Consider the following 57,671-nt stretch of genomic DNA (forward strand, 5'->3'; position numbering starts at 1 on the left):
CCTGCCCAGGCTCCGGCGCCGGTGGGGTGAGCCGGCCGGGGCCGGTCGGTGGGGAAGTCCAGCGTCGGTAGGTCGGCGAGAGTGGTGCGCCAGCGGTCGAGTTGGCGGGTGAGTTCGTCGTCGTTGAGGCGGGCGCGTTGCCAGACGGCGTGGTCGGCGGGTTGTACGGGCAGGTCTGGTAGCTGGGCCTGGGTGGTGAGGCCGGTTTCCACGGCGTAGAGGCGGGTGAGTTCGGTGGTGAGGATTCCCACCGACCAGCCGTCGGCGACGATGTGATGCGCTACGAGGACGAGTACGTGGTCGTCGGGTGCTATCCGGGCCAGTGCGGTGCGGAACACGGGTCCGGTCGCCAGGTCGAACGGCCGGCTGATTTGTTCGGTGACCCAGGTGTCGATGGAGTCGGCGGGGACGTCCACGACGGTGATGGGTTGTTCGGCCGGTGGAGGGTCGATGACCTGGTGAGGCAGCCCGTCCTGTTCGACGAAGCGGGTGCGTAGTGCTTCGTGTCGGGTGATGAGGGTGTGCAGGGCGCGGTTCAGGGCGGTGTCGTCCAGGGCGCCGTGTAGTCGTAGGGCTGCGGGGATGTGGTAGACGGCCGAGGCGGGGTCGAGTTGGTGTTCGAACCAGAGTCCTTCCTGCTGGCGGGTGCAGACCAGTGTTCCGTCGCGGGGTACCGGCAGGATCGGTGTGCTGCCGGTCGTGGTGGCGGTGCGGTCGATCTGGTCGGCGAGTTGGTGCAGGACTGGGTTGGCGAACAGTTCGCGTGGGGGAAGTTCGGTGTTGAGTTGGTCGCGTACTCGTGCGGCGAGTTGGGTGCCCAGGAGGGAGTTGCCGCCGAGGTCGAAGAAGTTGTCGGTGGCGCTGACCTGGTCGAGGTCGAGCAGGTTGCGCCAGGTGTCGGCGAGCCATTGCTCGGTGTCGGTGCGCGGCGCGACGTGTTCAGTGGCTGTTGGTGTGGGCTCGGGTAGCCGGGTGGTGTCGAGTTTCCCGTTGGGGGTCAGTGGTAGTTCGGGAAGTGTGATGAGGCTGGTGGGAACCATGTAGGTGGGAAGTCGGTCGGCGAGGTATCCGCGCACCTGGTCGAGGTCCACAGCGGTGTCGCCGGCAGCGGACCCGACCAGATAGCCGACGACGCGGCTGTCGCCGTGGAGCACGACCGCGCACTGCCGCACCGCGGGGTGCTCTGCCAGAACGTGTTCGACCTCGCCGAGTTCGATGCGCTGGCCGCGCAGTTTGACCTGCCGGTCGATGCGGCCGAGGTACTCCAGGAGCCCGTCGGAGCGCCAGCGGGCGAGATCACCGCTGGCGTACATGCGCTGTCCGGGTCGGTCGCCGTACGGGTCGGCCAGGAACCGTTCGGCGGTCAACGACGGCCGGTGGAGATAGCCGTGCGCGACGCCCAGTCCGGCGATGAACAGCTGGCCGGGTACGCCGATCGGGGCCGGGCGCAGGCGGCGGTCCAGCACGTACGTTCGGTGGTCGGCCAGAGCGGAGCCGATCGGGGGCCGGCCGTCCAGCGGTGCGTCGAAGAGGTGGTCCGTGCACACCACAGTCGTCTCGGTCGGGCCGTAGGAGTTGTGGAGTTCGAGACCAGGCCGGGTCCAGCGGTTGACCAGCTCGGCACTGAGCGACTCGCTCCCGATGTCCAGCGCCCGCAGCGCGCTGCCGGCCAGTCGCTGCGAATCGAGGTGGGACAGGAGTGCCGGTGGGAGATAGGCGACAGTGACCTGCTCATCGCACAGGAAGGTCGTGAGCGCGTCCGGGTCGGAGATCACGTCCAGCGGCGCGCCGACGACGGTGCCGCCGCCGAGCAGGGTGGCGAAGCTTTCGAACACGGTCATGTCGAAAGCCGGGTTGGCCACCAGCGGAACGCGATCGGCCGGTGTGATCGCGAAGAGGGCAACCGCGTTCTCGCAGTACCCGAAGGCCGACCGGTGGGAGACAAGGACGCCCTTGGGTGTCCCCGTGGAGCCTGAGGTGTAGATGAGGTAGGCGACGTCGTCAGGCCGTACCTCGATGTTCGGGGGCGTGTCCGGCCGGGCCGCTATGGCGGCACCGCGCTGGGGGTCGTCCAGGCACCAGTGCGGCGGGTGGGCCGGTGCCAGCTCAGCCAGGTCGCGACGGGTCAGGACGAGCGCGGCCTTCGTGTCGTCGACCTGGAACGCCAGTCGTGCGCTGGGATGCTGGGGGTCCATCGGCATCCACGCGGCGCCTGCCTTCAGCACCGCCAGCTGGGCCACCAGGAGGTCGAGCCCGCGATCGAGCAGCAGCGCCACCACCTCGCCCGGCCGGACCCCGGCCTCGGCAAGAGCATGAGCCAACTGGTTGGACCGCTGGTCGAGCTCCCGGTAGGTGAGCTGGCCCGTCGTCGAGCCACAGACCCGGATCGCCACCGCGTCCGGGTCGGATCCGGCCAACACGTGGTGCAGCAGACCGGACGATCGTTGCGCGCCCCGGGCGGTGACCGGGAGGCGCGGGGAACTCCATTCCTGAAGAACCTGACGGCGTTCCTCCGGGGACATCAGCTCGATGTCGTGGGCGCCGACGGTGCCGGGATCGGCGATTCCGTCCGCCAGCGCCGCCGTGAAGTGGTCGATGAGCCGCTCGATCCGGTCGGCGTCGAACAACTCGGTCGAGTACTCCACCGAGACGTACAGTCCACCGTCGGCGTGCTCGGTCACGTCGAAGCTGAGATCGAACCGGGCGTAGTCACCAGCGATGTCGATCGGCTCCACGGCGACCGCGCCCAGCTTGAGCTCTTCCCCGGCCTGAGCTCCGGCCATGCCGGCCGGCTGCAGGGTCAGGCAGATTTGGAAGAGGGGGTTGCGGCCGGGGATGCGTTCGGGTTGGAGGGTGTCGACGATGAGGCTGAACGGGATGTCCTGGAGGGTGGTGGCTTCCAGGACGGTGTCGTGGCAGCGGGCGATGAGGTCGGCGAAGGTGGGGTTGCCGTCGAGGCGGGTCCGTAGGACGACGGTGTTGGCGAAGTAGCCGACGAGGGATTCGATTGTGGTGTGGGTGCGGCCGGAGAAGATCGAGCCGATGGGTAGGTCGGTTTGTCCGGTGTAGCGGTGCAGGACGGTCAGCAGTGCGGCCTGGTGGATGGCGAGGAAGGAGACGTGGTTGTCGCGGGCGTAGCGCTTTGCGGCCGTGGCGAGGTCGTGGGGCAGCGGCCGGTCGACGCGGGCCCCGGCGCCGGTGGGGTGAGCGGGGCGAGGCCGGTCGGTGGGGAACTCGATGGTCGGTAGGTCGGCCAGGCTGGTTCGCCAATTGTCGATTTTCCGGGTGAGTTCGTCGTCGTTGAGGCGGGCGCGTTGCCAGGCCGCGTGGTCGGCGGGTTGTACGGGCAGGTCTGGTAGCTGGGCCTGGGTGGTGATGCCGGTTTCCGCGGCGTAGAGGCGGGTGAGTTCGGTGGTGAGGATTCCCACCGACCAGCCGTCGGCGACGATGTGGTGTGCCACGAGGACGAGTACGTGGTCGTCCGGTGCCAGGCGGCCGAGGGCGGTGCGGAAGACGGGTCCGGCTGCCAGGTCGAAGGGGCGGTTGATTTGTTCGTCGATCCAGGTGTCGATGGTGTCGGCGGGGATGTCGACCGTGGGCAGGGCAAGGTCTGCCGGTGGGGGGTCGATGACCTGGTGGGGGAGTCCGTCGTGTTCGACGAAGCGGGTGCGTAGTGCTTCGTGTCGGGTGATGAGGGTGTGCAGGGCGCGGTTCAGGGCGGTGTGGTCCAAAGCGCCGTGTAGTCGTAGTGCTGCGGGGATGTGGTAGACGGCCGAGGCGGGGTCGAGTTGGTGTTCGAACCAGAGTCCTTCCTGCTGACGGGTGCAGACCAGTGTTCCGTCGCGGGGTACCGGCAGGATCGGTGTGCTGCCGGTCGTGGCAGCGGTGCGGTCGAGCTGGTGAAGGACGACGTCCGAGGTGGTCTCGGCCTTGTCCAGCCGGGTGGCGAGCTGCTCGAGGCTGGAGCTGGTGAACAGGTGGCGCGGGGCGAGCTCGATGTTGAGGTGGTCGCGGATGCGGACGGTGAGCTGGGTGGCGTGCAGCGAGTTCGCGCCCAGGGCGAAGAAGTCGTCATCGACGCCGACCTGCTCGACACCGAGGAGGTCGCGCCAGGTGTCGGCGAGCCACCGTTCGGTCCCGGTCCGGGGCCCGACCGTCGCAGGTGCAGCATGTTCGGGCTCGGGCAGGCGGGCGGTGTCCAGTTTGCCGCTGTGTGTGACCGGCAGTTCGGCAAGTGCGACCCACCCCGTCGGGGTCATGTAGGCGGGTAGCCGTTCGGCGACGTACGCCCGAAGCTCGCCCAGGTCCGCGTCGCCGACGACGTAGGCGACGAGACGGCTCGCGTCGCGGACGGCGACGGCGCACTGGCGGATGCCGGGGTGCTGGGCGAGGACGGTTTCGATCTCGCCGAGTTCGATCCGCTGGCCGCCGATCTTGACCTGGCCGTCCTGTCGGCCGAGGTACTCGAGCACGCCGTCGGCGCGCCAGCGGGCGAGGTCTCCGGTGGCGTACATGCGCTGTCCGGACGGACCGTACGGGTCGGGAAGGAACCGCTGTGCGGTGAGCGCCGGCTGGTGGTGGTATCCGTGGGCCAGGCCGACTCCCGCGAGGAACAGTTGGCCGGCAACCCCGACCGGTGCCGGCCGCAGCAGGTCGTCGAGGACGTAGGTCCGGGTGTTGGCGATCGGCCGTCCGATCGGGACGGTCTCCGCGTCCGGCGTGCAACGCCACGCGGTGACGTCGATGGACGCCTCGGTCGGCCCGTAGAGGTTGTGCACCTCGACGTGCGGCCAGGTGGTCATGAACCTGCGCACGGTGTCGGCGGGCAGGGCTTCACCGCTGCTGAGGACACGACGCACGCTCGGCAGGGGGGCGGAGCCGACGGCGTCGAGGAAGCTGTTCAGCATCGTGGGTACGAAATGCAGTGTGGTGACGCCCGCGCGGTTGATCAACTCGTGCAGGTACCGGGGGTCACCGTGGCCACCGGGCTTGGCGAGAACGAGGGTGGCCCCGGTGACCAGGGGCCAGAAGAACTCCCACACCGACACGTCGAAGCCGTACGGCGTCTTCTGGAGCACCCGGTCGTCAGCCTGGAGCCGGTAGGCGTCCTGCATCCAGGCGATCCGGTTGTGCACGCCCCGGTGCGGGACCTGCACGGCCTTCGGAGTGCCGGTGGAGCCGGAGGTGTAGAGCAGGTAGGCGGGGTCGTCCAGTTCACCGCCACCGTCCGGCGCCGTGGCCGGCTCGCCGGCCAGGGCCGGCCGCTCGATGTCGAGCGCGATGACGGTCGGGAACGACGAGGCGTGGGCGGCGTCGGTGACCACGACCGCCGGTGCGGCGTCATCGAGCATGAAGGCCAGACGCTGCGGCGGCAGGTCGGGTTCGAGGGGCACGTAGGCGCCGCCGGCCTTCCACGTGGCGAGCAGGGCGGTGACCAGGTCGGCGCCACGCCGCAGGCAGACGCCGACACGGGTGTCCGGGCCGACGCCGACGCGGCGCAGACGGTGGGCGAGCTGGTTGGCGGCCGAGTCGAGCTGCCGGTAGGTGTACGGGGTGCCGTCGTGGTCGACGACAGCGACCGCGTCGGGGGTGGCGTCGGCGGCGGCCTCCACGAGCCGGTGCAGCGGCTCGGCCGGGTAGTCCACCACCGTGTCGTTCCAGGCGTGCAGCAGCTGGTGCCGTTCGCCGTCGGAGAGGTGCTCGATTCGGCTGACCGGCTGGTGCGGCTCCCGCAGACCGTGGGCGAGGGCGGTGGTGAAGTGGGAGGCGAAGCGGTCGATGCGGTCGGCGTCGAACAGCTCCGTGGCGTACAGCACGGAGAACTCCAGCGCGCTGCCCGGGCCGTCGACCACCAGGACGTTCAGGTCGAAGCGGCTGTGTTCGCCGGTGGTGTCGAGGAGTTCCGTGGTGATGTCGCCAAGCGTCGGTACGTCGACGGCGGCTCCGGCGGGTTGCAGCGTGACGGTCACCTGGAACAGCGGGTTGCGTCCGGCGACCCGTTCCGGCTGCAAGGTGTCGACCACAAGGCTGAACGGGATGTCCTGGTGGTTTGTCGCCTCGAGCACTGTGGCGTGGCAGCGGCGGACGAGTTCGGCGAAGCCGGGGTCGCCCTCGAGGCTGGTGCGCAGCACCATGGAGTTGACGAAGAAGCCGACCAGAGGTTCGAGATCCGCCCGGTTGCGTCCGGAGAAGTCCGATCCGACCGGCAGGTCCGATTGCCCTGTGTACCGGTGCAGCACAGTCAGCAGCGTGGCCTGCATGAGAGCCAGGAGCGACACACCGTTGGCACGGGCGTAGGCGCGGGCCGCGTCGGCCAGCTCGCTCGGAAGGTTGCGCGACTGGGAGGCTCCGGTGCCTCGGGGTTCGGCCGGTCGAAGCCGGTCGGTCGGCAGGTCTACTGTGGCCAGGTCACCCAACCGGGTGCGCCAGTAGTCGCGCTGGCGGTCGAGCCGGTCTCCATCGAGCCAGCGGCGCTGCCAGGCCGCGTGGTCGGCGGGCTGGATCGGCAGCTCGGGGAGCCGGGCCTCGGGGCCACCCGTCTCGGCGGTGTAGAGCATCGACAGCTCGCCGGCCAGGACGCGCATCGACCATCCGTCGCACACGATGTGGTTCACGACGAACACGAGCACGTGCTCCCGCGGGCTGACGCGGGCCAGCGACGTACGCAGGAGCGGGCCGTTTGCCAGGTCCATCGGTCGATGGATCTCGTCGGCCGCCCACTTCTCGATCTCGTCGGCGGTCAGCTCCACCACGGGGAGCGGCCGGTTCACCGGCGGGGGGTCGACGACCTGCCGGGGTACGCCGCCCTCGTCCACGAACCTCGTACGCAGGGCCTCGTGGCGGACGACGAGGGCGTGCCATGCCCGCTCCAGCGCCGGTACGTCGAGATCACCGTGCAGCTTGAGCGCGAACGGAATGTGGTACGCCGACGACAGCGGGTCCAACTGCTGGATGAACCAGGCACCCTCCTGCTGGAACGTGCAGGGCAGCGAGCCGTCCCGCGGCACCGGAAGGATCAGGCGCGCCTGCGTGAGCCGCTCCCTCTCCGCCCGCTTCTCGGCGAGCCGTCGCTGCAGTTCTGCGCGTGAGGGGGCAACCTGCTCACGCAGATCGCGTGGCATGACAGAAGACATGCGTCACCGCCGAGCCGGCGTCGAGGTCGCGGCCGGCAGGTCCGCGGAGACCGTTGGGCCCGCGAGGGCCGGATCCACCCGGTCGCCAGGTGTGACGTCCGGAAGGTCGTCCACCCGCCGCACATGAAGGCTCCGGGACACGAGGGCCACGACGACTGCGACGAAGGCGGCCCCGCCCATCATGACGACTGCCCAGCTCCGGCCGGCCGCGTCGCCGACGAGCGCCGAGACCGCCGGCGACCGCACCTCGTCCCGACCGATCACGGTGACGAGACCCGCCCCTACCGTCACCACGATCGTGGAGCCGATCATGTGCGGACCGGCGACCATGAGGTTCTTGAAGCCCATCGCCCGCCCGAGATGCCGGGGGTCCACCTTGGAGTGCAGCACCGTCTGCACGCAGGCGACGAAGACCGCCGTGCTGCCCAGGGCGATGAACGCGCCGACCGCCATCACGGCGACGTTCGGTCGCGCCGCCGCCACGAGGAGCGCCACGGCGAAGACGACCCCCGACGAGAACAGTCCGCGAGCGAGGCGGCGGGGCCGGCCGGTGACGATCATGACGATGCTCGTGACGAGCATGCCGACCCACCCCGACGCGAAAACGATCATTATCCCGGTCTCGCCGGCGAACGCGTAGACGTTCTCGGGACCGGCGCCCTCGAGGATCGAGATGACGCAGCTGACACCTGCCAGGAACCCCAGAACCGGCAGCAGTCCCGGCCGGGACCGGAGGTGCGACCAGGTCGAGAGCACCTCCGCGCCGAGCGACCGCCGTGCCGCGTCGTCCGCACGCTTCGGGACGACCGGGATGTCGAGAGTACGCACCACCAGGATGGCGACCACCACCGCCGCGCACTCGAGCAGGATCACGCCCACCGGCGCCACGACTGTCAGGGCGAGGGCGACGACCAGCGGTCCCAGGACCACACCGGTGACGGTCAGCAGCATCCGCGGGGCGTTCGCCCGGATGAGCAGTCTCCTCGGGACGAGCAGGGGCACTGCCGACTCGAGCGCGGCAAGCTGCGGCGCCTTGAGGATGGCGTCGATCGCGAGGACGACGATGAGAGGCCACAGCAGGGGGATATCCATGAGCAGCACGACGACGAGCGCGCCCAGGTTGATCAGGTAGCCGATGTTGCTGGCGATGAGCACGCGCCGATGCCCGTAGCGGTCCACCAGCGCACCGGCGGCCGGGGACAGGAGCGCGAAGGGCGCGAACAGGACGAGGAACGCGAAGATGAGCGCGCCAAGCGAGTCGAACTCCGCGAAGATGTCGAGGCGGAACACCAGGACGGTCAGCGCAGCCGCGAACACCACGAGCCACTGGGAGCACCACAGGAGGACGAACGTACGGATCCCGGATGGAGGGCTGCTATCGGGCCGCCGGGTGGAGGGTTCGGTGTCGGCGGTCGACATCGGCGCTACCTGCTCTCGTCTGATCGCGGCGGTGAGCCTCGGTTTTGTACGTCAGGATCTCGACGGCGTTGCATGGTGTCTTGTCACACGAACCGGGGTCCGGTCGGCGGTCAGTCGACAGTCGCGGGGGAATCGGCGACGCAGAGGACTCCCCGGTTGCCGTCCTGATCGGCGATGACGGTGAGCGACGGCGTCCTGCTTCCGTCGACGACGGTCCCTCCTGCGGCGACGACGGCGGCGATCCGCTGCTCAGCCATCTCGTGGGGCACGTAGACCTCGATGTGGAAGCGCTGGCCGGGGACGTCACCGTCGCCGGCGTCCCCGAACCACAGGTTCGGCACGCGTCCCGTGGCGTCCCGGATCTCGTCGCTGGGCGTACCGTGGCCCTGGGCTCCGGGGTTGCCTGTCAACAGCGCGGCCCACACCGGGGCGATGGTCGCGGAGTCCGCGGTGTCGAGGCCGAGTTCGATGAGGCTGACCGAGGCCGGGTCGGCCTTGAGCCCGTGGTCAGCGGCGATCTCGGTGATCCGTCGGGCGAGATCGACGTCCTGCTGCGTCACCCATTCGACGACGTGTTCGGTGCCTTCGTCGTCCCGGTAGATCGCGTCGGCACTGACCAGCTTGAGGTCGACGTGCCCGGTGCCGAGCGACGCGCTCGGGTGGTGCCCGAGCGCGTCGCCGGCCTCGCCCACCGCGGCGACGAACCGCGCGCCGGTGCTGAAGTCGTCGACCAGATAGCGGGCATGCAGTCCCTGGGCCAGCTTGCGCCAGTCGGTGAGCTTCGCGTTGGCGATCTCGTCGCCGCTCAGCATGTCCATGGTTGGGACTCGCTCCCTCGTGTGGTCGTCGGTTTCGTACTCAGCTCGGCGTGCGCGTTCGTTCCTGGGTTACGCGGAGCGGCCTCCCGACGCCGGCTCGCTGACGCCGACGGGCGCGAGGTCCTCGGTGGGCTGGGGCAGCCGGTCCGCCGGCGTCACGTCTGGCAGGTCGTTCTCCATGCGGAGGAACGCGGGGCTGCGGAACCTGAGGTATGCGACGTACGCAGCTACCCCGACCCCGATCAACATCATGAAGAGGGCCCAGCCGCGGCCCGGGCCATTGCCGATGAACGCCGCGAGGACCGGTGAGCTCACTTCCTCCCAGCCATCCTCCCGACGTTGCCCGTCGGAGGTGAAGCTGGCCGAGAGCAGGGTCACGCCGATCACGATCGCTCCGAGGTCCCCGACGATGTGCGACAGCGTGACCGAGGTGTTCTTCAGGCCGAACACGCGACCGAGGAGGTGCGGCTCGACCTTGAGGTGCACCACGGTCTGGAAGCTGGCGATGATGACCGCGAGACTGCCCATCGCGATGAAGCCGCTCACGGACATCAGGATCAGGTCCGGTCGGAACGAGGCCGCGGCAAGCGCCAGGGCGAACGTGAGCCCGGCGACGAGCATGCCCGACACAAGCCGACTGGGGACGCCCCACACCACCATCCCGATGGTCGCGACGACCATGCCGAGCCAGCACGCCGTGGACACCGCGATGGCGCCCTCGTAGTCGGAGAAGCCCATGACCGTCCCGCTGGACGTGATCTCGAGGGCGCCGAGGGTGCCACTGACGAGGGCCAGGAACCCCACCATCGTCAGCAGTCCGTGCCGGAGGCGAAGGTGCCGCCACGCGTCGACGACGTCCCGCCACAGCGACTGATCGGGCGCATCGCCGTCCGGCCTCTTGACGAGAGGGATACGGGAGGTGAACACGACGTAGATGGCGAACACCACCAACAGGCACTCCGCCATGACGATCGCGACCGGCGAGGCGACGCTCAAGAGCAGGTACGCGAACAGCGGCCCCGCCAGGACGAACGTCGCGGTCATCAGCATGCGCGGGCCGTTGGCCCGACCGTAGTGGCGCTTCGGCACCAGCAGGGGCACCACCGACTCGATCGCGGCCAGCTGCAGCGTCCGGAGGATCGTGGAGATACCTGCCGCCGAGACGGCGTACAACGACCCGCCGATGTCGGTGACCATCACGATGACGAGGGCAATGAGGTTCAGTAGCGTGCCGATGTTGCTGATCAGCAGCGCACGCCGGTGGCCGTAGCGGTCCACGAACGCGCCGGCGAACGGAGACAGAATCGGGAAGGGCACGAACAGGATGGCGTAGCCGATGACGACCAACCAGAACGGGTCGAAGTCCACGTAGATGTTGAGCCCGACCGCGAAGACCGTGAAGCTCACGGCAGCGCACGCGAGCCACTGTGAAATCCAGAGACGGACGTACGTGCGGGTTCCGGACGCCGGTAATGCGTCCGACTGATCCTGGGGTGGTCCGGTCTCGACGGTCGTCATGAGTGCCTCCTGCTTTCGTCAGGTCGGTGCGGTAGCCGTTCGATAGCGATGCTGGGGAACCTGTGGGTCATCGGTGCCTTCGTTGTCGCGGTGGATCGCGTCGGCACTGACCTGCGAAGAGGTCGAGGTGCCCGGCACCGAGCAGGCCGCCCATCACGAGCCGACCGAGGGACGCCCCACACCGCCGGTAGCGCGTCCGACCGAACCGCTGACGGTTCGGCCTCGACGTTTGTCATGGGTGCCTCCTGCTCAGGTCGGGCCGGCGCAATCGCCTGGATCGCGCACTTCGGAACGTAGGAGCCGTCCATCGACGTGTCTTGTCACAGGAACCGGGTCCGGCTGGTCACGGCCGCCGTCCGGTCGCCACGAGGTGCGGGCCGATACCCAGCAACTCGGGCACCCGTTCGTGCGCTCGTGCGCTGGCGAGGATCGCCTCGTGGCCCCGGGGGTCGTCCATACGTTCGGTGAGGTCGGTCAGGAGGAAGGCAGTGCCTTCGACGCTTACCAGGTCGGTCATGTCGAGGCCGGCGGAGGAGAATTCCGACTCCAGCTCGTCCGGCCGGTGCGTGTAGGCCGTGTAGCCGCCCCGGGCCAGCGGCGGAAGGACCCCCGTCTCCTCCACCTGGTCGATGTGGGCAAGCATCTCCGGGCCCCGCTCGTAGATGCGTTCCCGGAGGACCCCGTCCATCCGCGCCGCCCAGCGCGAGATGGCGGACGCGAAGACGGCGCCGCCGGGCGCGACGATGCGCCGCGCCTCCCGGAGCACCTGCACCCGGTCGGCCAGGCGGGGGAGGTGGTACAGCGGTCCGAGCAGGAGCACCGCCGCGACGCTCTCGTCGGCGAGGTCGAGGCTGCGCGCGTCGCCGACAGCGGTCTCCACGTCGGTGTCCGGCCGGATGGCCGCTCGCAGTTGCTCGACGTACAGGGGAACGATGTCGCGGTGCACCACCCGGTAGCCGAACTCGGCCAGCCAGAGCGCGTAGCGGCCGGTGCCGCCGCCGATGTCGGCGATGACGGCGGGCGCTGGCGGCAGGTGCCGCAGCAGGATCTCCTGCGTCCGCTCGAACTCGAGCCGGCCGTGGCCGGAGGCGGCAGCCTCCCGCTCGTCCTCCTCGCTCGTCGTGTAGAACGCGGTCAGCTCATTGGCGAGGTCGTCGGTTTCGGCGAGCTGTCGCTCCAACTCGGCGATCTCGGCGTCGAGCTCGTCCTCCTCGCTCGTCAGACCACCGGCCGAGAGCGCGGCCGCCAGCGCGCGCACGCTCGGATTCAACGCGAGCAGCGTGACGGAGGCGCCCTCGATGCGGCCGACCGCCCGGACGGCACCGAAGGAGTCGCCCCCCAGGTCGAAGAAGCTCGTGGTGACGTCGACCTCGGTCAGTTCGAGGATGTCGCGGTAGACCGCCGCGACCGCCTCCTCCTCAGGTGTCGCGGGCGGGACCACGGGTCCACTCCGTGCGTCCACGAGCGACGGGGAGTCGGGCGCCTCGGATGGCGTGAGCATGGGCCCGGCGGCGGCAACGACCTGCTCGACGCGGTCGGCCCCGACGATCGCCTTCAACGTGGTGAACAGGCAGTCGAGGATGCCGTCGGCGAAACCAGGTTCGGCGCGGTTCTCGTGGAGCAGGAGCTGTACCTCGGACACCGGCGCGGGCGTCACGATCAGCGCCATCGGGACGCTCACCTTGTCGTAGGTGGTTTGCGAGCGCACTGTGAGCTGCCGATCCGGCGAGCCCTCGGCCTGGACACCGAACGAGTGGTTGTCGAGCACGAACAGGCTGTCGAACAGCTGCTGGCCCGGGGCGCCGGCCCACTTCTTGATGTCCGAGAGCGGGCTGAACTCGTAGCGGCGGATGTCGGCGTACCTGGCCTGTAGCTCGTGCAGCCACGGCCCCAGGTCGCCGTCGCGGGGGACGCTCAGGCGGACGGGCAGGGTGTTGACGAACATGCCGATCATGCGGTCCACCCCGGGCAGCTCCGCGGGCCGGCCGGAGCTGACACAGCCGAAGACGATGTCGGAGCGTCCGCTGTAGCGGCCCAGCACGACGGCCCACGCGGCGTGCAGGACGGTGTTGACTGTGACCCGGTGACGGGAGGCGGCGTCGCGGAGGCCCTCCTCGAGAGCTGGCGGAAGGCTCACGACGTGCCGGTCGACGCCGCCCGTGCCCTGGCGGGGGTCCGGCGGTCGCATCCCGGCCAGGGCGGCCGGGGTGACGCCGTCCATGACCTCCTTCCAGAAGGTCCTCGCCGCGTCCATGTCCTGACGTTGCAGCCACGCGATGTAGTCGCGGAAGGGCGGCGCGGGCGGAGGCAGCGGGCCGCCACCGGTAAGCGACTGGTAGTGGGCCATCACCTCGTTCATGAAGATCGGGACCGACCAGCCGTCGAGGAGCAGGTGGTGATGGGTCCAGGCCAGCGCGTGTCGGTCGGCCCCGAGACGGATGAGGTGCAGTCGCTGTAGCGGGGCCACTGCCACGTCGAAGCCGGTGGCGCGGTCCTCGGCCATCATCGCGTCGAGCCGTTCCTGTTGCTCGTCGTCACTCAGCGCGGACCAGTCGTCCTGGTGCGCCGGTGGCGTGACGTCCCGATGCACGACCTGAAGCGGTTTGTCGTTCCCGTCCCAGTGGAACGACGTCCGCAGCGCGGGATGCGACTCGAACACCTTCCGCCAGGCCCGGACCATCGCATCGACGTCGAGGCTCCCCTCGACGATGTAGACGTGCTGGCCGAGGTACATGTCGGTCGCGCCGTCGTGCACCGTGTGCAGCAGCATGCCCTGCTGCAACGGGGACAGCTCGTAGATGTCGTCGACGTTGGACGTGCTCACGGAAGCTCCTGCCTCCGCGCTGGGTCCTCATCGGTGCAATCCGCTGGTAGGACCGGCGCGGCAACGGTCGGGCGGTGCAGTGCGAATCTAGGAGCCGCGTGCTGGGGGTGTCCCGTCACACGAACCAGGGGCCGCAGGCTCCGGCCCCTGCTCAAGCGACCTCCGCACGACCGCCGCGAGGTCCTGCACGTGGGGCGGGCGCAGCATCGTGAAGTGGTCACCGGGCACGGTGAGGTGTTCCAGGCGGGGCGCGTGGGCCTGCCAGGTGGACACGTCGTCCGTCGCCCTGTTGTCACCGGCGGTGACGAGCACCAGGCGGCCGAGGTAGTCCCGCGGCCGGTACGCGGCGTAATGCGCGATGTTCGTGGCGAAAGCCCGCATCCTGGTCCGCAGGTCGTCGTGGGTGTCCGGTGGTGCCAGCCCGGCCCGGGCAAGCACGTCCAGGGCCACGGTGTCCAGCGCCTGGCGGTCGAGCCCCCGCAAAGCGTCGAGGTCGACGTCCGGCAGGGGCACGCCTGCAGTGCCGGCCGTGTCGAGGACGAACCAGGTGAGCGTCTCCAGGTCGGTCGGGTCCTGGCCAGGGACCGGCAGGGCCGAGTCCAGCGCCAGGACGACGGCGACCTCCTCGCCCGCGTCCCGGAGCTGCCCGGCCATCTCCATCGCGACGGCCCCTCCGAGCGACCAGCCGCCGAGGTGGTACGGGCCGTGTGGCTGGACGCCGCGGACCAGGTCGAGGTAGCGGCCGGCCCGCTCGGCAAGGCTGCCGGCGGGGGCGATGCCGTGCAGTTCCGGGTCCTCGATGGCGTACACCGGCTGGTCGTCGCCGAGCATCGTCGCCAGCGTCAGGTAGTGGGTCACCGCTCCGCCGACCGGGTGCACCAGGAACAGAGGCGGTCGCGTTCCGCCGGGCTGGAGCGGGACGAGCGGGCCGGTGGCCTCGGCCGGCGCCCCGGCGGTCTCGTCAAGGTGCCGGGCGAAGTCCTCGAGGACCGGGTTGGCGAACACGTGCCGGAGATGGACGTCGAGGCCGAGCCCGTCGCGGACCCGTGCGGCGAGCTGAGTGGTGTGCAGCGAGTTGGCACCGAGGTCGAAGAAGCTGTCGTGGGCGCCGACCCCCTCGACGCGCAGCAGGTCCTCCCACACGCCGGCCAGCCACCGCTCGGTGTCGGTGCGCGGTTCGACGTGCCTGACTGTGGGCGGTGGCTCGGGCAGCCGGGCGGTGTCCAGCTTGCCGTGTGGTGTGACCGGCAGATCCGGGAGCGCGACGACCGTCGTGGGGACCATGTACGTCGGCAGTCGGTCGGCGAGGAACCGGCGTACGTCGGCGGGATCCGCGTCGCCGACGATGTAACCGATCAGGACGCCGTGGCGGACCGTTACCGCGCTCTTGTCGACCGCCGCGTGCTGGCACAGGGCGTGTTCGATTTCGCCGAGTTCGACGCGTTGGCCGTGGAGTTTGACCTGTCGGTCGGTCCGGCCGAGGTATTCGATGGTGCCGTCGGTTCGCCAGCGGGCGAGGTCACCGGTGGCGTACATGCGTTGTCCGGGTGGCCCGTACGGGTCGGCCCGGAACCGTTCGGCGGTGAGGCCGGGCCGGTTGTGGTAGCCGTGGGCGACGCCGGTGCCGGCGACGTGGAGTTCTCCGGCGATGCCGATGGGGGTGGGGCGTAGCCGGTCGTCGAGGACGTAGATGCGGGTGTTGGCGATGGGGTGTCCGATGGGGACGGTGGTGGAGCCGAGCTGGCAGTGCCAGGCGGTGACGTCGATGGATGCTTCGGTGGGGCCGTAGAGGTTGTGGAGTTCGATGTGGGGCCAGGTGGTGAGGAAGCGTTGTGCGGTGTCTGCCGGTAGTGCTTCGCCACTGCTGAAGACGCGGCGGACGTGGGGCAGAGGGCTGTGGTCGGCGGTGGTGTTGAGGAAGGTCTGGAGCATGGTGGGGACGAAGTGCAGTGTGGTGATGTCTGTGTTGACGATGAGTTGGTGCAGGTAGTCGGGGTCGCGGTGGCCGCCGGGGGCGGCGAGTACGAGGGTGGCTCCGGTGGTGAGGGGCCAGAAGAATTCCCAGGCGGAGACGTCGAATCCGTAGGGGGTTTTTTGTAGGACTCGGTCGTCGGTTTGCAGGTGGTAGGTGTTCTGCATCCAGGTGATGCGGTTGTGGAGTCCGCGGTGGGGGACTGCGACGCCTTTTGGTGTGCCGGTGGACCCGGATGTGTAGAGCAGGTATGCGGTGTCGTCGAGGGTGGGTCCGGTGGCGGGGGCGGTGTCCGGCTCGGCGTCGAAGGTGTCGGTGACGTCGAGGGTGTGGGTGGTGGGGAACGATTGGGTGTGGGTGCTTGTGGTGATGACCAGGGGTGGGTTGGCGTCGTGGAGCATGGCGGTGAGGCGTTCGGGGGGTAGTTCGGGGTCGAGGGGGACGTAGGCGGCTGCGGCTTTCCAGATGGCGAGCAGTGTGGTGACGAGGTGGATGCTGCGGGGTAGGCAGACGCCGATGTGGTCGCCGGGGGTGATGCCGTGGTGGTGGAGGCGGTGGGCGAGGTGGTTGGCGGTGGTGTTGAGGTCGCGGTAGGTGTGGTGGGTGCCGTCGTGGTCGATCACGGCGATGGCGTTCGGGGTGTGTTCGGCGATGCGTTCGACAAGGTGGTGCAGAGGTTCGTGGTGGTCCGCGGTGGTGGTGTCGTTCCAGCCGTGTAGCACCTGCTGGCGTTCCGCGGCCGGCATGATCTCGACCTCGCGGGCAGGCTGGTCGGGCCGGGCCAGGCCGTTGGCGAGCGCGGTGAGGAAGTGGTCGAGGAGCCTGTCGATGCGGTCGGCATCGAACAGCTCGGTGGCGAACTCCACCCCCAGGTCGATGCGGCCGTCCGGCGAGTCGATCACCGCCATGGCGAGGTCGAAGCGGGCGTGGCCGCCCGAGACCGGCATCGGCTCGGCGGTGACGGTGCCCAGCGACAGGTCACCCTGTGCGGCGGCAGGCGGCTGAAGCGACAGGTTTACCTGGAACAGCGGGTTGCGCCCGGGAATGCGCTCGGGGCGCAGGGCGTCGACCACAAGGCCGAACGGGACGTCCTGATGGGCGGTGGCCGCCAGGACGGTCTCATGACAGCGGCCGACGAGCTCCTCGAAGCTGGGCTCACCGTCGAGGCGGGTGCGCAGCACCACTGCGTTGACGAAGTAGCCGACCATCGGTTCGGTGTCGGCACGGGTCCGGCCGGAGAAGATGGACCCGATGGGTAGGTCGGTCTGCCCCGTGTAGCGGTGCAGCACGGTGAGCAGTGTCGCCTGAGTGAGGGTGAGCAGCGAGACCCGGCGGGCGCGGGCGTACTCCCGGGCGGCCTGCGCCAGATCGTCGGGCACCTCTCGCCATCGGTCCGCGCCGCTGCCGGTCGGGTTGAGTGGGCGGAGACGGTCGGTGGGGACGTCGATCGTGGCCAGGTCGGCAAGTGTCTCGCGCCAGAAGTCGAGCTGCCGCTCCCGTTCGCCACCGTCGAGCCGGGCGCGTTGCCAGACTGCGTAGTCGGCCGGTTGCACCGCCAGCTCCGGCAGCCGTGCCGGCGCCCCGCCGGTCTCGGCCGCGTAGAGGCGGGTCAGCTCGTCCGAGAGGAGTGTGGCCGACCAGCCGTCGGCGACGATGTGGTGGATGACAAGCACCAGGACGTGCTCGTCGGGACCGAGCCGGGCCAGCGGAGTCCGGAGGAGTCCGCCCGCGGCCAGGTCCATGGGCCGGCTGATCTCGGCCACCGCCCACGCCTCGACGGCCTCGGCGGGCAGGTCGGCCACTGGCAGCGGCAGCAGGTCCGCAGGCCTGTCGATCACCTGGCGGGGCCTGCCGTCCTCGGCGACGAAGCGGGTTCGCAATGATTCGTGACGCACCGTCAGGGCGTGCAGCGCCCGCCCGAGCGCCGGCACGTCCAGGGCTCCGTGCAACCGCAGTGCGAACGCGATGTGGTGGACCGGCGAGTCGGGGTCGAGCTGATGCTCGAACCACATCGCCTCCTGCTGGTACGTGCACACGAGCGACCCGTCGCGGGGCACCGGAACCACCCGGCGGGCGGCGTCCCGCCGTGCCCTCGCGGCCCGCTTCTCCTCGAGCAGCCGCTCCAGTTGGGCTCGTTCGGCAAGTCTCCGTTCCAGCTCGGCGATCTCGGCGTCCAGCTCGCTCCGGGGCGACGGCGGTGGTGGGGCGACGGCTGGGGCGACGTCCGGCGGTCGGGGCTGCCCGGCCTCGTGCCTGCCCTGCCGGTCCCTTCGCTCGTCCGGCCCGTCGCCCCGGCCGAGGTGCTCCAACACGCCGTCGGAGCGCCAGCGCGCGATCTCACCGGTGTCGTACATGCGCTCGCCGGGCCGGTCGGCGTACGGGTCAGCGAGGAACCGGCGCGCCGTGGATCCAGGCCGACCGGTGCCGCCCTGCGCCGCGCCGCTGCCCGTGACATACAGCTGGCCCGGGACGCCGATGGGCGCCGGGCGCAGCGCGGTGTCGAGGACGTACACGCGCCTTCCGGGCGTGTCAGTGCCGACTGTGCTTCCGCCTTCCCTCACCTCGGGCGGGAGGGTGGCGCGGGAACTCCAGTCGCGCAGCACCCGGTCCCGTTCGGCCGGCGGCAGGACGTCGATCTCGTCGGCCGGGCAGTCCGGGGCGGCCAGCCCTCGGGCGAGGGCGGTGGTGAAGTGGTCGACAAGGCGGTCGATCCGGTCGGCGTCGAAAAGCTCGGTGGAGTACTCCACCTGTAGCTCCAGCCCGCCGTCGGCCAGGTCGATGACGGCCAGCGCGACATCGAAGCGGGCGTACCCGGTGCTGACGTCGAGGGCCTCGGCGGTCGCCCCGGCAAGCGCCAGGCCGGACAGGGAGGTGCCCGGTGGCTGGAGCGACAGGCTGATCTGGAACAGCGGGTTCGTCTCGCCGGTCACCTCCGGGCGCAGGCTCTCGACCACGAGGGCGAACGGCGCGTCCTGGTGGGCGCCGGCGTCGAGGACCGTGTCGTGACAGCGGCGGACGAGGTCGGCGAAGGTGGGGCGGCCGGTGAAATTGGTGCGCAGCACGAGGGGGTTGGCGAAGAAGCCGACGAGTGGCTCTAGTTCGGGCCGGGTGCGTCCAGAGAAGATCGACCCGATCGGCAGGTCGCGCTGCCCGGTGTGGCGGTGCAGGACCGTCAGCAGCGCGGCCTGGTGGACCGCGAGGAACGACACGCGGTGGGTCCGGCCGTACGCGCGGGCGGCGGTGGAGACGTCGTCTGGCAGGCGCCGGGACACGGTGACGCCGGCGCCGGTGCGCCGGTCCGGCCGGGGCCGGTCGGTCGGGAAGTCCACAGTAGGAAGGTCTGCCAGGGCGTCCCGCCAGTAGGCCACCTGGCGCTCCAGTTCGGCTCTGCGCCGCTCGTCACGTTGCCAGACAGCGTGGTCCGCCGGCTGGAGGACGAGCGCCGGCAGCGCCTCGTCGGCAGCGCCGGTCTCGACGGCGTAGAGCCGGGACAGCTCGGCACCGAGGATGCGAGCCGACCACCCGTCGGCCACGATGTGGTGCACGACAATCAGGAGCACGTGCTCGTCGGACGCGATCCGGGCCAGGGGGCACCGGAAGAGATGCCCGGCGGCCAGGTCCAGCGGCCGACCGATCTCCCGCGCGACCCAGGCCTCGACGGCGGCCGGCTCGACGTCCACGACCGGCAGCGGGGTCATCGGCGGCGGGTCGTCGACCACCTGCTCCGGCAGGCCACCCCTGTCGACGAACCGGGTCCGCAGCGCCTCGTGCCGTACGACGAGGGCGTGCACCGCCCGGCCGAGCGCTGCCACGTCCAGCTCGCCGCGTACCCAGAGCCGCAACCCGATGTGGTACGTGGCCGACGAGGGGTCGAACTGGTGCTGGAACCAGAGTCCCTCCTGCTGGCGCGTGCAGGGCAGCGGCCCGGTGCGCGGCAACCGCGTGATCGGTTCGTCCACCGCCAGGGGAGCGGCCTCGTCGAGGAGGGCGGCGAACTGGTCGAGCACAGGGTGGGCGAAGAGGTGGCGCGGTTGCAGGTCGACGTTGCGGTGGTCCCGGACACGGGCGACGAGCTGGATGGCGTGCAGCGAGTCGCCGCCGAGGTCGAAGAAGCTGTCGGTGGCACCCACCTCCTCCGCCCCGATTACCTCCTGCCAGACGGTGGCCAGCCAGCGCTCGGTGTCGGTGCGCGGTGCGACGTACCCGTTGGCCGGCGGTGCCGTCGGCTCGGGCAGTCGCGTGGGGTCGAGCTTGCCGTTCGGGGCGAGCGGCAGCGCGGGCACCGTGACCAGAACGGTCGGGATCATGTACGTCGGCAGCCGGTCCGCCAGGTACCGGCGTACGTCGTCCAGGTCGGGTTCGCCGGTGAGGTAGGCGACGAGGTGGGTGGCGTCGTGGAGGAGAACCGCGCACTGGCGGACGCGGGGGTGGCGGCTGAGGGTGTGCTCGATCTCGCCGAGCTCGACGCGTTGGCCGCGGATCTGGACCTGACGGTCGCGGCGACCGAGGAATTCGAGGATGCCGCCGGGGAGCCAGCGGACGAGGTCGCCGGTGGCGTACATGCGTTGTCCGGGCTGGTCGGCGTGCGGGTCGGCGAGGAACCGTTCGGCGGTGAGGCCGGGCCGGCCGTAGTAGCCGTAGGTGACACCGGTGCCGGCGATGAACAGCTGTCCAGGAACGCCGACCGGGGTGGGGCGGAGGTGTTCGTCGAGGGCGTACGCGCGGTGGTTGGGCAGGGCCGTGCCGATCGGGGTCGGCCCGGTAAGCGGCTCGTCGGTGCACAGGTAGTCGGTGACGACCACTGTGGTCTCGGTGGGCCCGTAGCAGTTGTGCAGTTCGAGGCCGGGGCGCGACCAACGGCTGGCCTGCTCGGGGGGCAGGGCCTCGCCGGCGCTCCAGACGGCGCGCAGCGCGGTCCCGGCGAAGTCGTCGGGATCGAGCAGGGCCAGAACGGCTGTCGAGATGAAGGACAGCGTCACCTGTTCGTCACGGATGAGCGTGGTGAACGCGGCCGCGTCGGCGATCGTCTCGCGAGGGGCGCTGATCATCGTCGCGCCGGCGAGCAGCGTGGCGTAGCAGTCGCAGATGCTGGCGTCGAAGGCCGGGTTGGAGGTCTGGGCGACCCGGTCGGCGGGGGTGGTGCGGAACAGCTCGACGGCGGTTTCGCAGAAGGAGTAGGCGCTGTGGTGGGGCACCAGCACGCCCTTTGGTGTGCCGGTGGACCCGGAGGTGTAGAGCAGGTAGGCCGGGTCGTCCGGTCGGACGTCGATATCGGGTGGGGTGTCCGGGCCGCGGTCGTCGCGGTCGTCGAGGTTCCAGTGGGGGATGTCGGTGGGTGCCGTCGGGGCCAGGTCGGTGGTGGTCATCACGAGCCTGGTGCCGGCGTCGCCGGCCAGGAGGGCGAGCCGGGCCGGAGGGTGTTGGGGATCCAGCGGCAGCCAGGCGGCGCCGGCCTTCATGACGGCGAGTTGGGCGATGGGCAGGTGGATGCCGCGGTCCAGGAGCAGCCCGACGATGTGGCCGGGGCCGATGCCGTGCCGGTGCAGGGCGTGAGCCAGTCGGTTGGAGCGGCGTTCGAGCTGGTCGTAGGTCAGTTCGGTGCCAGCGAACCGGATTGCCACGCGGTCCGGGGGGTGGCCGAGGGTGACGTGGTGCAGCAGGCCGGGGGTACGCGGGACGGGCGGCGGGTTCCAACCGCGCAGGACCAGGTCCCGTTCGGCCGCCGGCAGGATGTCGATGGCGGCGACAGGCCGGTCCGGGTCGGTCAGCCCACCTGCCAGCGCCGCGGTCAGATGGTCCAGCAACCGGCCGGCCCGGCCTTCGTCCGCCCGGTCCGCCGGGAGTTTCACCGTGAGGTCCGCGGACTCCACGGTGAGCGTGACGTCGAACGGGTTGCCTGCTGCTGTGTCTCGCCCGGTCAGGCCAACCTGGAGCCGCGTATCGGTCCCGGCTGACGTGTGGCAGCGCGCGACAAGCTCGGCGAAGGCGGGGTTGCCGCTCAGGTCGGCGCGCCACACTGCGTCGCCCGACCTGAGCGCCAGATCAGTCTCGCCGGTGTACCTGTGCAGGACGGTCAGCAGCGCGGCCTGCCACAGGGCGGACGAGGTCACGCCGTGGCGCTGGGCGTATCCGCGGGTGGCCTCGGCCAGGTCGTCAGGCGCTCGCCGCGTCAATGCGGCGCCGTGAGCGCGGGTGAGGTGAACCCGGTCCGACGTGAGGTCCATGGTGGCCAGGTCGACACGGTTGTCTCTCACCGCTGCTCCTTGGGTCAGCGTGCCCGGACGAGGTCGTCGCCGATTCTTCGGATTACCTGCCGTTCGGCCTCCGGGCCGAAGAAGTGCCCGCTCGGGACGACGTCCAGGTCGAAGCGGGCGGTCGTCTCGGCCTGCCACGCCGCCATCTGGTCGGGAGGCGCCGTCCAGTCCTCGGCGCCGGCGAAAGCGCGGATCCGCACGTCGAGCGGCGTCTGCGGCCGGAATCCGTGTGTGCTGAGCACTGTGAGGTCGGCCCGCAACGTGGGCACCAGCGCCCGCACCAGCTCCGGTTCGGCGAGGACCTCAGGCGGCGTTCCGCCCATCTCCCGCATGTAGCCCTCGAGCCCGTCCGTGCGCCCTTCCCACGGCCAGACGTCGTCGTCGTTGACCGGTGCGACGTCGCACGCGTGGAAGAGCATGAAGGGCATCGGCATCGCGCGCTCGCGCAGGGCGTGTGCGAGCGCCCAGGCCACCCGGGACCCCATGCTCACGCCGTAGCAGGCGAACGGACGGTCCAGCAGCGGCAGTAGCGCGTTCACCAGCGCGTCGACGAGTGGCGTCATCCGGTCGAACGCCGGTTCGCCGAACCGGTCGGCGCGCCCCGGCAACTGCACAGCGATCGGCTCGACGGACGCGGGCAGGAGACCGGGCCACTTCCGGTACATGGCGGCGCTGCCGCCGGCATGGTGGAAGCACAGCAGCCGGACCTCGGACGGTTGCTCGCGGCGCCCGAATCGCTTGAACCAGCGCCGGTCGATGTCCTGCAGCTGGGTCATCGTGGGGACCGGATCAGCTCGTGGTGGCTGTGCCGCGGCGGGCGCTGCGCGGGCGGATGTCGGTCCAGTTCGCCTCGACGTAGTCGAGGCATGCCTGGCGACCGTCCGGGCCGTGCACGACACGCCAGCCGGCCGGAACCGCAAGCGTCGCCAGCCAGAGCGAGTGCTGATCCTCGTCGTTGACGAGCACGAGGAAGGTGCCGTCGGGGTCATCGAACGGGTTCATGTCGCTGACCCTAGGACGCCGGGTAGTGACGTATCTGTCACGTGAAACGAGGACGGGAAGGCCAGTTGGCTGCCGCATACGTTGGCGGTGGCGTTGGCGCGGCTGCGGGCGACGGGGGAGTGGACGCATTCGTCGACCGCCGGACTCGACCCGCTGGAACGAGTGCCGCGGGACGACACAGGGACGGGATGACCAATGACTGATCTGCAACGACGCATCGCAGCCCTCTCGCCGGAGCAGCGGGCCCGACTGGAGGAACGCCTCGCCGAGATGGCGGCCGCCCGTGGTCACCAGGTGAGCACTGCCATCAAGCCGCGTGACCGCGACCGGCCCACACCGCTGGCGATCCAGCAGCAGCGTGAGTGGACCTTCGCCCAGTTCCAGTCGATCACCATCCCGGGAGCGTTCCGGGTCGAGGGCGAGTTGGACGAGGACCTGCTCCGTCGCGTCCTCGCCGAGGTGGTGGAACGGCACGAGGTGCTGCGATCCACAGTGGAGTTGCAGTCCGACGGGACCATGGCGCAGGTGGTGCATCCGACCACAGCGGTGCCGGTACCCATCGTCGACCTGTCGCACCTTTCCGACGACGAGCAGCGGGCCGAACTGCGCGAGAGCTGGCAGTCCGAGGTCCAGCTGCCGTTCGACCCCGGGGAGCCGCTGCGGCTGCGGGTCCGCGTGTTCCGCCTGGCCGAGCAGACCCACGTCGTCTTCATCACCGCCGACCACGTGGCCGCCGACGCGTTCTCGGTGGGCCTTCTGGTCCGGGAGTTCGCCACCCTCTACGTGGGCGCCCCACTCGACCCGCTGGAGATCCAGTACGGCGACTTCGCGGCCTGGCAGCGGTCTGTCGAGGCGGAGCGGATCGACGACGAGACCCGGCACTGGCAGGAGACCCTGGCCGGCATCCCGGCCGGACTGGGGCTGCCCACCGACCGGCCGTACCCGGCGCGCCCGACGTTCGCCGGGGCGTCCCACATCACCGAGCTGCCGGCCGCGGTCTCCACCGACCTGCGCCGCCTCGGTGAGCGCGAGAGCGCGTCGCCGGGAATCCTCCTGCTCGCAGCCTGCGCCGTGCTGCTGCACCGGTACACCGGCCGCGACGACGTCGTCATCGGCGAGAACGTCGCCGGCCGCAACCGAGCCGAGCTCGAACCGCTCATCGGCTGCTTCGTGGGGGCCCTCCCGATGCGGATGCGGCTCACCGGCGAGCAGACCCTCGCAGCTGTGGTGCGGCAGGCCCGGGACACGGTGGTGACCGCCTACGATCACCAGGACCTGCCGGTGGACGGCATGCTGGACCGGCTCGGCCTGGAGGCCGCGTCCGCCACCCTGTTCGACATGTGGCTCGACGTGCGCACGCCGGAGCGGGACCTTGAGGTCCCGGGCCTGCGGATCAGCGCCGAGACGATCGAGACGGACCTGATCGCCGCCACGCCACTGACGCTTGACGCCGATCCGAACGGCGACACGCTGCGACTGCAGTGGATCTACATGACCGAGCTGTTCGACGCCGAGACCGTGCAGGTGCTCGCCGATCAGTTCGTCCGCATCCTGCAAGCGTTCGTCGACGCGCCCGACACGACGGTCGGCGACCTGCCGCTGGCTGTCGCACCGGCATCCCCGGCGGCGGTCGAGCAGACACCGGACGCCGCCCGCGACGATGCGCCAGGCTTCGTCGAGCTGTTCCAGCGCCGCGTCGCGCAGGCCCCGTTCGCACCGGCGGTGGTGCACGACGGCGTCCCGACAAGCTACGACGAGCTCAACCGCTCCGCCAACCGGCTCGCCCACCGGCTGCGGGCACTCGGTGTCGGCCGCGACACCACTGTCGGCATCCTGGTGGACCGCTCGCCCCGGCTGGCCGTGTCGATCGTCGGCGTGCTCAAGGCCGGCGCCGCGTACCTGCCGATCGATGCCGCCTACCCGGCCGAGCGCATCGCGGGCATGCTCGCCGACGCGGGCGTCCGCGTGCTGGTCTCCGAGGAACGGCTGGCGTCGATCGGGGCCGGCTCGGTGGACCACACGGTGCTTGTGGACGACGGGGCCGACGGCCCCGACACCGACCTGCCGGGACCGGATCCGGACGCACCGGCCTACGTGGTGTTCACGTCCGGCTCGACCGGGCGACCCAAGGGCACCGTGATCGAGCACCGGTCCCTCGTGACGTACGCGCGCGACGTGGTGGACCGGCTCGGGCTCGGCGCCGGCGACCGGTTCCTCCAGTTCGCCTCGCCCAGCTTCGACGTGCTCGCCGAGGAGTTGTTCCCGACCTGGTTGGCCGGCGGTTGCGTGGTCATCCCGGCCCGGTCGCTGTTGAGCGGCGGCGAGGATCTCACCGACCTCATCGAGCGCGAGTGGCTGACGGTTATCGAGCTGCCCACCGCGTACTGGCACGAGTGGGTGCGTGAACTCGACCGGACCGGCCGCACGCTGCCCCGGTGCCTGCGCCTGGTCATCATCGGCGGCGAGCCGGTCCTCGCCGACCGGCTGGCCATGTGGAGGAAACTCGACGTACTGCTGATGAACTGCTACGGGCTGACCGAGACGACCGTCACCTCGACGTTCTTCCGTCTGGACCCGGCCGGTCCGGTGGTCGACTGGCCCAACCTGCCGATCGGCACCCCACTGCCCTCGGCGGACCTGCGCGTGCTCGACCACCGACTCCGTCCGGTGCCACTCGGCGGCACCGGGGAGCTGTACATCGGCGGCGTCAGCGTGGGCCGCGGCTACGTGGGGCAGCCCGGCCTGACGGCGCACCGCTTCGTCGCCGACCCCGACCCGGCACGGCCGGGCCGCCGGCTGTACCGCACCGGCGATCTGATCCGCCGGCGGGTCGACGGCAACCTGGAGTTCGTCGCCCGGGTCGACCGACAGGTCAAGATCCGTGGCTTCCGGGTGGAACCGCTGGAGATCGAGTCGGTGCTCAGCCGCCACCCGGGGGTCGCCGAGACCGTCGTGTCGGTGCATGAGCCGTCCCCGGGCGACCGGCGCCTGGTCGCGTACGTGGTGCCCGGCCCGGACGGGATGCCCGACCTCGGCGAGCTGCGCCGGTACCTCGACGGCGAGTTGCCGGCGTACCTGGTGCCCGCCGCGTTCGTCGAACTCGACGCGATCCCACTGACCACCAACGGCAAGGTCGACCGGGACCGTCTACCGGCGCCGGACGAGGGCCGACCCGAGGTGGGCCCGGCCTACGCGGCGCCGCAGTCGCCGACCGAGCGCACGCTCGCCGGCATCGTCTCGGCGGTGGTCGGCGTCGACCCGGTCGGCGTCGACGACAACTTCTTCGAGATCGGCGGCGACTCCATCCTCGCGATCCAGGTCGTCGCACGGGCGCAGGAGGCGGGCCTCCGGCTGTCCCCGCAGGACCTCTTCGCGCACCCCACCATCGCCACCCTGGCCGTGGCGGCCAGCGCCGCGCCCACCATCGACGCCGAGCAGGCCGACGTGATCGGTCCGGTGCCGGTCGCGCCGAGCCAGCGCTGGTTCGGAGCCGCCTCCATCGTGGAGGCACGGCACTGGAACCGGTCCGTGGTGCTGGATCTGCCGGCCCCCGTGGAGCCGGAGCTGATCGAGAAGGCCGTCGAGCACCTGATGGGCCACCACGACGGGCTGCGTCAGCGGATCCTGCTGGCCGGCGCCGACCGCATGCGCGTGCGGATCGCCCCGCGCGGCGACCTCACACCCTTCAGCACGTACGACCTGACCGATCTCGACGAGGCGGCGCAACGACGCCGGATTGACGAACTGGGCACCGAGATCCAGGCCAGCCTGGACCCGGCCGTCGGGCCGCTGGTCCGGTTCGCCTGGTTCCGCTGCGGCGGCGGCCAGCCGGACCGGATCGCCGTCGTCGCCCACCGCATGGTCGCCGACGCCTGGTCGATGCGGATCCTGGTCGAGGACCTGGGTCGCGCCCTCGCCTCGCTGGCAGCTGGCGAGCCGGTGGCGCTGCCGCCGAAGACGACGTCGTGGCAGTCGTGGGTACGTCGGCTTGTCGCGTACGGGCGTACGCCTGTGGTGCAGGAGCAACGCGCGTTCTGGGCCGACCTGGTCGCCTCGCCGGGCGGCCCGGTCCCCGCCGACCGCCAGGCGGAGCCGGAGGCCGATACCGCGGCGACCGAGCAGACGATCACCGTGTCGCTCGACGCTTCGCGGACGGCCGAGCTGCTCGCCGCTCCGGAGGCGCTCAACTGCCAGCTCGACGAGTTGCTGCTGACGGCGCTCGGCCGGACGCTGCGCGCGTGGAGCGGTGCCGGGCGGCATCTGGTCGACGTCGAGCGGACCGGCCGCGCGGCGCTGTTCGACGACGTCGACCTGGGCCGCACAGTGGGTTGGGTCAGCCATACCCATCCGCTGCCCCTGACCGGCGACCAGGACGACTCGTCCGAGACGAGCCTGAAGGCGGTCAAGGAGGCGCTGCGCGCGGTGCCCGCCGACGGTGTCGGATGGTCGCTGCTGCGGTTCGACGCCGAGCCGGTGCCCGCGGCGCCGGTCGAGCTTGCCTTCACGTACCTCGGCGACGTCGACCCGCCCGGTTTCAGCCCGGCGTCCACTCTGGTCGGCCCGGACGTCAGCCCTCGTGGGCTGCGGCCGTACCCGATCGCTGTCGAGGTGTCGCTTGCCGGCGGCGCGCTTGTGGTCCGCTGGCGCTACAGCGAGACGCGGCACGACCAGCAGACCATGCAGGCCCGCGCCGACAGTTACCTCGCGGAGCTTGAGGCGCTCGTCGAGGCGGCGCGGCAGCCGGCCGAAACCACCCACTCGCCTACCGACTTCCCGCTCGCCCGCGTCGACCAATCCCGGCTCGACGCTCTGCTCAGCCGGCTCTGACCCGACGGGAGTGGTGGTGGACTACAGCCTGTTCTTCTTCGCCGACGGAGGCGTCGCCGGTGACGACGGTTACCGCCTCCTGCTGGAGAGCGCCCGATTCGCCGACGCCAACGGGTTCACGGCGGTCTGGACGCCGGAGCGTCACTTCCACTCGTTCGGCGGCCTGTACCCGAACCCCGCTGTCACCGGGGCCGCGGTGGCCGCCGTGACCGAGCGGGTGGGCGTCCGGGCGGGCAGCGTGGTGGCGCCCCTGCACCACCCGGTCCGCATCGCGGAGGAGTGGTCGGTCGTCGACAACCTGTCCAAGGGCCGGGTGGGGCTGTCGTTCGCGTCCGGCTGGCACGCGGCCGACTTCGTGCTGCGCCCGGAGAACTACGCCGACCGCAAGAACGTGACGGCCGAGACGGTGGACACCGTACGCCGGTTGTGGCGTGGCGAGGAGGTCGAGTTCGCCGACGGAGCGGGGGAGAAGCGGGCCGTCCGTATCTTCCCCGCGCCGGTGCAGCCCGAACTGCCGGTGTGGGTGACAAGCGCCGGCTCGCCGGAGACGTTCCGGACCGCCGGCCGTCTCGGTGCGGGGCTGCTGACCCACATGCTCGGCCAGGATCACGCCCGGCTCGCCGAGAACATCGCCACCTACCGGTCGGAGCTGGGCGGGGCGCCGGGACACGTCGTGCTGATGCTGCACACGCTGATCGGCACGGACCGGGCCGAGGTGCGCGAACAGGTCCGCGAGCCGATGAGCAACTACCTGCGCAGCTCCGCTGACCTGATCGTCAAGGCAGCCGCGAGCATCCTGCCGCCCGGCTTCGACGTGAACCGGCTGCCGGAGCGGGACAAGGACTTCCTCATCGCGCACGCCTTCGACCGCTACTTCACCAGCAGCGGCCTGTTCGGCACCGTGGCCGACGGGGCCGACATGGTGAGCCGGCTGGAGGCGATAGGTGTCGACGAGATCGCCTGTCTGATCGACTTCGGCGTGCCCCGCCAGGACGTGCTCGGGTCCCTGCGACACCTTGCCGAGCTGGCCCGGCAAACGGGTCAGCCGGCCAGGTGACGTCGCCGGCTCACGAGACGGTCGGGGCGGAGCATCTGCGCCGCCTCCTCCGCCGCTGGGCCACCACTGTGACAGTGGTGACGGCGGCCGGCGATGGTCGGCCCTTCGGGTTCACCGCGACGTCGTTCACGTCGGTGTCGCTGTGCCCACCGGTCATGTCGTTCTGCGTCGACAGTGGCTCGTCGAGCTGGCCGATGCTGCGGGAGGCCGAGCACGTGGCGGTGCACGTGCTCGACGCCGGGCAGGCCGACCTGGCGCGTACGTTCGCCACCCGCGGCATCGACCGCTTCGCCGCGACAGGTTGGCGCCCCGGGCCGTACGGCGTGCCGCTGCTGCCTCGGAGCCTGGCCTGGCTGGTGTGCCACGTCTCGGCGCGGATCCCCGCCGGCGATCACGTGATCGTCCTCGTCGAGCCGCTGGAGGCCCAGGTCATCGACGGCAGCCCGCTGCTGTACCACGATGGACAGTACGCGGCGCTTGCCTGACCACTACCCCGCTTTAGGGGACAGCTACGGCGCGAGCAGGCCCGATACGTTCTGGGCATGGCCACCCAGTCCTTGGCCGACGTGCTGCTGATCCGGGCCGAATCGACGCCGGACGCCGTCGCCTACGAATACGTCGATTCCGCCGGCGAGGTGAGCACACTCAGCTACTCCCAGGTGGCCGCACGCGCGTCCGCCCTGGCCGAGCAGATCGCCGGGTGCGGCGACGACGGTCCGGTGCTGCTTGCCGCTCCGGCGGGGCTGGACTACCCGGTGGCGATCTTCGGTGCCTTCCTCGCCGGACGTCCGGTGATCCCGGCCTACCCGCCCGGGTCGAGCGGGCCCGACCGGGGCCGGCTGGACGGCATCGTGGCCGACGCCCGCCCGTCGGTGGTGATCGCCGAGCGCACGTATCCGGAACTGGCGGCCGTACCCGCGGCGCTCACAGTGCCCGGTAGGGAGGCCGACGGCGGTCCGTTGAGCGGACAGGGCCGCAGCGCCCCGACGGATGTGGCGATCGTCCAGTACACGTCGGGCAGCACCGGGAAACCGCGCGGCGTGCTGGTCCGGCACGACAGCGTCCTCGCGAACGTCGCGGGCATCACCGACCGGTTCCAGCTGACCGAGACCGCTCGCGCGCTGCTCTGGCTACCGCCCTTCCACGACATGGGCCTCATCGGCGGCCTGCTGACCCCGGTCGGTGCGGGCATCACGATGCGCATCATGCCGCCGGGTGACTTCCTCAAGTCGCCACTGTGGTGGCTGCGGCAGGTGACCGAGAGCGGTGCGACGGCCAGCGGCGGACCGGACTTCGCGTACGCCCTCTGCGTACGCCGGGCGCGGCTGCGCGGGCCGGAGGCGCTCGCCGGACTCGACCTGTCGGGATGGCGGGTGGCCTTCAACGGTGGCGAGGCGGTCCGGCACCGCACGCTCACCGAGTTCGCCGAGACCTTCGCTCCGGTCGGGTTCCGTCCCGAGGCGTTCCTGCCCTGCTACGGGCTGGCCGAGGCGACCCTGATGGTCAGCGCCGGCCACTGGCGGCCGGCCCCCGGTCCGGTCAGTTGCGGAACGCCGGTGCCCGGCCAGCGGGTCGCGGTGGTCGATCCGGAGCGCCTGACCGAGGTGGGCGACGGCGACGAGGGTGAGATCTGGGTGGCGGGACCCCACGTCACGTCGGGCTACCTGTCCGGCAGCGACCAGGACGACCTGTTCGGCGACCTCGACGGCACCCGCTACCTGCGTACCGGCGACCTGGGCTACCGGGCTGGCGACGAGCTGTTCCTGACCGGGCGGAAGAAGGACGTCATCGTTCTTCGCGGCGTCAACCACCACGCGATCGACGTGGAGGCCGCCGCCCTGGACGCGGCCGGTCAGGCCGTCGGCACGGCCGCCGCGTTCCTCGTCGACATCGAACCCGAGCCGTTCGCCTGCCTCGTGCTGGAGGTGCGGGGCAGGCCCGCCCCGCACCTCGTCGGGGACGTGCGGGCCGAGGTGCTGGCGCGGACCGGCTTGCGGCTGGGCGCCATCGCGTTGGTGCCACCGCGATCGGTCCCACGTACGTCGAGCGGCAAGGTACGCCGGGCCAACTGCCGCGACGCCCTGCTGGCGGGAGCGTACGACGGCTCGGTTGTCGCCGACCCGGCCCTGATCGGTGCGCTGGCCCAACGGCGCGACCGGGACGCCGCGGTCGCCGACCTGGCCGGCGTGATCTGCGGCATCATCGCCGAGCTGTGCGAGGTCGACGACTGCCGACCGACCGATCGCCTCGTGGACCTGGGCGTGGACTCGGTGCGCGCAGGCGAGGCCGCCGACGTGCTGGGCGACACAGTGGGCCTGGACGTGCCGTTCGAGACGGTTCTCGTCGCCACCACACCGCGTGCCGTCGCGGACGCGCTGATGGACCGGTGGCTGAGTGAGGGCAGCACACCGGGTCAGGTGCGCGAGCGGCTCGCCGCTGTCGACAGCCACGCGAGCGTCTCGTGATGGAACCTGCGGTCGGGCGGCACCTTGTCCAGCGCTGGCGCTCCGGCGGTCCTGCGCCGGCGACCCGACCCGGCCCCGCCCCGGTGTCGACAGCGCAGCGGGGCGTCCTCGTGTTCGAGCGGCTCTACCCGGGCACCACTGTCTTCAACCTGCAGCACGTCGCCAGGCACACCGGCGCGCTCGACGAGGACCGGGTCGACGACGCGCTGTCCGTCGTGCTCCGCCGGCACCCGGCCCTGCGCAGCACGTTCGCGGACGCGAACGGTAGTGGTCCGGTCCGCATCGTGCACGACTGGACGACGCTTCGGGCCGAGCGCACGGACCTGACCCACCTGGACCCGGCACAGCGTGCGGCCGCCGCCCGCGAACACGCGCAACGGCTCGTCACCCGACCGTTCGACATCGCAAACGGGCCCCTGGTCCGGGTACACGTCCTCCGGTTGACCGACAACGAGCGCCTGCTCGTGTTCGTCGCGCACCACCTGGTCTGCGACGGCGGCTCGATGCGCGTACTCCTCACCGAGCTCGACCGCGCGTACCGCGGCGAGCTGACCGGCGGGCCGGGCGACACGGTCCCCAGCCCGGCCCCCGTGCCGCCCGGCCCGGGGGCGCTTGACTACTGGCGGGAGCGGCTGGCCGGCCTGCCGGAGCTCGACCTGCCTGCCGATCACGGGCATCCCGCGCGGCCGACGTTCGCCGCGGACTCGGTACCGCTGACCGTCGGACCGGACGTCGTCGCGGCAGCCGAGCGGCTGGGACAGACCGAGCGGGCCACCGTGTTCATGGTCCTGCTGGCGGGGTTCCAGCTCCTGCTCGGTGAGCACAGCGGACAGGACGACTTCGCTGTCGGTTTCCCCGAGGCCGGGCGGTCGGGACGGGGCCGGCACGGCGCTGTGGGTCTGCTCGCCGACCTGGTCGTGTTCCGGGCCGACCTGAGCGGCCGTCCATCGTTCCGGGAGCTGGTCCGGCGTGCCCGGGACAGCTTCCTGGCCGGCTTCGCCCACCGCGGGGTGGCCTTCGAGGACGTGGTCGCGGCGTTGGCGCCGGGCCGGAGCCTCGACGGGTCCCTTGTCTCCGCCAGCCTTGTCTTCCACGGGGAGACGGGCGAACCGACACTGGGCGGCGCGCCCCTCGAACGGGTGACGGTCGGCCGTCCCGGCCTGCGCTACGACGTGGACCTGCACCTGTGGCGGGAGCGGGACCGGCTGTGGGGGAGCTGGGACTACCGGACCGAACTCTTCGACCCGGTGACGGCGGCCCGGATGGCCGAGCGGCTGCCGGTCCTGCTGGCCCGGGCGCTGGCCGAACCGGACCTGCCGGTCGACCAGCTCGACCCGCTCACCGACACGGAACGGGCGCTGCTCGACCGGTGGGGCCACGGTCCGGCCGTCGGTGACCGGCCGCTCACCCTGCACGACGCGTTCGCCCAGCAGGTCGCCCGTACGCCCGACGCGGTGGCCGTCCAGGACTCCCGTCGTACGCTCACCTACCGGCAGCTCGACGAGCGTTCCAACCAGATGGCCCACTACCTGCGGGACCGGGCGGTGTGCGCCGGGGACATCGTCGGCATCCGGCTCGGCCGGTCCGTCGACCTGGCCGTGGCGATGCTGGGCATCCTCAAGGCCGGCGCGGCGTACCTTCCGCTCGATCCCGCCTACCCGGCCGACCGTACGGCCTTCATGCTTGAGGACAGCGCGGCCCGGATGGTCGTGACAGCCGCCGAGCTGGCCGCGCTGGACGACCAGCCGGTGCGCGCTGTGGACGGTCCGCCGGTGTCGCCCGACGCGTCGGCGTACGTGCTGTACACGTCGGGTTCGACCGGCATGCCCAAGGGCGTGCTGCTCACCCACGACAGCGCGGTGACGATGGTGACCTGGGTCCGGCGGACGTTCTCGCCGGACCACCTGTCCCGGGTGCTCGCGTCCACGTCGATCTGCTTCGACGTCTCGGTTCCCGAGTTCTTCGCGCCGCTGTGCGCGGGCGGCACCGCAATGATCGTCGACAACGCCCTCTCGCTGCTCGCCGACGTACCGGACGTGACGATGATGAGCGTCGTGCCGTCGGCCGCGAAGGCGCTCGTCGAGGTGGGGGCACTGCCCCGCAGCGTGCGGGTGGTGGGCCTGGGCGGGGAGGCGATCACCGGGACCCTTGTGGACGACCTCTACGCCACCGGGCACATCGAGGCCGTGATCAACCTCTACGGTCCGACCGAGGACACCACGTACTCGACGTACGCCCAACTCCGCCCCGGCGAGCAGCCGCCTCCGATCGGCGCACTGTTGCCGGACGCGCGCGCGTACGTCCTGGACCGGTCGCTGCGGCAGGTGCCGGTCGGCGCGGTCGGGGAGCTGTACCTGGCCGGGCGTGGCCTGAGCCGCGGCTACATCAACAGGTCCGGGCTGACCTCCGCCCGGTACGTCGCCGACCCGTTCGCCTCCGCGCCCGGCGACCGCATGTACCGAACCGGCGACCTGGTGCGTTACCGCTCCGACGGCGCCCTGCTCTACCTCGGCCGGCAGGACTTCCAGGTCAAGGTACGCGGGCAGCGGATCGAGCTCGGCGAGGTGGAGACCACGCTCCAGAACCATCCCGACGTCCGTGACGCGGTGGTCGCGCTGCACGGCGACCGCCTGGTCGGCTACCTGGTAGCGCGGCCCGCAGACGGCATCGACCTGGACGGGGTGCGGGCGTACCTGCGCCGGACGCTGCCGGTGGTGATGGTCCCCGGCAGCCTGGTGGTGCTCGACGAACTGCCGCACACGCCCAACGGCAAGGTCGATCGCCTGGCGTTGCCGGCGCCGGCCGACCCGACAAGTGGCGCCCAGAGCGATCCGCCGCGCGGCGCCGACGAGGAACTGGTCGCCGAGGTGTGGCAGCAGGTTCTCGAACTCGACCGCGTCGGACGGGACGACGACTTCTTCGACCTCGGCGGGGACTCCCTGCTGGCCGGCCAGGTGCTCGGCCGGCTGCGCGCGCGGGCCGGCTCGTCACTGCCGCTGCGGCTGGTGTTCGAGAACTCGCGCCTGTCCGACCTGGCGGCAGCCCTGCCCGCGCCGGCGGAGGGCGCGCCGGACCCGGCTGACCGTCCTGAGGTGTCGCCCCGGCCGGCCGACGAACCACCGGTCCTCTCGTTCGACCAGGAACGGTTGTGGCTGGAATCCCAGATCCGGCCCGGTGCCGCCTACCACGTGCACGGCCGCCTGCGGATGCGCGGAGCGCTTGACGTCGCGGCGCTTGAGCGCAGTGTCCGGGCGATCGTCGACCGGCACGAGATCCTCCGTACGACGTTCCCGGTGGTCCGCGGCCGGGCTGTGCCACACGTGGCGCCGCCCGACCCGGCCTGGCGCGTCGACCGGGCCGACGCCGACCGGGCGGAGGTGGCCGAGCGGCTCGCGGACGACCAGGCGGCCACGCCGTTCGATCTCGCCAAGGGACCGTTGTTCCGCTGCCTGCTCATTCGCCAGAGCGACACCGATCACCTGGTGAGCATCACGATCCACCACGTCATCTCCGACGCGTGGTCGGTCGGTCTGTTCCTGCGCGAGCTGTCCGCCCTGTACGCGGTCGGCGGGGACACCGCAGCCGCCGAGCTGCCAGCCCTGCGCGTCCAGTACGGGGACTACGCCGCATGGCAGCGACGGTGGCTGACCGCCGAGCGGCGCGCGGCCCAGGCCGACTACTGGCGCGACCGGCTGGCCGGGGCGCCGGCGGCGGTGGACCTGCCGACGGCACGTCGTCGATCGCCGGCCCAGGGCGCTGTCGGTGGTCGGGTCCGGGCCACTCTGGACTCCGCCGGCGCCGACGCGTTGAGGCGGCTGTGCCGCGAGCACGAGGTGACGCCGTTCATGGCCACCGTCGCGCTGTTCTCCACGGTGCTGCACCGCTGGTCCGGCCAGGACGACCTGGTCATCGGCGTCGCGGTGAACACCCGCCGCGATGCCGGGGTGGACGCGTTGCTCGGCCTGTTCGTCAACACCGTCCCGGTGCGGATCGACCTCGGCGGCGCTCCCGGCTTCGACGAGCTGCTGCGCCGGGTCCGCCGGGCGTGCATCGACGACTGCGTCAACCACGGCGAGACCCAGATCAACCTCCTGCTCCGGGAGCTGTCGGTGGTCCGCGACCCGTCGCGTACGCCGCTGTTCCAGACGCTCGTCAGCATGATCGACACCGCCGAGGGCAGGTTCCGGCTGCCCGGCGTCGAGGTGGAGGGCGTGGAGCCGCCACCTCAGCCGGGCAAGGTCGATCTCAACCTGAACGTGCACGAGGGCGGGGACGGCGCCGGCGAGTTCCGGCTGGAACTGCTCTACCACGCCGACCGTTACGACGCCGCTGCGATGCAGGCGTTCCTGGACCAGATCGCCGCGTTGCTGCCGGCGGTGGCCGCCGATTCGACAGGCGGCATCCTCGACTACGAGCTGTCCGGCGCACCGGTGGCCGTCGGTCCGGCCGCGACGGTGGCCGCCGAGCCTCGTACCGTCGGAAAGCCGTGGGCGGAGCGGGCATCGGACCGCGTCGTGCTGGTCGACGGGGACCGGGAGTGGACCGACCGGCAGCTCGCGGACGCGGTCGCAGGTCCGGACGGACCGGATCGCCAGGCCGCCGGCCGCAGACTGACGGCGCTGATCGCCGCGCTCCGGCACACCGCCGCAACGGACGCGACCGGCACCGCCGAGCCCGCCGAATGGGCTGTCGAACGGTTCGGCCTGACCGGCGAGGACCGGCTCGCCGTCCTGTCCGGCCCGCCCGGTCTCGTGACGTCGGCGCTGTCGTCGGCGATGGCCGCCGGCACCGTGCTGCATCTGCCGGCCGACGACGAGCCCGATGTGTTGCGGGACTGGCTGCGGACCACCGCCGTGACGGCCGTGTACCTCACCCCGCCGTCGCTGCGGGCGCTGACCTCGCACCGGGCGCAGGCGGCACTGCCACACCTGCGGTACGCGTTCGTGGCCAACCGTGGCGACCTGACCGCGCAGGACGTGGAGCGACTCCGGACGCTGGCACCCGGCTGCCAGGTGGTCGGCGTCTACGGCGGACCGCCGAGCGGCAGCCCGCTGGCCGGCTACGCCGTGCCGGCAACCTGGACGGCGGCCACGGCCCCGCTGCGCGTACCGATCGGCACGGAACTGGCCGGCGCGCTGGTCGTGCGCAACAGGGCCGGGCGGCCGGCGGCCGTCGGCGAGGTTGGCGAACTCCACGTCGGCGAGCTGACCACCGGCCAGCTGGCCCGGCGGCGGCCCGACGGCGTGCTCGACTTCGCCGGCGGCGGGCCGGCGTCCGCACCGTACGCCGATCCGCTGGAGACACTCGCGGCCCTGCGTGACCTGGCCGACGTGGACGACGCGCTCGTGGACGACTCGGCTACCGCCTACGTCGTCGGCACCGCCAGCGCCGTGGACCTCGGCCGCCTGCGCCAGCACCTGGTCACGCGGCTGCCGGAGCACCTGATCCCGAAGCGGATCGTCGTGGTCGACCGGCTCCCGCTCACCGTCGACGGTGAGTACGACCTGGACTCGTTGCCCGATGCACCCCTACCGAAATGAGCGAGCAGCCATGACCGACACCGCCCGCGCACAGTACGCGCTCACCGCCGAGCAGCAGGAGACGTTCTGGCGGCAGGGCTTCTTCGGCCCGTTCCCCGTCCTGGACGAGGACGAGATGGTGCGCACCTGGCGGTCCGAGCGGCTGTCGGTGCTGGACCGGCGCAACGCCGTCTACCCCGAGAACGCGGCAGTGTCGGGCAACACCAACATCTCCAACTACGACAGGCACCTGGACAACGGCTTCCTGGCCGACCTGGTCACCGACCCGCGGATCACCGACCGGGTGGCAAGCGTGATCGGGCCGGACCTGCTGTGCTGGCGCACCGAGTTCTTCCCGAAGTACCCCGGCGACGAGGGCACCGACTGGCACCAGGCCGACACGTTCGCGAACGCCTCCGGCAAGCCGCAGATCGTCTGGCCCGAGGACGCCGAGTTCGGTGGCACCATCACTGTCTGGACGGCCTTCACCGAGGCGACGACCGACAACGGCTGCCTGGAGTTCATTCCCGGCTCGTACACGCGGATGAACTACGACGAGTCCAAGGTGATGGAGTACTCGCCGGACACGATCAACAACGCGACGAAGAGCGGCAAGAAGCGCGGTTTCTTCGGCTACGACTACCGGCAGCTCCAGGTCGACCCGGACTTCCAGCCGGACGAGTCGAAGGCCGTGCCGATGGTCATGCGGCCGGGCGAGGCGGTGATGTTCTGGTCGACGCTGATGCACGCGTCGTACCCGCACTCCGGCAAGACCGACGCGATGCGGCTCGGCTTCGCCGCCCGGTACGTGCCGACCTCCGTGCACGTCTACCCGGACACCGACGTGGTGGAGGAGTACGGGGGAACGGTGAGCCTCGACCGGTACGGCGCCGTCCTGGTCAGTGGCGAGAACCGCTACGACCACAACCGCATCGCCACGCACACCACGACCGGCCGCCCGTTCCGCCTGCCCACGTCACCGACCAACCGGTGAACTCCGGCGCGGTCACGAGTCGATCGGGCTCCGGCCGCGCCAGAGCCGTCCGGTAGGACCGCCGTCGGGCAGGGTGGCGAGCCATACCGCGGTGTCCACTGACGTCGAGGCGTCGACCGGCCCGGCACCGCCGGCCTGGTCGGCGCCCGCCTCCGGGCAGCACGCGTTGACCAGGATGCCGTCGCCGGCCAGCTCGTCCGCGAACACTCGGGTCAGCGCGTTGACGGCGGACATCGAGACGCGGCTCGCCCACGCCCCGCGCGGATCGGCGGCCGACCCGGACGAGACGTTGACGATCCGTCCGTAGCCGGTGGCGCGCATCAGCGGCAGGACTCCCTGGACGAGCCGCCACGGACCGAACAGGTTGGTCTCCAGGGTCCGGCGGACCAGTTCCACGTCCACGCTCGCCGCTGCCGCGCCGTCGTCGAGCAACGCGTCGGCGTTGTTCACCAGCACATCGCACCGGCCGAGACGCCTGTTCACCCAGGTCACGAGCCAGGCGACGCTGTCGGCGTCGCTGACGTCCACCTGGCGCACCGCCACCCGGTCGGCGAGGCCGCCCAACCGTTCGATCGCCGCGCGACCGTCCTCGGCGACGCGACAGGCGAGCACGACGCGCATGTCCAGCTCGGCGAACCGTCGGACCAGCTCCAGGCCGAGCCCGCGGTTTCCTCCCGTGACGACTGCGACCCTGTCCGGGGCCAATGTGTGAACCATCCTCCCGCGCTGGCCTGCGTACGTGCCCGACTCGTGCACTTGATCCTGAACGTCCGGCCGGGCCGGAACATGTCACCGAATGCGGCGACCCCGTCATGCACGACGGAGGAGGCCGGCGCTATCCGCCCGTCACCAGTTGCGGCCGGTTCACCTCGCGCCCGACGTACCGGCCGGTCCGTTCGAGGATCTCGCCGTACCGGTGGATGTCGTTGTTTCCCCCGGACAGCACGCACACCACCGGCCCGCGCAGCGGGCTGCGCAGCGGCATCCGCAACGCGGCGCTGGCCAGCGCCCCTGCCGGTTCGGCGATGATGCCGTCGGTCTGGTACAGGTCGACCATCTCGGCGCACACCGCGTCCTCGGGCACGGACACCAGCTCGTCCAGCAGGTCGCGCACGACCCGGTGGCCGATCCGCCCCACCGACGGAACGGCGGCGCCGTCGACGAACGTGTCGATCGGACGCAGCGCCGTGGGCCCGCCGTGGTCGAGTGCGGCCCGCATGCTCGCCGCGCCCGCCGGTTCGGCGCCGATGACAGTCACGCCGGGCAGCCTGTGCTTGAGCCACGTCAGCATTCCCGCGACAAGCCCGCCGCCGCCGACCGGAACGATCACCGTGCCGACGTCGCCGCCGAGCTGTTCGACCACCTCGACAGCGACAGTGGCCTGCCCGGCCACGACCGCGGGGTTGTCGAACGGGTGCACGTAGGCGCCACCGGTGCGTTCGCAGTCCTCCAACGCGGCGCTCGTGGTGGTGTCGAAGTCGGCGCCCGCCACGACGACCGTGCGCACCACGCCGTCGCCAAGCGCCGCGATGCGCTCCCGCTTCTGCCGCGTCGTCGTGGCCGGCAGGAACACGCGCCCGGGGATGGCCAGCTGCCGGCACGTGAACGCGACGCCCTGTGCGTGGTTGCCCGCGCTCGCGCACACCACACCGCGGTCGCGCTGGCCCGCGGTGAGCGAGGCGATCGCGTTGTACGCGCCGCGAACCTTGTACGAGCGGCACAGCTGAAGGTCCTCGCGCTTGAGCCACACGGGTACGCCGGCGGCGGCGCTCAGGCGCGCGTTCGGATCGAGGGGAGTGCGGCGTACCACGGGACGCAGCACCTGGGCGGCCCACGTGATCGACGCGACGGACGGCTCACCGCTCATGTCGCCTCGTCGGCGGAGACGTCGCCGGAACCTCCTTGCGCATCACACAGTGGCTCTTGCCCTTGGGCCGGATGTAGGCGAATCCGGCCTGCTCGAACAGGCTGCGCGTGGCGTTGTAGAGGAAGGAGGCAGAGGTCTTCTTCCCGGCGGTGTCCTGGGGATAGGACTCCACGAGCCCGCCGCCGCCCTGCGCGATCAGGCTGAGAGCGCCGTCGAGCGCGACCCGGGACACGCCTTTGCGACGGTAGTCGCGGTCGACGAAGAAGCAGGTGATCCGCTGGTCCGGCAGGATGTCGAGTTCGGCCCGGTACTGCTTGCCGTGCTGGACGTTCGGCAGTTCGTCAGGCGTTCCGTACTCGCACCAGGCCACTGCCGCGTCACCGTCGAACACAAGTGCGGCGTGGGCCCGTCCCTCGTTGACAAGCCGCTGTTTGAGACTGCGGTTGCCCTCGGCGCCCTGCCCCCGTTCGGCGCAGGACGGGTGGAAGTAGATGCACCAGCAGCCGCCCCACACGCCGTTGTGCTTCTCGACGAGCCCCGCGAACGCGTCCCACGTGTCCGGACCGAGCGGTTTGACAGTGAAGTCGCTCATGGTGCCTCCATTGACGGAAATTCACCGATGCTAGGCGTGGGCCACGTCCTCCCGCGTGGTCGGATGCGCGATGAAGTCGGCGGCCGCCTGCATCAGGGCGGTGCTGTCGGCGTGGAACAGGGAGGCGTGGTCGCCGTGCGGTTCCATCCGCAGGCGTGCGTTCGGCAGGCCCTCGGCCAGCTGCCGCGAACCCTGCGGGTGCGCGGTCTCGTCGTCCTCGCTCGTGACCACGAGCGTGGGCTGTCTGACGCGCGTGAGGTACTGCTCCACGTCGGTACGGGCGAGGGCGCCGTTGAGCCGGCAGTACCTGTAGAAGAGTTCGGCGCTGGTGTAGGGGTACAGCACCAGATGCGCCACCTCGGCGGGCGTGCTGGTGAGCGCCACCTGCCAGAAGGCTGCCTGGACCGACCGCGCGGCGGCCCGGCTGTGGGCGGCGATGGTCATCAACTCGATCAGGTCGTTCTGGAACCGGGTTCGCGGCGAGCCGCTGGCGAACTCGTAGGCGCCGTGCCACAGGCTGAGCGACAGGATCCGTTCGGGCCGGCTCGCGGCGGCGGCCAGGCCGATCACCGCACCACCGCAGAGGCCCACCACGTGCGCGTCGGCCACCCCGTAGTGGTCCATGACGGTGAACAGGTCGGCGGCCTGCGCGGCGGTGTCGACGGCGTAGTCGTCGCTGTGGTCGGCAGCTCCGAACAGACCTCGGCTCTCCCAGGCCAGAACCCTGCGGTCCCGGGCCAGGAAGCGCATCCACGACTCCGCGAGCGCGGCGGGCATTCCGCAGGCGGGTACGACGACGACAGTCTCGCCGGGAGGCCCGGCGCTGTACACGTTGAGCGGGAGTCCGTCGTGCGAGCGCATGCTCTGCCGGCTGAAGAACCCGTCGAAGCTGTCCGCCACGGCCTCGGCGGTGATCAGGTCGACGTCGGTCAGCAGACCCTCCGGCATCGGCGTGACCGCGTCGACCAGATCCGCCAGGGCCAGGCGGTCGCTCACCACGCGCTCGAAGACCTGAAGGTCGCCGGGGGCGGCGTCGCGGCTCACTGCGAGCCCCGGGACCCCGGCCTGCCGGGCGACCCGCCCGAGCACCTGCTCCACGTCGTGCCACTGCCGGGCGGACCAGCCGGTCGGAGCGCCGCTGGCATCGCTACCCACCGCAACGACCCTGACCGGTCCACCCAGCCCTTCGACAAGGGGCCGCACCGACAGCACGGATCTCGCGAGCCGCGCCACCGCCGACCTCGCCTGCGCTTGCACCATCGGCCGACTCCCTCTGTGACGGCGGGGACCGGTGACCGGGCCGGAGACGTTCACCAGCCCGGCCGTTCCCGGTCGCGATTCACCGAACCGGGAACTTGTGGCCCCGCGTCGTGGTGGTCACCTTGCGGTTGTGGGTGTACGTGTCGACGCCGGCCACCAGCACCGTGCCGTATTCCTGCAGGCTCACGCGACCGCCGTACTCGTCGACGTCGTCGGTGTCCGGGTAGACCTCCACACAGGTCGGAACGTACCGGCCGGCGAAGCCCAGGCGCATTCCCTTGTCCGGCGCGCTGTGGGGCTTGGACGCGTGCATCATGGTCGACCAGAACATCACCGCCTCACCCGGGCGCATGATCATCGAGACCGCCTGGTCCACCGGCGGCTTCCAGTCGGGGTCCTTCTGCAGTTCCCGGTAGTCGTATCCGTAGAAGCCGCGGGTGACGCCGTCTTCCTTGCGCTGAGCGTTGATCTTGTCGGGCTGGTAGTGCATGCCCTTCGTCTCGTCGTAGTACATGGTGCGCTGCGTGCCGGGGATGAACTGCAGGCAGGCGGTTTCCTCGGTGGCCTCGGTGAACGCCGTCCACACGGTGAGAGTGCCGCCGTACTCCCTCTCCGCCTCGGGCCAGACGATCTGCGGCTTGCCCGACGCGAACGCGAACGTGTCCGCCTGGTGCCAGTCGGTGCCTTCGTCGCCGGGGTACTTCGGGAAGAACTCGGAACGCCAGCACAGCACGTTCGGGCCGAGCACCGCGGTGACCCGATCCACGATCTCCGGCCGGCAGATGTGGTCGGCGAGGAACGTCGAGTCGAGGTGCCGGTCGTAGTTGGCGATGTTGGTGTTGCCCGCCTGGGCGTCGCCCTCGTCGTAGACGGCCTGGCTGCGGTCCATGAGGCGGAGCCGCTCCCGCTTCCAGAGGCGCTGCATCTCGTCTTCCTCGTACACCTTGAACGGTCCGAGGTAGCCGCGTTGATGGAACTGGGCGACCTCTTCCGGACTCGGCGTGAAGTTGCGTTCCAACGTGTTCGTCATCGCCAATCCCTCGCCGTCACGGGTTGCTGACTGTTGAGTTGCCGTGCCACGAGCGCGGACATCTCGTCGACGCTCGCCTCCTCCAGTTCCGCGACATCCGCGGTGATGCCGTACCGCTCGTTGACCTCGGCCACGATGCGGATGAAGGCCAGGGACGTGGCGCCCTGGTCGAACACGTCGACGGCCGGGTCGACGTCGCGTTCCAGCACGGCTCTGGTGATGCCACTGATCGTCTGCCTGATGTCACTCACCGTGGCATCGGGCAGATCACTGTCCGAGTGCATCGCGATCCACCTTTCCTTGCAGCGTCATCGGAATCTCCGTGACGACCTTGTAGAGGGACGGCCGAAGGTGCCTCGGCAGACTCCGGACGGCGTGACGCTCGGCGGCGGCGGCCAGGCCGTCGTCGGCGTCCGTTCCGCCCGCCGGCAGCAGGTGCGCGACCAGCCGCACGTCGCCCTGGCCGAAGTCCCGCGCCACGACGACTGCACGCCCGACGCCGGGCACCTGGGCCAGGCACTGTTCGATCTCACCTGGTTCGATCCGGTAGCCCCGGATCTTCAGCTGGTCGTCCACCCGGCCGAGGTAGGCCAGCTCGCCGCCGGGAAGGCGTACCCCGACGTCGCCGGTGCGGTACAGGCGCTGCTCGCCGAGTTCCGCCATGGAGGAGACGAACCGTTGCGCGGTGAGCTGGGGGCGGTTCAGGTAGCCGCGGGCCACCCCGCCACCGGCGATGTACATCTCGCCCGGCTTGCCCTCCGGCACCGGCCGCCCGTCGTCGTCAAGGACGTGCACACGCAGATCCGGAATGGGTACGCCGATCACACTCACGCCTGTCGTGTCCAGGTCGGCACCGGTGATCCGCCGGTAGGTGCAGTGCACAGTGGTCTCGGTGATGCCGTACATGTTGACGAGCTGCGGTCGCTCGTCGCCGTGCCGCTCGATCCAGGGCGCCAGTTGCCGGGGCTCCAGCCGCTCCCCACCGAAGATCACCAGTCGCAGGGAGAGGCCGGCCGTGTCGGCACCCTGGCTCGCCGAGAACAGCAACTGGTGGAACGCCGAAGGGGTCTGGTTCAGGACTGTCACCCGCTCGGAGCGCAGCAGCGAGACCAGCAACGAGGGTGAGCGGGTGCTCGCCTCGGGCATCAGGACCAGTCGCCCGCCGTGCAGCAGCGCGCCCCAGATCTCCCACACGGAGAAGTCGAAGCTGATCGAGTGGAACAACGACCAGGTGTCGTGATCGTCGAACGCGAACCACGGATCGGTCTGCTCGAACAGGCGCACCACATTGCGGTGCTCGACAGTCACGCCCTTCGGCGTCCCGGTCGAGCCGGAGGTGTAGATGACGTACGCCAGGTTGTCCGCGGACGCCGGCGGGTGCCCGCTGGGATCGAGGCGGACGGCGCCGGGGCCGGACGTCACCTCGTCGCTGTCGATCCACACGACCGACGGGTGGCGGTCGCCGATGACGCCGGCGGTGTTCCTCGCCGCCACCACGATCGGCGAACCGCAGTCGGACAGCAGATAGTCGATCCGCTCGGCCGGATAGCTGGGGTCGATCGGTACGTACGCGCCGCCGGCCTTCAGGATGCCGAGCATGCCGACGATGGCCTCCGGACTGCGCCGCACACACAGCCCGACCAGTACGTCCGGCCCGACACCGAGTTCAGCGAGGTGATCGGCGAGCCGGTCGCTGCGCGCGTCGAGGTCGCCGTAGGAGACGGACTCGTCCGTCGTTGTCAGCGCGATGCGCTCCGGTGCCTCGCGCGCCCGGTCCTGGAAGATTTCGTGCAAGCGGCGACCGGAGGGCGCTGCTGAGACCTGCATTCCGCCACCATCCTCGCGAAGAGCGGAAGTTCCCCAGCGACGCGGGTCAGCCCGAGTGCCCAGTGCCTGCCGCACGTGTCCTTCAGGCTAGGTACGGCCGGGCAGCCCGGTGCAGTCACCGGAACGGGCGACTGACCCCTGCGCGGACGACCGGATTTCGTTACGGGGTGAACCGGACCGAGGTCGGACACGCCGGAGGTGTTGCCATCAGCGACCTGCGCCTGGACGGCACCGACGAGGAGCGGGTCGACCGGATCCTCGCCATCGCGCGTAACGTGCTGTCCACTCCCGACGTCGCTCCCGACGACGAGCTCGCCGATCACGGGGGCACGTCCCTGTCGATCATCCGGATCGTCGCCGAGGCAAGTCGCGCGCTCGGCCTCGACATCGATCCCCGGGACCTGGGCGGGACGGTCACTGTCCGCAACCTCGCCCGCGTCGCGCGCGCGTCGGCGCAGCAACCGCCGGTCGACAAGCCATGACCGGAAGCCCCACCCCCGCGCTGGCCACTCTGGTCGAGGCCGTACGCCAGCTCGAAGCGCTGACCGGACAGGTGGGCCCGTTCGCGCTCCCCGACGACACCTGCGACAGCGCGCCGGATCTGGTCGCCGCCGTGTGCCGTGCGCTGGACGTGCCCCTCACCTTCGACGCGCCGTCGAGCGCCCGGGACCGCGACTTCGCGGCCGTCGCCCTGGCTGCGGAAATCCAGCGGGCGCAGCGCGCTCCCGAACTGGCCGGCCTGCCGCCCGAGGACGGCGCCGCGCAGGCGCGGTGCCTCTACGCGGACGAGGAGGCGGGATACCGGGTACGGACCGTGAGCCGCCCGGACGGGACCGTGATCACGGTTGTCGAGTCCGGCCCACGCGACGCCCCGGGCGTGCTGATCTCTCCGCCCTGTTCCCTGAGCTACCGGATCGCGCTGCCGTGGCTGCGGGCACTCAGCTCCTCGTACCGCTGCGTGATCATGCAGACGCGCGGCACCACCGAGCCGATAGTGGACGGGAAGGACTTCGACAGACGGGGGTACGACCTGAGTCATCAGGTGCAGGACCTGGTGGCCGTGGTCGAAGAGCTGGCCCTCGGTCCGGCGCATGTCATGGGGCTCTGCGCCGGAGCCTCGGTGGCGCTGGCCGCGACTGCGCAGCGCCCCGACCTTGTCAGTTCCCTGAGCCTCTGGCACGCCGACCTGGAGATGGGCGGCGACGCGGAGAAGACCGACCACCAGGTGAACCTGCGGGCCCTGATGGACCTGGGCGGCGAGTCCCGCGACACCGCGGCCTGGCTGCGCGGGAAGCTCACCAGCGGCCCGATGACAGGGGTGCCGCCGCGGATCGGGCCGCTGGTGGTCCGCCCGTACGCCACGCCCGAACTCTTCTACCGGTACGCCAAGCTCACCGCGGCGACGATGCACTGGGATTCCCGACCGACAGCCGCCGGCGTACACCAGCCCTGTCTCGTCATCACAAGCGAGGACGACGACACGGCGCACCCGGCCGGATCCCTGCGGCTGGCCGAGATCGTGCCCGGAGCCCGGCTGGTGGTGGCCGAACACGGCACCCACCTGGACGCCTTCCGCGCGACAGCCGAGCAGGTGGGCAGCCTCAGGTCGTTCCTGACGGCCTGACCGGGCGGCCCGCGCTCAGGGTCGGCGGGACCGCCCGTCCCGCAGGGTCAGCGGGACCGCCCGGGACGGAGGGTGACAGTGCACGGCAACGACGCGAACCCGCGCTGGTGCGGGGAGTGGATCCATCGCGCCCTGTCCATGTCGAGTTCGTAGTCCGACACGAGCGCCGCCAGTTCCTCAAGCGCCACGGTGATTTCCAGCTGTGCGAGCGGGGCGCCCAGGCAGAAGTGCGGCCCGTGCCCGAAGCTGATCATCTTGCTCGTGTCGCGGTCCAGGTCGAACCGGTCCGGCTCGGAGAACGCCCGCGGATCACGGTTTCCCGACGCGGGAAGCAGCACGACCCGCGCGCCCGCGGGGAGCCGCGTGCCGTGGATCGTGGACTCCTGCGTGAGCGTGCGCGCCGTCATCTGGCTGGCGGAGTCGTACCGCAGCGACTCGTTGCACCAGTCGGCGGCGCGACCGCCCAGGCCCGCCGATCGGACCTCGGGCAGACGCCAGCCGTGGTACCACGCGATCCCGATCTGTTTGCCCGTCGACTCGTTCGTGGCGCTGACGAGGAGGAAGAGGAAGGCGACGAGTTCGGAGTCGGTGAGCGGCCGGCCGTCGACCCGTGCCTCGATCATCGCGGAGGTGAGGTCGTCGCGTGGGCTCCGGCGCCGGTCGCCGACCAGCTCGACGTAGTACTCCGCGAGGCGGAACCCGGCGGCCACGGTGGCGCTCGACCTCGTGTCGACACCGTCCTCACAGTGGTTCAACAGGTCGTTGTCGGCGCGGATCATGTCGCGGTCGTCGTCGGGTATCCCGACGATCTCGCACATCACGTCGTTGGGCAGAGCGGCGGCGAACTCGGTGAAGTCGAACCTCTCCACGTCCAGCAACGGTTCGAGCCGGGCCCGAGCCAACTCGCGCACCCGGGCCTGCATCCCGGCGACCCACCGTGGCTTGAACACGCTCCCGACGAGCCGGCGCATCCGCCCGTGGTCGGGCGGATCCATCGCGAGGAAGAAGCTGGTCTTTGTCGCGTCCGTGCCCCACAGGTCCGGCTCGAGGGAGATGCCGTGGCGGTTGGAATACAGCGCCGGGCTGCGCAACGCGGCGAGCACGTCGTCGTAGCGGGACAGTGCCCAGAAGTTCCGTTCCTCGTTGCGGTAGACGGGCGCGTTCTCCCGCATCCAGGCATAGGCCGGGTACGGGTCCGCGTGCAGGCGGTAGGAGAACGGGTCGTAACTCGGGTCTGCCGCCGTGCTCGTCAGGTACCCCACGGGTGGACCGTACGCAGAGGTGCGCGGCACCTCCTGTCACGCGATCCAGGGGCAGCCGCCCGGAAGGCCGGTGCGGTTAGGTTCTGGGCATGACCGCGTCGGCCTCCGTGCTCGGTGCCGGTACGCCACCGGCCTACGACCCGTTCGACTACCGGATGCACGAGGACCCGTATCCCACGTACGCCTGGATGCGGGCCAACGCGCCGCTGTACCGCAACGAGCGCCGCGACTTCTGGGCGCTGTCGCGCTACGAGGACGTGGAGTTGGCGCTGAGCCGGTCCGCCCTGTTCTCCATCCGCAACGGCATCTCCCTCGAGCCGGAGCTGTGGGATCCGCAGGCGGCGAACCGGATCCTGTTCCACGCCATGGACCCACCCGAGCACGGTGCCTACCGCCGGCTGGCGTCCAGCGCCTTCACCCCACGTCACGTGGCCAGACTGGAACCACGCATCCGCGAGCTGGCCCGCGCCCGGCTGGAGCCGCTGCGCGACCAGCGCACCTTCGACTTCGCGTCGGACTACGCCGCCGCGTTGCCCAACGACGTGGTCTGCGAGATGCTCGGCGTGCCGCCCGAGGACTGGGACCAACTGCGGGCCGACACCGACGAGCTCAACCAGCGGGTGGACGGGTCGGACGAACGCGGTGAGAACTCGGTCCGGGCGGCGCTGCGGCTGGCCCAGTACTTCGTGGGGCTGATCACCGACCTGCGCCGTCAGCCGCGCGACAATCTGACCTCCCAGGTCATCCAGTCGGAGGTCGGCGGGGCGAAGCTCACCGATGCGGAGGTCGTCGCGTTCCTCTTCCTCGTCGTCAGCGCCGGCAACGAGTCGACGGGTAAGACGATCGGCAACGCGTGGCTCCATGGTGCGTTGCACCCGGACGTCGCGCAGGCCGGCCTCAACGGTCGCGCCGAGGACTGGGCCAGCGAAACCCTCCGGTACGACTCCGGCAACCAGATGACGGTCCGGTCCCTCACCGAGGACCGGGTGATCCACGGCACCCGACTGGAAGCCGGCTCCCGGATCGCGGTCCTGCTCGGGTCGGCCAACCGGGACGAGCGGGTGTTCCCCGACCCCGACAGGTTCGACCTCGACCGCGACACGTCGAAGATGATCAGCTACGGTCGCGGGCCGCACCACTGCCTGGGCGCTCCGCTGGCAAAGATCGAGATGACGATCGCCCTGGAGGAGGCCGGTGCGGTCTTCTCCGACTACGAGATCGACTTCGCGAACGCCCGGCGGGTGCACTCCCCGAACCAGCGCGGCTTCGCATCGCTGCCGTGCTCGGTGACCCATCGCCGGCAGTCGGTCAGAGCGGACCGCTAGGGAGTCCCAAGAGGACGACTGGGCCGGGTCCTCAGGCGCGGGGCAGGTAGATCCGCCAGCCGTCGACGGTTACCAGTTCCAGGCTGCCCGGGGCCGCGCGGAGCAGCTCGTCGAGCCGGGCCGCCAGCGGCGATCCGGTCGGCGCCACCCATGCCGCCGTCGCCGCGCGCTCGACCTCCCGGCGGTACGCGGGATAGCGGTCGAAGCCGGGGCGCAGCATGTCGTCGACGACGGCGCAGACGACGTCCTCCGCGCTGGCGAAGGTGAGCCTGTTACAGGTCCAATAGCCGGCTCGGACGTGTCGTACGCCGAGCTGACGCAGCGTGCTCACCAGCTCGGCGTGCCGGGCCTCGGTCGCCCGGTTCAGCGGGGCGGTCTGCGTGGCCCGCCAGGTGACGTGGACGGCGGTGCCCAGCGTGGCGACGAGCACCGCCACAGCGACCGGCCGGACCAGCGTCGACCCGACGCCGCCCCGGTTCGCGGCCGACGGACGCGAGCCGCGCCGAGCCGCCGTCCACAGTGGCCACAGCAGCGCCGGCAGGGAGATGAGCAGGCAGGACAGGTAGCGGGAACTCTCCACCGGGGTCAGCCCGGCGGCACTGCTCACCGTGTACGCGCCGAGCGTCGCCACAGCGGCCAGCACGAGCGCCAGCCGCATCGCGGCAGCGGCCCGGGGCGTCGGGTCGGCCGGTCGGCGCAGCGCCCGCCAGGCCGTGGCGGCGGCGACAGCCAGCAGCACCGGCAGCGCGAGCGCCCACCACAACTGCCAGGTGGCGCACGAACCGGGAGCGCAGAAGCCCATGCCCAGCGGAGGGCCGAGCACAAGGCCCCCGTGCAGCCGGTCGGCCCAGTCGGCGGAGGAATTCGCGCCACTGGCGGCGAGCACGGCGCGCAGGGGATTTCGTCCGTTCACCAGGCTGTGCAGCAGCAACGGGGCCGCCCCCAGCACGGCGGCGGATCCGAGCAGCGCGCCGGCCCGCCCGCGCAGCTCCCGATGGCAGAACCCGACGAGCACCGCACCGGTCGCCGCGACGTACGGCAGCACGAGTGGGTCGACCCAGAGCATCAGGCCGGCCAGGAATCCCCACAGCGCCCAGCGGGCGAGGCGTCGCCCCGGCCGACCGGCGGCCAGGTCCACGGCGAGCAGTGCCAGCGCGACTCCTGCCGCGTTCATCTCCGGATAGCCGCCGCCGGCGATCAGCTGGTTCTTGACGATCCGGTCGGAGCCCAGAGCCAGCAGCGCCACCACCAGCAGCCCGAACCAGCGGTCCCCGGTCAGCCGCAGTGTCAGGCGCCACGCCAGCAGCAGGAACAGCGCGTACAGCGCCACTGTGGGCAGCCGCAGGCCGAGCACTGACGGCCCACCGGCCAGCGCGAAGATCGGCGCGGCGAGGTACGCCTCCAGCGTGCCCATGTACTGCTGGCCGTAGAACCAGACCGGGAAACCCTCGCCCCGGGCGATGTGCAACGCGGCCAACCCCATCGTGGCCTCGTCGCTGTTCGTGGCCGGTGTGGAGTGGGCCAGCAGCCAGAGCCGGTAGCCGATCCCGGCGAGCACTGCCGAGGCGGTGAGCCAACCGACCAGGCCGGGGCGCGCACTCGACCCTGGGCGCGGTCGACCCGCGCCACGCGGCTGCTGGCGTACCCCGGCGGTCACCGCACGATCATGACATCCGGGTGCCGGACGGCGGTGCGGCGCGCTGCCGGCGGGTCAGCCGGCGGCGACCGGCGTGGCGGCGCGGGCGTCGAGGGCCTGCTTGTAGAGCCGGCCGGCCCGGTACGACGAGCGCACAAGCGGCCCGCTCATCACCCCGGCGAAGCCGATCTCCTCGGCCTCCTCGCGCAGCTCCACGAACTCCTCCGGCTTGACCCAGCGGGTCACCGGGTGGTGGCGGGGGGTGGGGCGCAGGTACTGCGTGATGGTGATCAGCTCGCAGCCCGCCTCGTGCAGGTCACGCAGCGCCTGGGAGATCTCGGCCCGCTCCTCGCCCATGCCCAGGATGAGGTTGCTCTTGGTGACCAGGCCGTCGGCGCGGGCCTGCCGGATCACGTCAAGCGAACGGTCGTAGCGGAACGCCGGCCGGATCCGCTTGAAGATGCGCGGCACGGTCTCCACGTTGTGCGCCAGCACCTCCGGGCGGGAACCGAAGACCTCGGCGAGCTGCTCGGGGACGGCGTTGAAGTCCGGGATAAGCAGCTCGACGCCGCAGCCGGGCTGGAGGGCGTGGATCTGCCGGACGGTCTCGGCGTACAGCCAGGCGCCGCCGTCAGGCAGGTCGTCGCGGGCGACGCCGGTGATCGTGGCGTAGCGCAGCCCCATCGAGACCACCGACTCGGCGACGCGACGCGGCTCGTCGGCGTCGAACTCGGCGGGCTTTCCGGTGTCGATCTGGCAGAAGTCGCAGCGCCGGGTGCACTGGTCGCCACCGATGAGGAACGTGGCCTCACGGTCTTCCCAGCACTCGTAGATGTTGGGGCAGCCGGCCTCCTGGCAGACGGTGTGCAGCCCTTCGCGCGAGACGAGCCCGCGCAGCTGGGTGTACTCCGGCCCCATCTTGGCCTTGACCTTGATCCATGGCGGTTTGCGCTCGATCGGCGTCTCGGCGTTGCGCGCCTCGATCCGCAGCAGGCGACGCCCCTCGGGGGCCGCCGTTGCGGTGCGCGCTGCCTGGCCGGTCGTCGGCGCGGAGTGCTCGATCGTCACGAAAACGAGCCTACGCCCGACGGCAGCCGTCTATGTACGCCAGGCGACCGGCGTCACGCCGCAGATGTTGTGACGCCCGACACCGCGCTGCCAAAAAATGCCGTCACATTCGCTGGGATCGGGTGTTACGGTCCCAGCCAACAGCGACGACGGAGCCGAGTAGCGCGCCGAACCGCCAGTGCAGAGAGCCGCCGGTGCTGAGAGGCGGTCTGGCGCCGGTGCGCGAAGACCCTCCCGAGCTGCGGGCAGAACGGCGGCGCACGCCTAGTAGAGCCCGCCCGGCTGGCCCCGGTCACCAGGCGACGAACGAGGCTCCCGCCGCGGCGGGAGCGAAGGTGTGGTGGCACCGCGAGGTTCCCGCTCGCCCACACCTCCCTGGGGCTGACGCGACACCGTCGCCCCGGCGGCGGCGTCGCGATCGACCGAGGAGCAGACCCGCCATGCAACGAACCCTGTCCCACCACCTGCCCGCCCACGTCGGCGCGACAGTACGGATCGCCGGTTGGGTGCACCGCCGCCGAACGCTCAAGTCGGTGGTCTTCCTTATCGTGCGGGACGCCGCCGGCCTGGCCCAGGTGGTCGTCACCGACCCGGCCGTCCGCGCCGAGCTGGAGAAACTCACCGAGGAGACGGTCGTCGAGGTCACCGCGACGGTGACCTCTAACGCCGCAGCGCCCGCCGGGGTCGAGCTGACCGACCCGACGGTACGTCCTCTCGGCCCGCCCGCAGTGCCGCCACCGTTCGACCTGTACCGGCCGACGCTGACCGCGAGCCTGCCCACCCAGCTCGACAACGCACCCACAGCGCTGCGGCACCCGAGGCGGTCGGCGGCGCTGCGGATCTCGGCGGCAGCGGTGGCCGGGTTCCGGGCCGCACTCGACGCCCACGACTTCGTGGAGATCCACACGCCGAAGGTGGTCAGCTCGTCGACCGAGAGCGGGGCGAACGTGTTCGCGCTCGACTGGTTCGGCCGGCCCGCGTACCTGGCGCAGTCACCGCAGTTCTACAAGCAGCTGATGGTCGGCGTCTTCGAACGCGTCTACGAGGTGGGGCCGGTGTTCCGCGCCGAGCCGCACGACACGGTCCGGCACCTGGCGCAGTACACCTCGCTGGACGCCGAGTTGGGCTTCGTCGCCGACCACCGGGACGTCATGCGGGTCTTGCGCGACACGCTGGCCGGGATGTTGGGCACTGTCGGTGAGCGGGCCGCGGGCGCTCTGGAGACGCTCGGCGTCGAGCCGCCCACGGTGCCGGCAGAGATCCCGGCCGTGCACTTCACCGACGCGCTGCGGATCGCCGGCGCACCCGCCGACGAGCTGGACCTCGCGCCCGCCCACGAACGGGCACTGGGGGAGTGGGCCCGCCGCGAACACGCCTCGGACTTCCTCTTCGTCACCGGCTACCCGATGGCGAAGCGGCCGTTCTACACCCACCCCGACCCGGCGCGGCCCGCGTACTCGAACGGGTTTGACCTGCTCTTTCGTGGTGTGGAGCTGGTCACCGGCGGGCAGCGGCTGCACCGGCACGCCGACTACCTGGCGGCGTTGGCCGCGCGGGGTGAGCCGGTCGAGCCGGTCGCCGGATATCTGGACGCGTTCCGGCACGGCATGCCGCCGCACGGCGGGTTCGCCATCGGCCTGGAACGGTTCGTGGCCCGCCTGGTCGGAGCGGCAAACGTCCGGGAGGTCACCGCGTTCCCGCGCGACCTGCACCGCCTGACACCGTGAGCGTCACGGCCCTCGGCGTCGCCGCCGGGGGCCGCCGCTCAGACCTCGACGAGGGTGGCGAGCCGGCGCTCGACCACCGGGAGCACGTCGGCGACGGTGATCGGGCGGCCCAGTTCGGCGGTGAGCGAGGTGACGCCCGCGTCCCGGATGCCGCAGGGCACGATCCGGTCGAAGTACGTCAGGTCACAGTCGCAGTTGATCGAGAACCCGTGCAGGGTGACACCCCGGGCAACCCGGATGCCGATGGCTGCCACCTTGCGGGCGGGCCCCCTGTCGTCCTCGGGCACCCAGACGCCGCTGCGCCCCTCGACCCGGCCGGCGTCCAGCCCGAACTCGGCGCACACGTCGATGAGCAGTTGCTCGGTACGGCGTACGTAGGCGACAACGTCGACGGGATCGGGCAACCGCAGGATCGGGTAGCCGACGAGCTGCCCCGGCCCGTGCCACGTGATCTTGCCGCCGCGATCGACGTCGACGACGGGAGTGCCGTCCATCGGACGGTCCCACGGCTCGGTGCGCTTTCCGGCTGTGTAGACGCTCGGGTGCTCAAGCAGCAGCACTGTGTCGCCGCGCTCGCCAGCCACCACCGACTCGTGCAGGCGACGCTGCTCGTCCCAGGCGGCCTGGTAGTCCAGCAGGCCGGCGCGGACGGCCGTCAGGCCGGAGGTCGTCGTTGTCACGCCTCCAGCGTAGTCCCGTGGTCGGCGATGATCGCCGGTGAGCCGACTCACCCCGTGCGGTCAGCGGGCGGGATGCGCCAGACCCAGACGTCGTCTACCCGTTCCGGTTCGCCGAACAGTTCGGTGGCGGTACGCCGCACCGCCTCCTCGTCGACCTCGAACTTCGCGCCGTGCACCTGGTCGGGCAGGATCACCGCCTCGATCTGCCAGTGCCGCAGGTCGGCCGCCACGTCCCGCCTCGTGCCGTCGGTGATGATCGGCACCAGTCCGGTGCGGCCCGCCTGGTCCATCAACGCGCTCAGGGGTCGGGGCACCGGGCCGATCCGGCCCCGTCCGTCCGGGCCGCCCGGGCCGAGGAAGAACCCGCCCGGGATGGAGAACTCGCCCTGCCGGTGCGACAGCGCGTACGCCTGCCAGCGCTGCCCGTCCGGATAGATGTCAACGGCCAGCGGCACCGGGGTCAGCACCCCGCCCGGGGAGACGTACTCCTTCCAGGTGCCGGAGGTGATGAACTGCGGGATCGGCTCCCGCTCACGGGTCAGCAGCGGCGTGGGCACCAGCGGCAGGAGGGCCACCACGAAGCCGACCGTCCAGGCCAGCTCCGCCGAGCGGTGCCGGGGCGGCGCGGCGCGCAGCTGGTCGAGGGTGTACGCCAGCAGCACCCCGATCACCGGCGCGACCACCAGGGCGAGGCGGGCGGGCAGCGCGGCGTTCACCACCGGCAGTTGGCCGAGCAGGTCGAACGGCATCGGCAGCTCGGTACGCCGTCCGTCGATCTTCGCGACCGGCCCGAACGAGAGCACCGTGAAGATGACCGCGAGGATGCCCAGCGCCCAGAGGGTGGCCCGCCGGCCGCTGTCGGCCCGCCGCCACAACGCCACGAAGCAGACCACTGTGAGCACAAGCAGGGGTACGCCGAAGAAGGAGTTCTCCTCTGTCGGGTTCGGTGCCAGTGAGGTGCCAAGCCCGACCTCGCCGGCCAGCGACCGGCGGGGGAAGGCGGCGAACGCGGCGATGTCCTCGGAATGGATCACCGGGTCGAAGCCGGTCCCGTGGAAGCGTTGCGGCCCGGCGAAGTGCAACCACAGGGGGTACGCCAGCAGGGCCCCGGCGACCACTGCGGTCACCCCGAGCCCGCGCAGGAAATTGGGAAGCACGGCACGCGCCTCGGCCCGGTGGGCCGGGTGCAGCGCCCAGACGGCGACGAACACCCCGAGCGCCAGCGCGGTGAAGAAGAGCCCTTCGGCGGCGATCGAGAAGGCCACCGCCACCAGAACGCCGAGGATCACCCCGTCGCGGAGCCAGTGCCCCGGCCGGCGCAGGGCGAACAGCCGCCAGATCAGCAGCGGCACCAGCCAGCCGGCGGTCCAGTTCAGGTGAGCGTTGGCGTGCGACACCATGCCGGGGGAGTAGGCGATGAACAGGGCGCCGACAGCGGCTGCCAGCCGGCTGCGCACGAGGTGCCGGGAGAACAGCCAGTACCAGGCCAGCGCGGTGGCCAGCAGGTTCAGGGTGAGGATCACCAGGAACGTGGCAGGTGGCCCGATCAGGTACGTGAGCGGGGCGAACACCACCGCGTACACGGTGATCGAGGTGTTGACAGCGAGGTTCACGCCGTCCGGCACGTTGATCAGGTTCGTGAAGAGCGGGTTGTCCCCGTGGGTGAACGCGTGCCCGCCGAAGGCCAGCAGCCACTCGAAGAGCGCCTGGTCGCTGGAGTTGACTGTGATGGCGCGTCCGTTCGGGTCCCGCCACAGGCCACTCGTCACCCAGACGGCTAGCAGGAGCGCCACCAGCACGACGATCAGGTCCGCCCGGCGGTCCCGGACGGCATGCGGCGGTGACGCGGGGGCGGGCCCGGTGGCCAGCGACGGGGAGGACGGCACGCAGCGGACGTTACCAACCGGACCTGGACGGGCCGGTCATACATGCAAGGAGGGGACCCCTGTTATCGCCTGAGGTAGAGGAGGGGGCCCTTCCTAACACGTCGACGGTGCGGGGTACACAGCGGCCGTCGTGAATGTGTGCGCGGGCCCCATGTCATCGCGGTGACACATCGTCGTAACGTTCCCGCAATTCGACGGTGACCCAGTTCACAGTCCGCCCTTCCAGGAGGCCGCCGTGCGCCGCTCCTCGTCCACCCTCACCCGGCTGATCGGCGCGGTCGCCGGGGTCGTCCTCGCCGCCGCGGGCGCGGTCGCCATCGCCGCACCCGCCCAGGCGGCCACCCTCACCCAGGTCGCCAGCTTCGGCTCCAACCCCGGCAACCTCAGCATGTACGCCTACCGGCCGGACAACCTGCCGGCCAACGCCCCGGCAGTGGTGCTGCTGCACGGATGCGTCCAGAACGCCTCCGGCTACTTCGCCAACTCCGGCTGGCAGAAGTACGCCGACCAGTGGAAGTTCGCACTGATCGTGGCGGAGCAGAAGTCCGGTAACAACGCCAACGCCTGCTTCAACTTCTTCGAGGCGGGGGACACCGCCCGGGGTCAGGGCGAGGCGCTGTCCATCAAGCAGATGGTCGACCACGCCAAGGCCAACTTCGGGGTGAACTCCTCCCGCGTCTACGTCAGCGGCCTCTCCGCCGGTGGGGCGATGAGCGCGGTCATGCTTGCCACCTACCCGGACGTCTTCGCCGCCGGGTCGATCATCGCGGGCATCCCGTACCGCTGCGCCACAAGCATGGTCAACGCGTTCAGCTGCATGAACCCGGGCGCGGACAAGACCCCTGCCGCGTGGGGCGACCTGGTCCGTGGCGCGTACGCCGGCTACACCGGCCCGCGCCCACGGGTGGCCATCTGGCACGGCACCTCGGACACCACAGTCACCCCGCTCAACGGCACTGAGTCCCGGGACCAGTGGACGAACGTGCGAGGTGTCTCGCAGACCCCGACCAGCACCTCGTCGCTGCCCGCGAACACCAGCCTGGAGGTGTACGGCAACGACGACGTGCGGCTCTACCGCGTCTCCGGAATGGGCCACGGCACGCCTGTCGACCCGGGCTCCGGGGCCGACCAGTGTGGCACCGCCGCCGCCTACTTCCTGGACACCATCTGCTCGACGTACCGTGACGCGCTCTTCTTCGGCCTGAACGGCGGCGGAACCACCCCGACCCCCACCGCCACGCCCACGGCCAGCCCCACCCCGACCGCGAGCCCCACCCCGACCGCGAGCCCCACCCGGACCCCGACCCCGACCCCCACGGCGGCGCCGACCTGCGTGACGGCGAGCAACTACGCGCACGTGGTGGCCGGTCGGGCGTACCAGTCCGGCGGCTACGCCTACGCGAACGGCTCGAACCAACGGATGGGCCTCTACAACACCTTCTACACAAGCACTCTGAAGCAGACCGCCGCCAACTACTGGGTCATCGGCTGCTAACGCCCGCCCGGCCCCCGGCCGCTGCCCCCGGCTGCCGCCCCCGGTCGCTGCTCCCCGGCCGCCACCCCCGGTGATCATGAGGTTAGCGGGACGATGTGCCGATGAGGCCCCCGGCAATCTCATGATCGCCGGGGGAGGGCGGCGGCCCGGTTACTCCTTTAGGGCGGCGTGCAGGGCGCCGGGCAGGTCGGGGTGGCGGTACTGGTAGCCGGCGCGGGTCAGCACCCCGGGCAGGACGCGGGTGCTGGTGAGGGCCTCGTGGGAGAAGCCGCCGAGCGCCACCTTGAGGGCCAGCGCGGGGATCGGGATGATCGCCGGCCGGTGCAGTTGGCGGGCCAGCTCCCGGGTGAACTCGGCGTTTGTCACCGGGTTCGGTCCCACCACGTTGACGGGTCCGGCGATCTCGTCGTGGGTCAGCAGGAAGACTGTCGCGTCCAGCCAGTCGACCATGGAGATCCACGGTAGCCACTGCCGGCCGCTGCCCAGCCGACCGGCGATGCCCAGTCGGAACGGCAGCAGCTGTGGCTTGAGCAGCCCACCGTCGCGGTGCAGTGGCAGGCCGGTCCGCAGCCGCACCACGCGTACCCCGG

The 57,671-nt window shown here is 71.1% G+C and carries 32 protein-coding genes (1 of these 32 running past the window's edge); 11 read left to right on the plus strand and 21 right to left on the minus strand.

The features are described 5' to 3' along the window. The 8 genes from ACPXB1_RS28330 to ACPXB1_RS28365 all read right to left on the minus strand — a co-directional run. The coding region (locus ACPXB1_RS28330; RefSeq protein WP_425736022.1) for an amino acid adenylation domain-containing protein at positions 1–7,121 on the minus strand (7,121 nt) is incomplete at its 3' end. Between the two features lie 15 nt (positions 7,122–7,136). Next, positions 7,137–8,552, minus strand: coding sequence for an MFS transporter (locus tag ACPXB1_RS28335; protein ID WP_355597517.1), 1,416 nt, complete (start codon positions 8,550–8,552; stop codon positions 7,137–7,139). 110 nt (positions 8,553–8,662) lie between these two features. Continuing rightward, positions 8,663–9,370 carry a 4a-hydroxytetrahydrobiopterin dehydratase gene (locus ACPXB1_RS28340; protein WP_355597515.1) on the minus strand — a complete coding sequence of 236 codons (708 nt, stop codon included), beginning with the start codon at positions 9,368–9,370 and terminating at the stop codon, positions 8,663–8,665. Between the two features lie 69 nt (positions 9,371–9,439). Continuing rightward, positions 9,440–10,888 carry an MFS transporter gene (locus tag ACPXB1_RS28345; RefSeq protein WP_355597513.1) on the minus strand — a complete coding sequence of 483 codons (1,449 nt, stop codon included), beginning with the start codon at positions 10,886–10,888 and terminating at the stop codon, positions 9,440–9,442. Positions 10,889–11,231: 343 nt separating this feature from the next. Next, positions 11,232–13,712: a condensation domain-containing protein gene (locus ACPXB1_RS28350; protein ID WP_355597511.1), complete on the minus strand. Its 2,481-nt coding sequence runs from the start codon at positions 13,710–13,712 to the stop codon at positions 11,232–11,234. A gap of 87 nt (positions 13,713–13,799) precedes the next feature. Continuing rightward, positions 13,800–21,938 (minus strand): amino acid adenylation domain-containing protein, encoded by an 8,139-nt coding sequence (locus ACPXB1_RS28355; protein ID WP_355628030.1) that lies wholly within the window; start codon positions 21,936–21,938, stop codon positions 13,800–13,802. Positions 21,939–21,952: 14 nt separating this feature from the next. Next, positions 21,953–22,714, minus strand: coding sequence for a thioesterase II family protein (locus ACPXB1_RS28360; RefSeq protein ID WP_355597507.1), 762 nt, complete (start codon positions 22,712–22,714; stop codon positions 21,953–21,955). A gap of 13 nt (positions 22,715–22,727) precedes the next feature. Then, positions 22,728–22,940 (minus strand): MbtH family protein, encoded by a 213-nt coding sequence (locus tag ACPXB1_RS28365; RefSeq protein WP_355597505.1) that lies wholly within the window; start codon positions 22,938–22,940, stop codon positions 22,728–22,730. Positions 22,941–23,135: 195 nt separating this feature from the next. On the opposite strand from ACPXB1_RS28365, the gene ACPXB1_RS28370 reads away from it, so the two are divergent. From ACPXB1_RS28370 to ACPXB1_RS28395, 6 genes are read left to right on the plus strand one after another with little or no spacing between them, the layout of a single operon-like run. Beyond that, positions 23,136–27,767: an amino acid adenylation domain-containing protein gene (locus ACPXB1_RS28370; protein ID WP_425736023.1), complete on the plus strand. Its 4,632-nt coding sequence runs from the start codon at positions 23,136–23,138 to the stop codon at positions 27,765–27,767. 16 nt (positions 27,768–27,783) lie between these two features. Beyond that, a complete protein-coding gene (locus tag ACPXB1_RS28375) occupies positions 27,784–28,824 on the plus strand; it encodes a MupA/Atu3671 family FMN-dependent luciferase-like monooxygenase (protein WP_355597501.1) in 1,041 nt (346 codons plus the stop codon). Further along, positions 28,821–29,309, plus strand: coding sequence for a flavin reductase family protein (locus tag ACPXB1_RS28380; protein ID WP_355597499.1), 489 nt, complete (start codon positions 28,821–28,823; stop codon positions 29,307–29,309). Before ACPXB1_RS28375 ends, ACPXB1_RS28380 begins: the two co-directional genes overlap by 4 nt. Positions 29,310–29,366: 57 nt before the next feature. Continuing rightward, positions 29,367–31,289, plus strand: a complete 1,923-nt coding sequence (locus tag ACPXB1_RS28385; RefSeq protein ID WP_355597497.1) for an AMP-binding protein — start codon at positions 29,367–29,369, stop codon at positions 31,287–31,289. Continuing rightward, complete coding sequence (locus tag ACPXB1_RS28390; protein ID WP_425736024.1) at positions 31,289–36,829, plus strand: amino acid adenylation domain-containing protein; 5,541 nt, start codon at positions 31,289–31,291, stop codon at positions 36,827–36,829. Before ACPXB1_RS28385 ends, ACPXB1_RS28390 begins: the two co-directional genes overlap by 1 nt. A 10-nt stretch (positions 36,830–36,839) precedes the next feature. Beyond that, entirely contained in the window at positions 36,840–37,802 is a 963-nt protein-coding gene (locus ACPXB1_RS28395; protein ID WP_425736025.1) for a chlorinating enzyme, read from the plus strand. Between the two features lie 12 nt (positions 37,803–37,814). Here ACPXB1_RS28395 and ACPXB1_RS28400 read toward each other — a convergent pair whose 3' ends face one another. The 7 genes from ACPXB1_RS28400 to ACPXB1_RS28430 form a co-directional block, all read right to left on the minus strand. Continuing rightward, complete coding sequence (locus ACPXB1_RS28400) at positions 37,815–38,519, minus strand: SDR family NAD(P)-dependent oxidoreductase (RefSeq protein ID WP_355597491.1); 705 nt, start codon at positions 38,517–38,519, stop codon at positions 37,815–37,817. A gap of 118 nt (positions 38,520–38,637) precedes the next feature. After that, positions 38,638–39,669, minus strand: a complete 1,032-nt coding sequence (locus ACPXB1_RS28405; protein ID WP_355597489.1) for a pyridoxal-phosphate dependent enzyme — start codon at positions 39,667–39,669, stop codon at positions 38,638–38,640. Next, positions 39,659–40,261: a GNAT family N-acetyltransferase gene (locus tag ACPXB1_RS28410; RefSeq protein WP_355597487.1), complete on the minus strand. Its 603-nt coding sequence runs from the start codon at positions 40,259–40,261 to the stop codon at positions 39,659–39,661. The genes ACPXB1_RS28405 and ACPXB1_RS28410 overlap by 11 nt, the downstream gene beginning before the upstream one ends. Before the next feature lie 30 nt (positions 40,262–40,291). After that, positions 40,292–41,416, minus strand: a complete 1,125-nt coding sequence (locus tag ACPXB1_RS28415) for an alpha/beta fold hydrolase (RefSeq protein WP_425736026.1) — start codon at positions 41,414–41,416, stop codon at positions 40,292–40,294. 184 nt (positions 41,417–41,600) lie between these two features. Beyond that, the gene (locus ACPXB1_RS28420; protein ID WP_157552741.1) at positions 41,601–42,551 is read right to left on the minus strand and encodes a chlorinating enzyme; all 951 of its coding nucleotides are present in this window, start codon (positions 42,549–42,551) and stop codon (positions 41,601–41,603) included. After that, positions 42,548–42,835 carry an acyl carrier protein gene (locus tag ACPXB1_RS28425; protein WP_425736027.1) on the minus strand — a complete coding sequence of 96 codons (288 nt, stop codon included), beginning with the start codon at positions 42,833–42,835 and terminating at the stop codon, positions 42,548–42,550. The genes ACPXB1_RS28420 and ACPXB1_RS28425 overlap by 4 nt, the downstream gene beginning before the upstream one ends. After that, positions 42,819–44,345 (minus strand): amino acid adenylation domain-containing protein, encoded by a 1,527-nt coding sequence (locus ACPXB1_RS28430; protein ID WP_425736028.1) that lies wholly within the window; start codon positions 44,343–44,345, stop codon positions 42,819–42,821. The genes ACPXB1_RS28425 and ACPXB1_RS28430 overlap by 17 nt, the downstream gene beginning before the upstream one ends. A 200-nt stretch (positions 44,346–44,545) precedes the next feature. Here ACPXB1_RS28430 and ACPXB1_RS28435 point away from each other — a divergent pair, with 200 nt between their 5' ends. Both ACPXB1_RS28435 and ACPXB1_RS28440 read left to right on the plus strand, forming a co-directional pair. Further along, positions 44,546–44,860 (plus strand): acyl carrier protein, encoded by a 315-nt coding sequence (locus ACPXB1_RS28435; RefSeq protein ID WP_355597478.1) that lies wholly within the window; start codon positions 44,546–44,548, stop codon positions 44,858–44,860. Beyond that, positions 44,857–46,002, plus strand: a complete 1,146-nt coding sequence (locus ACPXB1_RS28440) for an alpha/beta fold hydrolase (protein WP_425736029.1) — start codon at positions 44,857–44,859, stop codon at positions 46,000–46,002. The genes ACPXB1_RS28435 and ACPXB1_RS28440 overlap by 4 nt, the downstream gene beginning before the upstream one ends. A gap of 47 nt (positions 46,003–46,049) precedes the next feature. Here the strand turns inward: ACPXB1_RS28440 and ACPXB1_RS28445 are convergent, their stop codons facing one another. Then, a complete protein-coding gene (locus ACPXB1_RS28445; protein ID WP_355597474.1) occupies positions 46,050–47,264 on the minus strand; it encodes a cytochrome P450 in 1,215 nt (404 codons plus the stop codon). A gap of 89 nt (positions 47,265–47,353) precedes the next feature. Between ACPXB1_RS28445 and ACPXB1_RS28450 the strand changes: the two genes are divergently transcribed. Next, positions 47,354–48,589 carry a cytochrome P450 gene (locus ACPXB1_RS28450; RefSeq protein ID WP_355597472.1) on the plus strand — a complete coding sequence of 412 codons (1,236 nt, stop codon included), beginning with the start codon at positions 47,354–47,356 and terminating at the stop codon, positions 48,587–48,589. A gap of 31 nt (positions 48,590–48,620) precedes the next feature. On the opposite strand, the gene ACPXB1_RS28455 is transcribed toward ACPXB1_RS28450, so the two are convergent. Together ACPXB1_RS28455 and lipA are read right to left on the minus strand one after the other, a co-directional pair. Further along, entirely contained in the window at positions 48,621–50,246 is a 1,626-nt protein-coding gene (locus tag ACPXB1_RS28455) for a hypothetical protein (RefSeq protein ID WP_425736030.1), read from the minus strand. 54 nt (positions 50,247–50,300) lie between these two features. Beyond that, positions 50,301–51,293 (minus strand): lipoyl synthase, encoded by a 993-nt coding sequence (gene lipA / locus ACPXB1_RS28460; protein ID WP_355597470.1) that lies wholly within the window; start codon positions 51,291–51,293, stop codon positions 50,301–50,303. 440 nt (positions 51,294–51,733) lie between these two features. On the opposite strand from lipA, the gene aspS reads away from it, so the two are divergent. Further along, complete coding sequence (aspS, locus tag ACPXB1_RS28465) at positions 51,734–53,020, plus strand: aspartate--tRNA(Asn) ligase (protein WP_355597468.1); 1,287 nt, start codon at positions 51,734–51,736, stop codon at positions 53,018–53,020. A gap of 38 nt (positions 53,021–53,058) precedes the next feature. Here aspS and lipB read toward each other — a convergent pair whose 3' ends face one another. Together lipB and ACPXB1_RS28475 are read right to left on the minus strand one after the other, a co-directional pair. Next, entirely contained in the window at positions 53,059–53,700 is a 642-nt protein-coding gene (lipB, locus tag ACPXB1_RS28470) for a lipoyl(octanoyl) transferase LipB (RefSeq protein WP_355597466.1), read from the minus strand. 47 nt (positions 53,701–53,747) lie between these two features. Beyond that, a complete protein-coding gene (locus ACPXB1_RS28475; protein WP_355597464.1) occupies positions 53,748–55,586 on the minus strand; it encodes a DUF2079 domain-containing protein in 1,839 nt (612 codons plus the stop codon). Positions 55,587–55,821: 235 nt separating this feature from the next. Between ACPXB1_RS28475 and ACPXB1_RS28480 the strand changes: the two genes are divergently transcribed. Beyond that, positions 55,822–57,081 carry an extracellular catalytic domain type 1 short-chain-length polyhydroxyalkanoate depolymerase gene (locus tag ACPXB1_RS28480; RefSeq protein WP_355628048.1) on the plus strand — a complete coding sequence of 420 codons (1,260 nt, stop codon included), beginning with the start codon at positions 55,822–55,824 and terminating at the stop codon, positions 57,079–57,081. A 150-nt stretch (positions 57,082–57,231) separates the two neighbouring features. On the opposite strand, the gene ACPXB1_RS28485 is transcribed toward ACPXB1_RS28480, so the two are convergent. Then, a protein-coding gene (locus tag ACPXB1_RS28485) for a TIGR01777 family oxidoreductase (protein WP_425736031.1) crosses the window boundary here: on the minus strand, positions 57,232–57,671 show its final stretch. It continues 460 nt past the right edge of the window; 440 of the gene's 900 nt are visible here — the last part of the coding sequence; its start codon lies beyond the right edge, outside the window — the gene reads right to left on this strand; its stop codon occupies positions 57,232–57,234.

The sequence above is a fragment of the Micromonospora sp. DT68 genome (assembly GCF_049847245.1).
Classification (GTDB): Bacteria; Actinomycetota; Actinomycetes; order Mycobacteriales; family Micromonosporaceae; genus Micromonospora; species Micromonospora profundi.

What these genes read in the sequence shown, in the direction of transcription:
- ACPXB1_RS28335 (WP_355597517.1), bottom strand. Translation starts at nt 8,552, where the DNA reads ATGTCGACCGCCGACACCGAACCCTCCACCCGGCGGCCCGATAGCAGC.
- ACPXB1_RS28340 (WP_355597515.1), bottom strand. Translation starts at nt 9,370, where the DNA reads ATGGACATGCTGAGCGGCGACGAGATCGCCAACGCGAAGCTCACCGAC.
- ACPXB1_RS28345 (WP_355597513.1), bottom strand. Translation starts at nt 10,888, where the DNA reads ATGACGACCGTCGAGACCGGACCACCCCAGGATCAGTCGGACGCATTA.
- ACPXB1_RS28360 (WP_355597507.1), bottom strand. Translation starts at nt 22,714, where the DNA reads ATGACCCAGCTGCAGGACATCGACCGGCGCTGGTTCAAGCGATTCGGG.
- ACPXB1_RS28365 (WP_355597505.1), bottom strand. Translation starts at nt 22,940, where the DNA reads ATGAACCCGTTCGATGACCCCGACGGCACCTTCCTCGTGCTCGTCAAC.
- ACPXB1_RS28370 (WP_425736023.1), top strand. Translation starts at nt 23,136, where the DNA reads ATGACTGATCTGCAACGACGCATCGCAGCCCTCTCGCCGGAGCAGCGG.
- ACPXB1_RS28385 (WP_355597497.1), top strand. Translation starts at nt 29,367, where the DNA reads ATGGCCACCCAGTCCTTGGCCGACGTGCTGCTGATCCGGGCCGAATCG.
- ACPXB1_RS28390 (WP_425736024.1), top strand. Translation starts at nt 31,289, where the DNA reads ATGGAACCTGCGGTCGGGCGGCACCTTGTCCAGCGCTGGCGCTCCGGC.
- ACPXB1_RS28395 (WP_425736025.1), top strand. Translation starts at nt 36,840, where the DNA reads ATGACCGACACCGCCCGCGCACAGTACGCGCTCACCGCCGAGCAGCAG.
- ACPXB1_RS28400 (WP_355597491.1), bottom strand. Translation starts at nt 38,519, where the DNA reads ATGGTTCACACATTGGCCCCGGACAGGGTCGCAGTCGTCACGGGAGGA.
- ACPXB1_RS28405 (WP_355597489.1), bottom strand. Translation starts at nt 39,669, where the DNA reads ATGAGCGGTGAGCCGTCCGTCGCGTCGATCACGTGGGCCGCCCAGGTG.
- ACPXB1_RS28410 (WP_355597487.1), bottom strand. Translation starts at nt 40,261, where the DNA reads ATGAGCGACTTCACTGTCAAACCGCTCGGTCCGGACACGTGGGACGCG.
- ACPXB1_RS28420 (WP_157552741.1), bottom strand. Translation starts at nt 42,551, where the DNA reads ATGACGAACACGTTGGAACGCAACTTCACGCCGAGTCCGGAAGAGGTC.
- ACPXB1_RS28425 (WP_425736027.1), bottom strand. Translation starts at nt 42,835, where the DNA reads ATGCACTCGGACAGTGATCTGCCCGATGCCACGGTGAGTGACATCAGG.
- ACPXB1_RS28440 (WP_425736029.1), top strand. Translation starts at nt 44,857, where the DNA reads ATGACCGGAAGCCCCACCCCCGCGCTGGCCACTCTGGTCGAGGCCGTA.
- ACPXB1_RS28450 (WP_355597472.1), top strand. Translation starts at nt 47,354, where the DNA reads ATGACCGCGTCGGCCTCCGTGCTCGGTGCCGGTACGCCACCGGCCTAC.
- aspS (WP_355597468.1), top strand. Translation starts at nt 51,734, where the DNA reads ATGCAACGAACCCTGTCCCACCACCTGCCCGCCCACGTCGGCGCGACA.